The organism is Streptomyces sp. NPDC057963, assembly GCF_042887155.1.
In the GTDB taxonomy this organism is placed as follows: domain Bacteria; phylum Actinomycetota; class Actinomycetes; order Streptomycetales; family Streptomycetaceae; genus Streptomyces.
In genome coordinates this window covers 114,964-163,759 of record NZ_JBHVPX010000014.1, presented here as the reverse complement: position 1 = coordinate 163,759, position 48,796 = coordinate 114,964, and the positions used below count along the sequence as shown (strand labels likewise).

Here is a 48,796-nt window from a genome sequence, read left to right as displayed (position 1 = left end):
TGTACCCCCGACCGGATTCGAACCGGCGCTACTGCCGTGAGAGGGCAGCGTGCTAGGCCGCTACACAACGGGGGCTTGTTACTACAGTGCATCTCTGCGCTGGGCTACCAGGACTCGAACCTAGAATGACGGTACCAGAAACCGTAGTGTTGCCAATTACACCATAGCCCACCAAAACTCAACCCCTAGAAGGGGTTTTGTTTGGCTTGCGCTTCCCGTTCGGATCTTTCGTTCCGCTCGGGCGGCGCAGGAAGAACATTACCCGAAGGTGTCCGGCGCTCCAAAACGGGTATCGCCCGCCGGGCCGGTCCGGCGGATCAGGGTCGGGCGGGCCCCAGCAGGCCGGGCAGCTGATCGAGCCCGCTGATACGGACGAGTTCGGGCCGTCCGCCGCGGCCGCTCCGGTCCAGCCAGATCCCCGCCAGCCCCGCGGACACGGCTCCGGCCGCGTCGATGTCCGGCTCGTCCCCCACGTACGCGACCTCCCGCGGATCCAGCGCCAGCGCCTCGCAAGCGGCGTGGAAGGCGCCGGCCTCGGGTTTGGAGACGCCCAGTTCCACAGCGCACACCACGGCCTCGAACCGGTCCCGCACACCGAGCACGCGCAGCTTCCGGTCCTGGTTGTGGATGCTGGAGTTCGACAGCACCGCGTGCCGGAACCCGTCGGCCAGCAGGTCCAGAGCGGGCAGCGCATCGGGAAAGAGCGACCAGGCGGCCTCGTAGTGGGCCGCGTGCCGGGCGAACCAGTCGTCGGCCTCGGTGTCGTCCAGCGCCCGTGCGACGAACTCCCGCACCCGGTCCCGGCGCTGGCCCCGGAAGTCCGTCTCCCCGTCGGCGAACCGCGCCCAGTGCACATCGGTGATCGCCCGCCACGCGACGAGGGCCTGCTCGACGGAGTCGTATCCGTCGGGCAGGCCCTCCTGTTCGAGGTGCTTGCGCATGCCGGCGCGGTCGGCGCCCGTGTAGTCGAAGATCGTGTCGTCGATGTCCCAGAGGACCGCGCGGATCGTCATGCGACCCAGCGTAGATACCTACGCGGCGGGTTCGCCGGGTTTCGCGGTGCTCCGCAGGCCGGTGAAGACGGTCCTCAGGTCGCGGATCTCCTCAGGGGTGAACAGGTCGTCCGGGCCACCGGGCGCCCGGTCGTGGAAGGGGCTGCCGACTTCGTACAGGTCGCCGAGGTCGAGCAGACCACGCTTCGTGACCACGTCGACGATCAGTGTGACGAAGTCCAGCCGGGCGGCGCTCAGCTGCCTGCCCGCGGTGAAGCTCTCGAACGCCTGCTGGGCCGCCTGCCTGTCCAGTCCGCACAGGCTGCGGACGAAGACACCGAGACCGCCGGTCGCACGGACCGCTTCGAGGTCTTCGGGCGAGGCGACCGCCTCGGCGAGAAAGACCTCTTCGAGGCCGGCCAGGTCCTCACCGGTGATCTGCTGGTTGCTGCGCAGCTTGTGGACGGCCGGCTGGTCCTCGTGGCGCAGCAGGTAGGCGCGGGCCTTCTGCCGGAAGCGCTGTTCGTCGGTTCCGGTCGGGACACCGCGGATCTCCGCCTCGGTGATCTCACCGAACTCGTCCTCGAAGTCGGTGAAGACGACCTTGCGCTTGGCCGGGTCGTCGACGAGCCGCGCCAGGGTGCGCAGCCTGCGGCGCATCTCCTCCAGCATCGGCAGGGTGGCGTCCTGCCACCACGCGTCCCCCGCGACGGCTTCGAGCAGCTCGGCCTGTTCCGCCACGGCGCGGATGTTCCGCTTGGTCAGCAGGGACTCGCCGATCGCCTGGACCCGGCCCCGCAGCAGTGCGAACTCCCTGCGGCCTTCGAGGGCCGCGAGCTGGAGGTCGTACGCCAGCAGGTCGAACCGTCTGGCCTCCTCGCCGTTCTCGGTCTCGTCCGGCCGTCGGGCGCTGGGCAGGGGGAGCAGACGCTCGCGGATCGCGGCCTCCGCGTCGTCGTCGATGCGGTGCCAGTTCGTGAAGTCGCTGTATGTCTCCACCTCGCGGCGGTGGGGGCGGACCAGGAAGTTGTCCGGGTTCATCGCGGTGACGTTCTCGTGCAGTCGGTGGGCGAACGCCCACCGGACCTCGGCCTCGGTGGCGATCGCGTCCGGCCCGGCGTCCCGGTTCGGGTCGGGCTGCCGGCGGCGGTCGAGAGCACGGATCAGGTCGAGCTGCCGTTGCAGAAGCCTCTCGGCGAGGGGTGTGCTCCTGCGGCCCTCGGCCCGGTCCAGCTCGCTGTTGAAGAAGTCGATGTTGCCGCAGAAGTCGAAGACGTGGAAGTTCTGCTTGTTGTGGTCCGGGGCGGTCGCGTCGGGACCGTACAGCTTCTCGCGCAGGCGGGTGCCGCGACCGATCATCTGCCAGAACTTGGTCTTGGAGAAGACCGGCTTGGCGAAGACGAGGTTCACGACCTCGGGCACGTCGATGCCGGTGTCGAGCATGTCGACCGAGAGGGCGATGTCGGGTGCGTCCGGCGGGTTCTTCGGGTTGGAGAATGCGTCGATCAGGGACTGGGCGTACGTCTCCTTGTAGGTGATGACGCGCGCGGTGCGGCCCGCTCCCTGCGGGTAGTTCGCGTTGTAGCGCTCTTCGATGAAGCGGGCGTGTTCGTTGTTCTTGGCGAAGATGATCGTCTTGCCGAGCCGGTCGCCGCCCTCGACCCGGTGGCCCCGGGTGACGAGGACCTCCAGCATCTTGTCGACGGTGTCCGCGTTGAACAGGTACGTGTCCAGTTCGTGGCGGCTGACGACGTCGGGAACCTGGCCGTCCTCCGTCCATTCCTTGGCGTCCCACTCGGCCTTCTCCTCCTCGGAGAGGTCCGCGTACCTGATCCCGCGCTCCATGAACTTCAGCGGCACCTTGACCGCCTTGGGCGGCACCAGGTAGCCCTCCCCCACCGCCTCGTCGAGGCCGTAGGAGTCGGTGGGGACGCCGTCCTCCAGCTGGAAGAGCTTGTAGGTGTTGCGGTCGATGTCGTCCTTGGGGGTCGCCGTCAGGCCCAGCAGGAGCGCGTCGAAGTAGCGGAAGATCTCGCCGTACTTGTCGTAGACCGAGCGGTGCGCCTCGTCGATGACGATCAGGTCGAAGTAGCCGGGGCCGAAGCGGCGGCGGCCTGCGTCGTCGGTGACGTCGATCTGCTTCATCATCGTCTGGTAGGTGGAGACGAAGACATGTGCCGAGGCGTCCTTGTCGTCGAGCAGGCTCGCCACCGGGGTCTGCGGCAAGTGCTCCCGGAACGCCTTCCTGGCCTGGGTGACCAGGGCCTGGCGGTCGGCGAGGAACAGCACGCGCTGCACCCACCCGGCCTTCTTCAGCTGGTCGACGAGGGCCACGGTGGTACGGGTCTTGCCCGTACCGGTCGCCATGACGAGGAGCGCCTGACGCCGGCGGTCGCGCTCGTACGCCTCCCCCACGCGCGCTATCGCCCGCAGCTGGTACGGGCGGCCCGCGATCTTCTCGTTGACCGGGGTCGTGGTGAGGGAGAGGCGGCAGGCGCGCTGCCTGATGTGCCAGTGGAGCTGGTCGTGGGTGAGGAAGCCCTGGACCGGTCGGGGCGGATAGCCGAGCTCGTCGTCCCACAGGTAGGTCTCGTAGCCGTTGGTGTAGAAGATCACCGGGCGGCGGTCGAACTCCGCCTCCAGCGCGTCGGCGTACAGCTTGGCCTGCTGGTGGCCGTCGCGCGCGTCGCGGCGGGTGCGCTTGGCCTCGACCACGGCGAGGGGCTTGCCGTCGGCGCCCCACAGCACGTAGTCGGCGTACCCCTTGCCGGAGGCGGTCGGCATGCCGGTGACCGGGTGCTCGGCGGTGAGCTTGCGCGCGGTCTCGCCGTCCGGCGCGGCCGGATCCCAGCCGGCCTCCCTGAGGAGGAGGTCTATGAACGTGTCGCGGGTCGCGGCCTCGTCGTAGTCGTGGGTGTCGCGGACCCGCTGGTTGGCGGCCTTGGCGGCGGCGACCTGCGCCTGGAGCTCGGTGAGCCGCTGGGCGAGGGCGTCGCCCCGCTCGCGGGCGGCCCTGAGCTCGTCGGCCTGCCGCTGGTACCGCTTCTGGTCGTCCTCGGCCTGCTTGCGCAGCTCGGCCTGGTTCGTGGGACGGGCCTCGGGCGAGAGGAGCCGCGGGATGGCGGCGGTGTCGAACGCCATGCCCGCGGCGGGAAGCTCGTGGTTCTCGCCGGTATAGGTGCGGGCGAACCAGTAGAGGGAGTGGAACAGCTCGCGCAGGCCGGCGACGGCCGTCTGTGCGGGCACGGGCGCCTGCTTGTGGACGGCGTGGTTCCCCTGGCGCCGGACGATGTCCATCTTGGCGCCCACGGTGGGCCCGACGAGCGTCTGGAACGACGGCTCGTGCAGCATCGCGTTCAGGTCCCTCTTGTACGGCGCCCGGAGCGAACTGTCCCGGTCGTACATCCAGTGCGCGGCGAGCTCGATGGCGCGACGGGCGTAGAAGCAGGCGGCGCGGGGGTCGCTGTACGTGAACCGCTCGGCGCGGGTGGCCTCCTCGTGGAGGGCGGGCCACTCGGCCAGCAGGAAGCCGAAGTTCCCGGCGGGGCGGGGGACGTCGCGTGCGGCGGATGCGGGCGGCGGGCGGTGGCCGGGAGGGGGGCCGGGGGTGGGGCGGGGCGGTCGGAGGCGGCCGGGTCGGCTCGTGTGCTCGTCACCGCCGTGGCCGGTGCGGTCGGTTCCCTGGTTGCTGCCCATGGCGAAGGCGCCCCTCTCCCCTTGGTGCGATGTCGCTGTCGCGTGCGCGATGTACGTCGTGCGGCAGACGCCGGCCGTGCCCGGGACTCCCCGGACCGGGCGCGGCCGACGCCCGGATCGTGCGGTGGTAGCGCGGTTCGTTACGGTTGTGCCGGTTCGTGCTCCCAGAGCTGCCCCGTGAAGGCACGCTGCTGAAGCGAGGCGAAGAGTTCGTCGAGGCGGGCGAGGTGGACGTGGTGCGCGTCCCGTGTGCGCCTGGTCTCCCGAAGACGCCGGTCGAACGTGTCCTGCATGTCCCGCGGGGGGACCGGAATCCGCAGGGACCGCACGTCGTCGAAGTTGAGACCGGCTTTCACCGCCTGCCGGTTCCTTCCCAGGATCTGGCGCTGCCCGGCCGGGCTCGAAATGTATTCAGCGAGAAAGTTCGGGTTCAACGACGGCGCCCGCAGGATCGCGAGGTGCTGGTTGATGTGCGCGTCACCCAGCTCTTCGGGGACCACCGCCACCCGTCCCAGGTCGGCCGTGATGCTCAGGAGCACGTCGCCCGCCCGGACCCGGGTCCGCTCGGCCTCCTTGGTCCGCGGCGGGGTCACGTACGCGATGTCGTCCAGCAGGAGTTCGCCACCGCGTACGTTCTGAATCCGCAGGAACAGCACGCGTGGATCATCGGTGTAGTACTTCGCCCACCCCCGTGAACCGCTGGTCAGGAAATCCAGGGCCTCACCCAGCGGCCGGGTCGGCCAGTTCTCCAGGATGTCGGACGGGCCGCCGAACATGTCGAGGAAGACGGAGCCGGCCAGGTCGGCGAGGAGGGCGGCGGCCCGGCGGCGTCGCGCGCGCAGAGCGTCCACCTGGTCGAGGACCGCGGCGATACGGCGCTGCTCGGCGAGCGGAGGCAGGGGGACCTCGATGTCCCTCAGCGCCTTCACGGAGAGGTGTTTCACCGTGACGAACGGTGTGGCGTCCTCGATGGCCTTGAGCGCCGACGGCAGGAATCTCACGAGATACCCGGCATCGAGCCGGTCGGACACGCTCTCGACCTTGCAGACCCGCTGGTTCAGCAGGGCCTTGCCCCCGCGCCAACGAGCCAGCGAGAACTCCCCGTCCATTCCGATCAGATGGTCACCGTCGGACACGATGAATTTGGGATCGTATTCGCCGCTGTAGCAGGTGTCCGAACGACCGGCCTTGACATCGCGAATCCTGACGATCGGAAGCCCTTCGCCCTCCGTGTTGAAAAAGGCGGACTTGAAGGCGAACCCGGAGAGGAAGGACACGTGCTCACCGAGCCGAGCAGTTGCGGGGAGTGTCACCCGAGCATCCCCCTGAGCTCCTCCGTGCCCTGGGCGATCTCCTTTTCGATGAGCTCCAGGTCGGCCAGAATCTCCAGCGGGGCCCGCGTCTCGATCCGGTCGTGGACGATTTCCTTGTAACGGGTCAGGCTCAGGTCGTATCCCTGGCCCGCGACTTCCGCCTTCGAGACGCAGAAGCTCTGTTCCGTCCTCGCCCGGCTGCGCTCCGAGCCGTCGCGCTCGATCCACCGCGCCAGGACATCGGGGAGGTTGTTCTTCGCGTGCTCGGCCGCCGTCAGGGGTCCGCCCGTCGGGCGGACGCCCAGGCGGTCCTCCGGCAGGAGTTCGTTGCGCTTGTCGTCGAGGCTCAGCCCGTCGGCCCTGACGTCGTAGAACCAGACGTCCTCCGTACCCCCGCTGTCCGTGCGGGTGAAGAAGAGGATCGCCGTCGAGACTCCGGCGTACGGCTTGAACACGCCGCTCGGAAGCTTCACCACCGCCTGGAGCTGCTGTTCCTCCACCAGCATCCTGCGCAGCTCCTTGTGAGCCTTGGACGAGCCGAACAGGACACCGTCCGGGACAATGACCGCCGCCCGGCCACCGGGCTTGAGGAGGCGCAGGAACAGAGCCAGAAAGAGGAGTTCCGTCTTCCTCGTCTTGATGATCGCCTGCAGGTCCTTCGCCGTCGACTCGTAGTCGAGGCTGCCCGCGAAGGGGGGGTTGGCGAGGATCAGGGAGTACTTCTCGGACTCGCCCGCCGCCGACTGGGCGAGGGAGTCGCGGTAGCGGATGTCCGGGTTCTCCACACCGTGCAGGAGCATGTTCATCGAGCCGATGCGGAGCATGGTGCTGTCGAAGTCGAAGCCGTGGAACATCGACTCGTTGAAGTGCTTGCGCTGCTCGGCGCCCAGCAGCGCGTCCGCGTGGGTCCGCTTGACGTACGACGACGTCTGGACGAGGAACCCCGCCGTGCCGCACGCCGGGTCGCAGATCTCGTCACCGGGGCCGGGCCGGGTCATCTCGACCATCAGGTCGATGATGTGCCGGGGTGTGCGGAACTGGCCGTTCTGGCCGGCGGAGGCGATCTTGGCGAGCAGGTACTCGTAGATGTCGCCCTTGGTGTCGCTGGACCCCATCGAGATCTCGTCGAGGAGGTCGACGACCTTCGCCAGCAGGTTCGCGCTCGGGATCGTGAAGCGCGCGTCCTTCATGTGGTGCGCGTACGTCGACTCGTTGCCGCCCATGCGGCGCAGGTACGGGAAGACGCCCTCGGCGACCAGCCCGTACATGATCTCGGGATCCCTGACCTTGAAGTTCTGCCAGCGCAGATCCTGCTGCTCGCGGGTGAAGAACGGGGCGGGGTCGGGTGTGCCCGTGGCGTTCGCCCTGCGGTCCTTGACCGTCTGGAGCTCGTCCAGCCGCTTGACGAAGAGCAGGTAGGTGATCTGCTCCATCACTTCCAGCGGGTTGGAGATACCACCCGACCAGAACGCGTCCCAGACGCGCCCCACCGTGCTCTTCAGTTCGCCAGTAATCACCCTGCGAGCTTACTTCCGCCCACCGACAGCGGGGGTCGCGCGGTGCAGCCGGCCCCGGCTGCACCGGGCGGCGGAGGCCGGGGCTCCTCCGTGGAATCCCCGGCCTCCGCTCCGCCCGCGGCGGCTACGCGGCCAGCTTGGCCAGTGCCGCGTCGACGCGGGCCAGGGTCTTCTCGCGGCCCAGGATCTCCAGGGACTCGAAGAGAGGCAGGCCGATCGTGCGGCCGGTGACGGCCACGCGGACCGGGGCCTGGGCCTTGCCGAGCTTCAGTCCGTGCTCCTCGCCCGCGGTGAGGATGGCGTTCTTCAGGGCGTCCGCGTTCCACTCGGCGTCGGCCAGCTTGGCGCGGGCCGTGACGAGCAGGGCGTCGGAGCCCTCCTTCATCGCCTTGGCCCAGGACGCCTCGTCCGTCGCCGGCTCGTCGAGGAAGAGGAAGTCGACGTTGGCGGTGATGTCCGAGAGGACCGTGACGCGGGTCTGGGCGTGCGGGGCGATCGCAGCGAACCGGTCGGCATCGAAGGACTCCGGGGCCCACGGGGCGAACGGGGCCTTCAGCCAGGGGCCGCACGCCTCGGTGAAGGTCTTCACGTCGAGCTTGCGGATGTGCTCGGCGTTGATGTGCTCGCACTTCTTCAGGTCGAAGCGCGCCGGGTTGGCGTTGACGTCCTTGATGTCGAACGCGGCCACCATCTCCTCGATGGAGAAGATGTCGCGGTCCTCGGCGATCGACCAGCCGAGCAGGGAGAGGTAGTTGAGCAGCCCCTCGGGCAGGAAGCCGCGCTCGCGGTAGAGGTTGAGCGAGGCCTGCGGGTCGCGCTTGGAGAGCTTCTTGTTGCCCTCGCCCATGACGTACGGGAGGTGGCCGAAGGCGGGGGTGCCCTTGGCGATGCCCAGCTCGATGAGCGCCTTGTAGAGGGCGAGCTGACGCGGGGTGGAGGAGAGCAGGTCCTCGCCGCGCAGGACGTGGGTGATCTCCATCAGCGCGTCGTCGACCGGATTGACCAGCGTGTAGAGCGGGGCGCCGTTGGCGCGGACGATGCCGTAGTCCGGCACGTTCTCCGGCTGGAAGGTCAGCTCGCCGCGGACCAGGTCGGTGAAGGTGAGCGCCTCGTCGGGCATCCGGAAGCGGACGATGGAGGTGCGGCCCTCGTTCTCGTACGCGGCGGTCTGCTCGGCCGTGAGGTCACGGCAGTGGCCGTCGTAGCCGGAAGGCCTGCCGGCGGCGCGGGCGGCGTCCCGCCGGGCGTCGAGCTCCTCGGTGGTGCAGTAGCAGTGGTACGCGTACCCGCCGGCGAGGAGCTTCTCGGCGACGTCCCGGTAGATGTCCATGCGCTGCGACTGGCGGTACGGGGCGTGCGGGCCGCCGACCTCGGGGCCCTCGTCCCAGTCGAAGCCGAGCCAGCGCATCGACTCCAGGAGCTGGTTGTAGGAGTCCTCGGAGTCGCGGGCGGCGTCGGTGTCCTCGATGCGGAAGACCAGGGTGCCGCCGTGGTGCCGGGCGAAGGCCCAGTTGAAGAGGGCGGTGCGGACCAGGCCCACGTGGGGGTTGCCGGTCGGGGAGGGGCAGAACCGTACGCGGGGGGTTGCCCCCTGGCCGAGCGGGGCCGGGAGCTTGGGGGAGGATGCGTTAACCACGCTTGATCACCTTGTTGGTGAGAGTGCCGATGCCTTCGATGGTGACGGCGACCTCGTCGCCGACATGGAGGGGTCCGACCCCTGCGGGAGTGCCGGTGAGGATCACATCGCCCGGGAGCAGCGTCATGGCTTCCGTGATGTGGACGACCAGATCCTCGATCGAGCGAATCATGTCGCTCGTACGGCCCAGTTGGCGTTGCTCGCCGTTGACCGTGGCCTGAATGGTCAGGTCGCCGGGGTCGAGGTCGGTCTCCACCCACGGGCCGAGCGGGCAGGACGTGTCGAAGCCCTTGGCCCGGGCCCACTGCTTCTCGCGCTTCTGGGCGTCGCGGGCGGTGACGTCATTGGCGCAGGTGTAGCCGAAGATGACGTCCTTCACGCGCTCACGCGGCACTTCGCGGCACATGCGGCCGATGACCACGGCCAGTTCGGCCTCGTGGTGCAGCTCGTGGGAGAAGGAGGGGTACTCGATGGCGTCGCCGGAGCCGATCACCGAGGTGGTGGGCTTGAAGAAGGCGACGGGGACGTCCGGTACCTCGTTGCCGAGTTCCGCGGCGTGCTCCGCGTAGTTGCGGCCGATGGCCACGACCTTGTTGGGGAGCACGGGCGGCAGGAGGCGGACCTTGCTCAGCGGGACCTTGGTCCCGGAGAGCTCGAACTCGGCGTACGGGATGCCCTTGATGATGTCGAGGACGAGACCATCGGGCCCCTCGCCCTCGACGGCGCCGAAGGCGACATTGCCGTCGATGGAGAACCTGGCGATGCGCACGGGATGCTGTCGCCCCTCACTTGCTGGCTGGAAGACTGACGCTCCAGGCTAACGCGGGTGAGGGGGGGACAACGCGCGCATTACTCCGGGGCCGCGGCGGTGGCCGGGGCTTCCATGAGGATGGTGCGGCGGGGGTTGGCCGTCTGGGTGGGCAGGTCGACGGCGTGCTCCGGCAGCTCCGGCGTCCGCAGCTCGTCGGCGTCCCTGAGGTGCGCCAGCGTGGTGCGCCGGGGGTTGGCAATGTTGCGGAACATCATCGTCGTCTTCATCTGCCGTTCGGACCCTGTCGGTACGGGCGCCGCCCGGAGGGGCGCCGGTTGTCGGATTTGCCATCCCTGTAAAGCGTCAGGCTAAACATCCGATTCCCTTCGGAAGCCCGGATGAGACGGCGATCATCATGTGAGTTTGCTCACGACCGCGTCGACAATCGACCCATTTCAGGCGCCCGAGCACCTCGACAGAAACGGACATTGCGGCACTGAATCAGCCATTCCGCTCCTGATCATGTCGACTGGGACACCCTTCACTCTCTGCCGATTCACCCGCAATGATCCACTTTGCCCATGAACACACTCCACGGCTTGTTACTCATTCGTCACAACGCGTCACCCGGGTCGCGGCCGGACACGGGGCCCTTGTTGGAGATCCGGCACTGTGCTGGAATTCCACGCACCGCCGCGGGTTTCAGGGCCGGCGCGCAGGGGCGCAACGCAGCGCCGAGTGGCGGCGGGAAGGGGAAGAGCGCCGGTCACTCACGACCACCATGGGGCGGACACAACGTCCCACGACGCCGACACCGTCCCACCCGCTTCGCGCGGAGGGACGCCTGGTCCAGAGGTTGCGACGCTAGTGCAGGGACGTTTCAAGAGGGATGGCAGCGCTGCGGCGGAACAGGAGCCGCACGGTGGGACCGACCGCGGTTCCTCGCCCCAGCACGCCCAGAACCCCGGACCGGCCCCGGCCGGCGACAGCGGCGACCGCGACCGGACCCCCGGTGCCACGGTGTCCGGCAGCACCGATCCCATCTCGTCGCTCAAGCCCCGGGGCCCCGTCAGCACGGGCTCGCGGGTGGCCCTGCGCAACTGGCGCATCAGCACGCGCCTGGTCTCCCTGCTCGCCCTTCCCGTGGTCGCCGCGACCACGCTGGGCGGCCTGCGGATCAATGACTCCATGAACGACATGCAGCAGCTGGACCACATGCAGCTGCTGACCAGGATGACCAAGCAGGCGACCACGCTCGCCCAGGCGCTCCAGGAGGAGCGCGACCGCTCGGCCGGTCCGCTGGCCAACGGGGCGAAGACCGACGACTTCAAGGTCACCGAGCCCCGCAAGAAGACCGACCGGGCGAAGACGGCCTTCCTCGACGCCACGAACTCGATCGGCGACCCCACCGGCGACGAGGCCCTCGAAGGCATCTACTCGAGCGTCCAGCAGATCGCCAGCCAGCTGACCGAGATCCGCGAGATCCGCAAGACGGCGTACACCAAGGACACCCCGAGTCTCCAGACCGTCGACCAGTACAGCCAGCTGATCACCTCGCTGCTGAGCCTCTCGCAGGACATGGCGCAGGCGACCAGCAACTCGGAGATGATCAAGCGGACCCGGGCGCTGGCGGCCTTCTCCTCCGCCAAGGAGTACGCCTCGGTCCAGCGGGCGATCATCGCCGCGGCGCTGCCCGCCGGCAACGACAAGCAGCCGCACCTCGACAAGAACGACCAGCAGTTCGGCCGCGCCGCGCTGCGCAAGGAGACCTCGGCACGCCGCTCCTTCGCCGCCGTCTACGCGGCCACCGGCAACAACGCCGAAGAGCTGACCGCCACGCTGGACGACGGCAACCCGGAGATCAAGGCCGCCAACACCTACGCGAAGAAGGTGCTGGACAGCCCCTCGGGCATGACCGGCACGGCGCGGCGTTCGTACCTGGACTGGTACGACCAGAGCTCCACCAAGATCCAGGCGATGAAGACCATCGAGGAGACCCTCCTCGGCGACATGGAGGGCAAGGCCCGCGAGCTCCGCGACGAGTCGAAGCGCGAAGCGATCATCAGCGGTGCGCTCATCCTGCTGGTGCTCGGTGTCTCGCTGGTCGGTGCCTTCGTCGTCGCCCGGTCGATGATCCGCTCGCTGCGGCGGCTCCAGGACACGGCTACGCGCGTTGCGCAGGACCGGCTGCCCGAGCTCGTCAAGCAGCTCTCCGAGGCCGACCCGCAGGACGTCGACACCTCGGTGGAGTCGGTCGGTGTGCACTCCCGGGACGAGATCGGCCAGGTGGCCGCGGCCTTCGACGACGTGCACCGCGAGGCGGTCCGCCTCGCCGCCGAGCAGGCCCTTCTGCGGGGCAACGTCAACGCGATGTTCACCAACCTCTCGCGCCGCAGCCAGGGCCTCATCCAGCGTCAGCTGTCGCTCATCTCCGAACTGGAGTCGCGCGAGGCCGACCCGGACCAGCTCTCCTCGCTCTTCAAGCTCGACCACCTCGCGACCCGTATGCGCCGCAACGGCGAGAACCTCCTCGTCCTCGCGGGCGAGGAGCCGGGCCGCCGGTGGACCCGCCCCGTCCCGCTGGTCGACGTGCTGCGCGCCGCCGCCTCCGAGGTGGAGCAGTACGAGCGCATCGAACTGGCCGCGGTGCCCGCCACCGAGGTCGCGGGCCGGGTCGTCAACGACCTCGTGCACCTGCTCGCCGAGCTGCTGGAGAACGCCACGTCGTTCTCCTCGCCGCAGACGAAGGTCCGGGTCACCGGTCACGCGCTGCCCGACGGGCGGGTGCTGGTCGAGATCCACGACACCGGTATCGGCCTCTCCCCCGAGGACCTCGCGGCGATCAACGAGCGGCTCGCCTCGCCGCCCACCGTGGACGTCTCGGTCTCCCGGCGCATGGGTCTGTTCGTGGTCGGCCGGCTGTCCCTGCGTCACGGCATCCGGATCCAGCTGCGGCCCTCCGACTCCGGCGGTACGACCGCGCTGGTCATGCTGCCCGTGGATGTCGCGCACGGCAACAAGCAGCCGGTCCCCAAGCAGGGGCCGGGACAGCAGCCCGCCCCCGGTGGTCTGCTCGGCGGTGCCGGCGGTACGGGACCGGGCAACGGCTCCCGTCCCGGCCTCGGCGGTGCCCCGGCGGCCCCGGCCGGCCGGCTCGCCCCGAGCCCGGCCGCCGGGCGTGGTCAGGTCGGGGCCGGCTCGGGCCCGCGCGCCGCACTGCCCTCGCGCGACGGCGGACCCCGCCGGCCGCAGAACCAGCCGGGCCAGCAGAACGCCGGTTTCCCACCCGCCGGGCCGGTCGACGCCGGCCACCAGGACCACCCGCGCCAGGAGCCGCAGCGTCACGGCGGCGGCCTCGCCGGGGCATTCGGCAACGGTGCCCGGCTCGGTGCGCGCGGCCAGGGCGACGGAGCGGGCCGTACGGACTCGGGCCGTCCCGACCTGTTCGGCCAGAACCGCCAGGACCAGAACCAGAACCAGGACTGGAACGAGCAGGGCCGCGACGACCAGCAGGGACGGGCGAACGGCCCGGCTCCGTGGGGGGCCCCGCAGCCGCAGCAGGCCCGGCAGAATCCGGCCCAGGGCGGCTTCCCGCAGGCCGGCGGCCCGGCCGAGCCCGGTCGCCAGCTGCCCCCGGTCGGCGGCCCGCGTGCCGAGCTGCCCGGTGGCAATCCGCAGCCGCAGCGCTCGCAGACCACCAGCTGGGGCGCCGACGAGCCGTCCGCGCCGCGGCGTACCCCGCTGGACGCCCCGCGCGGCCACGAGGAGCCCGAGACCACCGGCCAGTTCCCGCGTCCGATGAGCCCGCCGTTCGCGCAGCGGCCGCCCCTGGACGACCGGCAGGGTCCCGGCTCCACCGCCGAGTTCGCCCGCCCGGACTTCTCGGCGCCGGCCCCGCAGGGCCAGTCCCCGCTGGACCGGTCGTCGCAGGACCCGGCGAGCACCGCGCAGTTCGCCCGCCCCGACTTCGGACAGCCGCAGGACCAGGGGCTGCCGGCGCCGCGTCAGCGCGACGGCGGCAACGGGGACTTCGGTGCCCCGCGTCCGCCCGCCGCGCCCAGCGGTGACGGGCAGTACCGTCCGGTCCTGCCGCCGCAGCCGCAGCCCGAGGCGCTGCCGCCGGCGGCCGGCCCCGGGGACGGTCGTACGCCGCTGTACGACACCCTGGAGACGAACTGGTTCCACGGCCCGCAGCAGGGCGGCCAGCAGCCGCCCGCCGAGCCGCAGGCGTCCGCGTTCCCCGAGCAGCCGGCCCAGGAGCGTCCCGCTCCCGCGGCGCCGCGCCGCGGCGGGGGCGATCCGGGCTCCACCACAAGTTCCTGGCGCCCCTCGCCGAACGACGAACTCGTACGGCAGGCGGAGCGGGTCAAGAAGCCCGCGGCAGGCGGAGTCACCACCTCCGGACTGCCTCGCCGGGTACCTCGCGCCAACCTGGTACCGGGCACCGCCCAGCAGCAGAACCACCAGTCCGGTCCTCAGGTGTCGCGTGCGCCCGACGATGTGCGCGGGCGGTTGACCAATCTCCGCCGGGGCATCCAACAGGGGCGGCAGGCCAACAACGGCCAGTCGACCGGCAGTTTTCCACTCGGCCCCACTCACCAGCAGGAGCGTTAGTTGAGCCCGATGAGTCAGGCCGCGCAGAATCTGAACTGGTTGATCACCAACTTCGTGGACAACACCCCCGGGGTGTCGCACACGGTGGTGGTCTCCGCCGACGGACTCCTGCTGGCCATGTCCGAAGGTTTCCCGCGTGACCGCGCCGACCAGCTGGCGGCCGTCGCCTCCGGTCTGACCTCGCTGACCGCGGGCGCCTCCCGGATCTTCGAAGGCGGCGCCGTCAGCCAGACCGTGGTGGAGATGGAACGCGGGTTCCTCTTCCTGATGTCCATCTCGGACGGCTCCTCGCTGGCCGTGCTCGCCCACCCGGACGCCGACATCGGTCTGGTGGGGTACGAGATGGCCCTCCTGGTCGACCGGGCGGGCACCGTCCTCACCCCGGACCTCCGCGCCGAGCTCCAAGGCAGCCTGCTCCACTAGGCGGCCACGGATCGATGACAGACTCCATAGCCCCAGGAAACGCCCTCATCCCTCGCCCGTCGGGCCGCTCAGAGCCCCACCGGCCCCGTTCAGACGGCAAGCCGACACCCTGCTGTCACGCCCGGAGGATCCATGACCCCGCCACCCGCCTCACCCGATCCGTACGGCGCACTGCACCACGCGTCGTACGACGGTGAAGGCGACCAGCCGCTGGTCCGTCCGTATGCCATGACCGGCGGCCGGACCCGGCCCCGCTACCAGCTCGCGATAGAGGCGCTGGTCTCGACCACGGCCGACCCGGCGCATCTGGGGACGCTGCTCCCCGAGCACCAGCGGATCTGCCACCTCTGCCGTGAGGTCAAGTCGGTGGCCGAGGTCTCGGCGCTGCTGTCGATGCCGCTCGGTGTGGCCCGGATTCTCGTCGCGGACCTGGCGGAAGCCGGCATGGTGGCCATCCACCAGCCGGGCAATGGAGAGGCCGGCGGCGCGCCGGATGTGACACTGCTCGAAAGGGTGCTCAGTGGACTTCGCAAGCTCTAGTGGCGGTGCTGCCCGGGCCACCACCTCGGCGAAGATCGTGGTGGCAGGGGGCTTCGGCGTGGGTAAGACCACGTTCGTCGGTGCCGTCTCGGAGATCAACCCGTTGCGCACCGAAGCCGTGATGACGTCCGCGTCCGCGGGCATCGACGACCTGACGCACACCGGCGGCAAGACGACGACCACCGTCGCGATGGACTTCGGTCGCATCACCCTGGACCAGGACCTGATCCTGTACCTCTTCGGTACGCCCGGACAGGACCGCTTCTGGTTCATGTGGGACGACCTGGTCCGCGGCGCCATCGGCGCCGTCGTCCTCGTCGACACCCGCCGCCTCGCCGACTGCTTCCCCGCCGTCGACTACTTCGAGAACAGCGGCCTCCCCTTCGTCATCGCCCTCAACGGCTTCGACGGACACCAGCCCTACACCCCCGACGAAGTCCGCGAAGCCCTCCAGATCGGCCCCGACACCCCGATCATCACGACGGACGCCCGGCACCGGGCGGACGCCAAGAGCGGCCTCATCACGCTTGTGGAGCACGCGCTGATGGCACGGCTGAAGTAAGCACAAGTCTGTATTGACATACGGCAGTTGCCGTAACCAAACGGGGGCGGGCTGTGTCCTTTGACACGATCCGCCCCCGTATTCATAACGTTTCGACAGAGAATTGCCCTGCGTTCAGCACCCGATGCGTTCAATCGGTGCCGCTGTGCTCACATGAGCCCCGCCTTTTGACGGGGCTCGTTCTTTATGCCCGTTTTATCTGAGGCCTGGACCACTCGGAATGGCTGATTCCGACTGTTTGGAACGCGACCGGTCCCCGTGCTGGAATTCGATGAACTCCGGAGTAGTACGGCCCTGAACGAAACACGGCACAGCGTAGGTGCCGACGCCGAGAGGTTGTTGGTCGAGTGAGGCGAAGCAACGAGGGCTCCGCGGCGCAGTCGGAGCGGGGCAACTTCACCCCGCCGCCGCGCGCCGCGGCGTCGCCTTCCGGCGTGTCCGAAGCGGCGAAGTCCGGCGGCAGCACCAGTCGACTGGCCCCGCGCAACTGGCGGGTCCCCACCCGGCTGAACGCGATCCTCCTGATCCCGGTACTGGTCGGCCTGGTCATGGGCGGCTTCCAGGTGAAGGGGTCGATCGACACCTGGCGGGAGGCGCAGGACGCCGAGAAGACCGCGCTGGTCGTGCGAGCGGCCTCCGCGTACGGCCAGGCGCTCCTCGACGAGCGCGACCTCACCGCTCAGCCCCTGCTGTCGAACAACCGGGACGCCGCCGTCGTCGACCGGGTCCGGGCCACCACCGACGCCGCCGCGGCCGAGTTCGACAAGGCCGTGAAGGACCTGCCGCGCAAGCAGGGCCTGGAGCGGCGTCTTCAGCTGTTCCGGCTGGAGGAGCCCAGACTCCCCGAGCTGCGCAAGGCCGCCTACGCCGAGGCCATGGACCCGGTGAAGACGGAAGAGGGCTACGTCCAGGTGCAGCACTCCCTGATGGAGTTCTGCAACGAGCTGGGTCTGGGCACCGGCAACATCACCAGCTACGGCCGTACGGTCTACGCCATCGAGCTCGCCAAGGCTGCAGAATCGCTTCAGCGCTCCATCGGCATGCACCTGCTGGTGCGTCCGAGCCAGGAGAGCGCCAAGTTCGACGCCCAGGTCAAGGCCTTCGGCTCGTACAACTACCTGGAGCGGATCGCGCGCGGCGAGTTCCTCTCCGGCGGTACGGAGGCCGACGCGGCCCGGCTGCGGCAGGTCATGGCCGCGGCGTCGGCCGAGGGTACGAAGAAGCTGAAGAAGGCCAGGGAGCAGGCCGATGCCGCGGGGGTCCCGTTCGTCGCGCCGCCCAGTGTCGACGGCTCGGTCTTCGACGGCATGGCCGAGCAGATCGGGCAGGGCCAGTCCCCCCGGAAGCTGGCCGCCAAGGGCATCACGCCCGAGAGCTGGATGGCCGCCGCCACCGCCAAGTTCGACGGCTACACCACGGTCGAGAACGAACTCGTCGAGAAGGCCGTGACCGAGGCCGCGGACATCTCGTCCGGCGCCAGGAAAGACGCCGTCGTCAACGCCGCCGTCGTGATCGTGGCCCTGCTGGCCGCCTTCGTCCTGGCCGGGCTGATGGCCCGCCAGATGAGCCGCTCGATGCGCCATCTGCGTACCGCCGCCTTCGGGATCGCCGAGCAGCAGCTGCCGATGCTGGTCGACCAGCTCTCCCGGACCGATCCGGGCCGGATCGACACCCGCGTCCAGCCGATCCCGATCGACAGCCGCGACGAGATCGGCGAGGTCGCCCGCGCCTTCGACCAGGTCCATCGCGAGGCGGTGCGGCTGGCGGCCGAGCAGGCCATGCTGCGGGGCAACGTCAACGCGATCTTCACCAATCTGTCGCGTCGCAACCAGTCGCTGATCGAGGGCCAGCTGAGCCTCATCACCGCCCTGGAGAACAACGAGGCCGACCCGGACCAGCTGGAGAGCCTCTTCCGGCTGGACCATCTGGCCACCCGTATGCGGCGCAACGGCGAGAACCTCCTCGTGCTGGCCGGCGAGGAGCCGGGCAGCCGCTGGAACCAGCCGGTACCGCTGGTCGACGTGTTGCGGGCCGCCGCCTCCGAGGTGGAGTCGTACGAGCGCATCGAGCTGTCCGGGGTGCCGGAGACCGAGATCCACGGCCAGTCCGTCACCGACCTCGTGCATCTGCTGGCCGAGCTGCTGGAGAACGCCACCACGTTCTCCTCGCCGCAGACCAAGGTGCGGGTCACGGCGACCCGGCTGCCCGACAGCCGCGTGATGATCGAGATCCATGACAAGGGCATCGGTCTCACCGCGGAGGACTTCGCCGACATCAACCACAGGCTGGCCAACCCGCCGACCGTGGACGCCGCGGTGTCGCAGCGGATGGGTCTCTTCGTCGTCGGCCGCCTCGCCGACCGGCACGGCATCCGGGTCCAGCTGCGGCCCTCGGGCGAGCAGGCCGGCACCACCTCGCTGGTCATGCTGCCGGACGCCATCACCCACGGTGGCGGCGGCGAACCGGCCTCCGCGCAGGACGACTTCACCGTCTCCTCGATCATTCCGCAGCAGCAGAGCTTCGAACAACCGGCGCCGCAGCCGCAGTTGCGCACGGCGGCGGAGCTCGGCTTCGACGACTCGCGCTACGAGCAGCCGTCGGCGGACGCCACGCGGCTGGACCCGGTGGGCCGGTCGCTGATGCGCGAGGAGCGCCGGGCCGCGCTGGAGGCGCAGACGACGGGTGAGCACCCTCGGTTCGCGCCGGACCCGTACGCCGGGGACCAGGCGGCCGACAGCCCGTACGCCGGAAACGGGTACGCCCAGGAGCCGCGGCAGGAGCAGTACGGACAGGCTCCGTACGAGGGCGGCTACGCCCCCTACGGTGGTGGCGCGGGCTTCGCCGAGCAGTCCGGCCACACCCCGCGAAATGGCTATGCGGAGGCGGAATATGCGGCTGGCGAGAACGCGCAGCCGTCGTACGAGGAGCAGTTCACCCCCCAGCCCCACCAGGACGAGTGGGCAAATCGGGGCACGTACCAGGAAGCGTATGAACCGTCGGCGCAGATCGAAGCGGAATCTGCTCCGAGCACCCCCGCCGAGCCGCAGGAACGCGTAGGCTTCGACCGTCCGGGGCCCACCCCGAACTCCGGCCACGAGCTGACCGAAGCCGGTCTGCCGCGCCGGGGCGGTCAGCAGCACTGGCAGCCCACCGGTCGCGGGAACAACGGGCCCGCAGCCGCGCGACAGCAGCCGCAGCAGCAGGAGGAACTGCCGCAGCAGCAGCCGTCGGCGCGGCAGGACGGGAACGGCCCCGACGACTGGCGTTCGACGAACGACGAGCGCTGGGAGCGGGCCGAGAAGCTCCGGGAGCCGAAGGCGGGCGGGATCACCCCGTCCGGGCTTCCCCGGCGGGTGCCCAAGGCCAATCTGGTCGAGGGTACGGCGGAGCAGACCCTGCAGGGCGGCCCTCAGGTCTCCCGCGCCCCCGAGGACGTCCGCGGCAGGTTGAGCAACCTGCGGCGCGGCGTACTGCGGGGACGTAACGCGGGTTCGGACACAAGTAATACCTACCACCAGGAGCGTTAGTGTGAGCCCGATGAGCCAGGCGGCGCAGAATCTGAACTGGTTGATCACCAACTTCGTGGACAACACCCCCGGGGTGTCGCACACGGTGGTGGTCTCCGCCGACGGACTCCTGCTGGCCATGTCCGAAGGATTTCCGCGTGACCGCGCCGACCAGCTGGCGGCTGTCGCCTCCGGTCTGACCTCGCTGACCGCGGGCGCCTCCCGGATCTTCGAAGGCGGCGCCGTGAACCAGACGGTGGTGGAGATGGAACGCGGATTCCTCTTCATCATGTCCATCTCCGACGGCTCCTCGCTGGCCGTGCTCGCCCACCCGGACGCCGACATCGGTCTGGTCGGGTACGAAATGGCCCTTCTTGTCGACCGCGCGGGCGGCGTCCTCACCCCGGACCTCCGCGCCGAACTTCAGGGAAGTCTTCTTAACTAGTAGACAGACAGTGCGTTTCGCGCCACCGCGCCATAAAGTGCGGTGGCGCGGCCCCACTGGGATCGGGACCGGCAGGCGGAGGAGGAATCGTGACAACACCCCCAGACGGACACCGGCACAACGGTGGCCAGAACGTACCGGGTGAGCACGGGGACAACCGGTTCAACTTCCCCTCGGCACCCAGCAGGCAGGGCGCGCAGCAGCCCTACCAGCCCTACCAGCAGCCGCAGCAGCCGTATCACCAGCCGCAGCAGCCGCAGGGCGCCCAGCAGGGTTCCGGGTGGCCTCCGCAGCGGCCATACCGCTACGAACCGCCCCAGTCGCCCCGCATCCAGCCCGTGCAGCCGCGGCAGGCCCCCGAGCCCGTCGAGCCGGCCGCGCACAATCCGCTGGTCCGTCCGTACGCCATGACCGGCGGCCGGACGCGGCCGCGCTACCAACTCGCCATTGAGGCGTTGGTCAGTACCACGGCCGATCCGTCCCGGTTGCAAGGGCAGTTGCCCGAGCACCAGCGGATCTGCCGGCTGTGCTTCGAGATCAAGTCGGTCGCCGAGATTTCGGCACTGCTCTCGATCCCGCTCGGCGTTGCCCGGATCCTCGTAGCCGACCTGGCAGAGGCCGGACTCGTCGCTATCCATCAGCCCGGCGGCGACGAGTCCGCCGGCGGCCAGCCAGATGTGACACTGCTCGAAAGGGTGCTCAGTGGACTTCGCAAGCTCTAGCGGCGGAGCAGCCCGCTCCACTACCTCGGCGAAGATCGTGGTGGCAGGGGGCTTCGGCGTGGGTAAGACCACGTTCGTCGGTGCCGTCTCGGAGATCAATCCGCTGCGCACCGAAGCCGTGATGACGTCCGCGTCCGCGGGCATCGACGACCTGACGCACACCGGGGACAAGACCACCACGACGGTGGCGATGGACTTCGGTCGCATCACCCTGGACCAGGACCTGATCCTGTACCTCTTCGGTACGCCCGGACAGGACCGCTTCTGGTTCATGTGGGACGACCTGGTCCGCGGCGCCATCGGCGCCGTCGTCCTCGTCGACACCCGCCGCCTCGCCGACTGCTTCCCCGCCGTCGACTACTTCGAGAACAGCGGCCTCCCCTTCGTCATCGCCCTCAACGGCTTCGACGGACACCAGCCCTACACCCCCGACGAAGTCCGCGAAGCCCTCCAGATCGGCCCCGACACCCCGATCCTCACCACGGACGCCCGGCACCGGGCGGACGCCAAGAGCGCGCTGATCACGCTCGTGGAGCACGCGCTGATGGCACGGCTGCGTTAGGGCCTCTCGTTCGGATCACGCCGGGCTCGCGGGCTCCGGCCTGATCCGGACGAAAGACCCCGGAGGTGCTGCGAGGCCTTCGGGCCGCGCAGCGCGTGAGGCCCCGCACTCCAGGAGGAGTGCGGGGCCTCACGCGCTGCGGGTGTCTGTCAGCCCTGCCAGGAGTGCGGGGCGCGGAAGCCCGGGGTGCGTTCCAGGCGGCGCCAGCCGGCGGTGCTGCGGCCGCGGTGGGCGGGGGTCGCGGCGGGCTGGGCGGCTGCGCGGGCGAGCAGGACCGCGGTTATCGCGGCCAGCTCCTCGGGGTCGGCAAGACCCTTCTCGACACGCAGCACGGACTCGGTGGCAGTGCTCATGGGTGGTTTCTCCGTCTTCTCGGCAGGTCTTCGCGGGTCCGGCAGGGGCGCTGGGAGAGCCGCGGACTACTGCGGGGGGTTGCCGTGCTTGCGGGACGGCAGGTCGGCGTGCTTGGAGCGGAGCATGGCGAGCGAGGCGATCAGCACCTCGCGGGTCTCGGCGGGGTCGATGACGTCGTCGACCAGGCCGCGCTCCGCTGCGTAGTACGGGTGCATCAGTTCGGCCTTGTACTCCTTGACCATGCGGGTCCGCATGGCCTCCGGGTCCTCGGCGTCGGCGATCTGTCGACGGAAGATGACGTTCGCGGCGCCTTCGGCGCCCATCACCGCGATCTCGTTGGTCGGCCAGGCGTACGTCAGATCCGCACCGATGGACTGGCTGTCCATCACGATGTACGCACCGCCGTACGCCTTGCGCAGGATCAGCGAGATCCTCGGCACGGTGGCGTTGCAGTACGCGTAGAGCAGCTTCGCACCGTGCCTGATGATTCCACCGTGCTCCTGGTCGACCCCGGGCAGAAAGCCGGGTACGTCCAAAAGAGTGATGATGGGGATGTTGAATGCATCACACATCTGGACGAACCGGGCCGCCTTCTCCGACGCCTCGATGTCCAGGACACCGGCGAGGGACTGCGGCTGGTTGGCGACGATGCCGACGACCTGGCCGTCCATCCGGGCCAGGGCGCAGATGATGTTGCGGGCCCAGCGCTCGTGGATCTCCAGGTAGTCGCCGTCGTCGACGAGCTCCTCGATGACCTTGTGCATGTCGTACGGGCGGTTGCCGTCGGCCGGCACCAGGTCCAGCAGGACGTCGCCGCGCCGGTCGGCCGGGTCGTCGCTCGCCACGGTGGGCGGGTTCTCCCGGTTGTTGGACGGCAGCATCCCGATCAGGTAGCGGACCTCGGCGATGCAGGTCTCCTCGTCGTCGTACGCGAAGTGCGCGACGCCCGAGGTCTCGGCGTGCACATCGGCGCCGCCGAGGCCGTTCTGGGTGATCTCCTCACCGGTGACCGCCTTCACGACGTCCGGACCGGTGATGAACATCTGGGAGGTGTCGCGGACCATGAACACGAAGTCGGTGAGCGCCGGGGAGTAGGCCGCGCCGCCCGCGCACGGGCCGAGCATCACGCTGATCTGCGGGATGACACCGGAAGCCCGGGTGTTGCGCTGGAAGATGCCGCCGTATCCGGCGAGCGCGCTGACGCCCTCCTGGATACGGGCGCCCGCGCCGTCGTTCAGCGAGACCAGCGGGGCCCCGGCCGAGATGGCCATGTCCATGATCTTGTGGATCTTGGTGGCGTGGGCCTCGCCCAGGGCGCCGCCGAAGATCCGGAAGTCGTGCGCGTAGAGGAAGACCGTACGGCCGTCGACCGTGCCCCAGCCGGTGATGACGCCGTCGGTGTACGGCTTCTTCGCCTCCAGGCCGAATCCGGTCGCCCGGTGCCGGCGCAGCTGCTCGACCTCCTTGAACGAACCCGGATCGACCAGAAGCTCGATGCGCTCACGCGCCGTCAGCTTGCCCTTGGCGTGCTGCGCCTCGGTAGCCCGGTCACTCGGTCCGCGGCGGGCCTGCTCGCGCAGTGCCAGCAGTTCGGCCACACGGCCACGGGTGTCACTCGGCTCGCCCGGGGTTTCGTCCACAACGGTCATGTACCGACCCTACGAAGCCCGGCAAGAAAATCCTGCCGTCGACTCCGTACAGTCTCCTGACCCGTTTCCTGGCGGAGCCTGACAGAAGTTCGGCTCCATGCAGTCGAAGTACCAGCCCCCGTGGGTCCGACTTTGTGCGGGTCCGACAAAGACTCACTGTGGTCTGCTGCACACTCGTGTCAGTCTCGGAGTGTCCTCCGGTTGGGCGTCCTGCACCTTCTGGATGGCCTCCAGACGCTCCCGCACCGGGTCACCGGGGTGAGCGATGGTCAGCAGCACCGCCTCGTAGAACGCGTCCCGCACGGCGGCCGGCATGACGTCGGAGGCGTCCAGGCAGAGCGGAACCCGCTGGTCGGTGAGCCGGCCGCTGATCCGCTTCTCGACCGCTCCGCTCTTGGCGTGCACGGCGGAGTTCGGCGAGAATACTCCGGCCTTGCGACCCCACTCCTCCTGGGCCTGGCGGGAGGCGAGCCGCCCGAGCAGACCGCGGGCCTGCGCGGACCGGCCGAACAGCGCGGCGAAGTCGGCGGACACCTCGCGGCCCTTCACCGAGGGGCCGCCGGGCAGCAGCCGCGCGGAGTCCGTGAAGGCGGCCCGCTCCTTCAGGTCCCCGTAGAACGAGCGGGCGAACGAGCCCTGGTGTTCCAGATCACAGCCGCCGCCGAAGAGCAGCCCGTGGCCGCCGGGTCTGCCCCGGTGGTCGGAGAGCAGGGCGCGTTCGGCGGCCGCCGGGTCCTGGGCCAGCAGCCCGGCCCACCTGGTCCAGGCGTTGATCACCGGACCGTCCGTCCATGCGATGCGCCCGGTCGCCCACTGCTCGTACAGCACCGGCCCCGCGGTCTGGAGGATCAGGTCCTCGATCCAGTCACTGCCCGGCCAGCCGGAGGCCCCGTCGTCGCCCATGCCGATGCACCAGGAGGTGAGCGGGGCGGGGGAGGAGGGCGGGGGCCGGTCCTTGCGGTACCAGACGATGCTCTTGAGGTCGGCCTTGAGCGGCACCCACAGATCGTCGGCGATGCCCTGCGCCTCGGGCTGCCAGGGCTTGCCGTACTCCTTCGGCTCGTACAGTCCGCGCAGGGAGCGCAGCCGGTTCTCGGCGGCGTACTCGACGAGTTCCCCGACGCCCGGCAGGATCGCGATGTCGGGCGGATTGCCCGCCTGCACCTCGGCGAGCAGGACTTCCCGGGTGGCGGCGGTGCCCTGGTAGGTGTAGGGGATGCCGAGCCCGTTCAGGACGTCCTTGAACTGCTTCTCCTGGTTGTCGGTCCAGGGACCGAGGATCGTCACCTTGGGTTCCTCGCCGCTGCCGCCCGGGGCGGCGAGCCCGCAGCCCGCCGCGGTCAGGACCAGGACCACCAGGAGCAGCACGGCGCGGGCACGCGGGATCATCCGGCCCTCCAGTAGTCGGCGTTGAGGCGCCTTCCGATACCGACGGCGGGCAGCAGGACGATCAGCGCGCCGCCGCCCAGCGCCCCGTAGTAGGTCCCGCTCTGCCAGCCCTGGGCGGCCAGATGGGCGCGCACGTCCGTCGACTCGTCGGTGACGTACTGCTGCGACCTGGCCAGGTCGTGCGGGTCCTGGGCCCGCTGCTCGATCTCGACGAGGCCGGTGTGGGCCGTGTTCAGCCGGTGCTGGGTGTTCGCCGTCGCCCACAGCGGGAACACCGCCAGCGCCACCGTGGCCAGCAGCGTGATCAGCAGCCAGGGATCGAGGCTGCGCCCGCAGCGGCGGCGCAGCACCCGCAGCGCGGACAGGGTGGTCAGCGCCATCACCAGCAGGGCGAGTTCGGCGATCGCCCAGCCGGTCCGCTGGAGGGCGCCGAGGGAGCTGATGTGGTCGATCCGCTCCATCTGGTGCCTCTGGAGGACGTCGAGGCGGGGCACCACACCGGTGCCGTCGCGGCTGAGGATCGTCCTGGCCTCGGCGAATTTCTCGCGCTGCATCCGGTCGTCCGAGACGTACTTGACCGCGCCGGGGGTGATGGAGCTGCTGTACGAGGTCAGCAGGCCGTTGACGGTTTCCAGCACCCCGCGGCCGCGGTCCCCGTCGATCTGCACGTCGTTGAGCCGGGAGAGGCCCTGGGCGGCGGCGGAGAGCTGGTTCTCGTAGCGCGCACCGGCCCCGACCACGTTGTCGATGTCCTGGTCGACGGAGTGCTGGGCCTCCTGGTGGGCGCGCAGCAGGGCGAGCTGGGTGGCGGACACCCCCTGTACGGCGGGCGCGCCGCGGGTGCGCATCTCGCCCGCCGAGATCTGCACTTCGCGGTACGAGACGAGCAGGACGCTCGCCGCGAGCAGGGCAGCCGCGAGCAGGACGGTCAGATGCCGTTCCAGGAGCCGCCGGGTCCGTGAGCCGCCGGACCGGCGGGTCCGCAGCGCCCCGGTCCACCGGGCCGGTCCGGGCATCACAGCCGCCTCCCGCAGGCGATGCAGAACCGGGCGGCGTGGCCGGCCGGGTGCTCGCACCCCGGGCAGCGGGCCGTCGGCCCGGCCGCCGGGCCCTCGGGCGGCTCCACCCGGTGGGCGGAGGCGATGCTGAGCCGCCCCCGGCGGACGGTGCCCCGGTCGACGGTCGGCCCGATCCTGACCCGCCCCTCCCGCTCGTCGACGATCTCGGCGATGTTGCGGACCTCGGCCGGGACCCAGGTGGCGCCGATCCCGGCGGCCAGCCGCACCGCGCGTCCGAACTGCTTCTCGGCCTCCCCGTGCCGCTCCCGGTCGAGGGCGTCGTACGCGCGCCTGAGGGCGGTCCGTATCTCGGTGGAGGCGTTCATGGCGTGGACGCTGCGGTCCGCGCCGCCGGAGTGGTCCGCCGTGGCCGCGGCGGCTCCCGCGGGCAGCCAGCGGACCACGACCGGTTCGGTGATGTCGCCGACGGTGACGGTGGCGAGCTGGAGCGGCACCCCGAGCGGATCGTTGCCCGCGTCCACCCGGAGGGAGAGGAGGTAGTCGCGGGTCTCCGGCTTCCACTGGCGGGTGAGGAACTCCAGTCGGCGCGGATCGTCCCCGTCGCCGGCCGGGTCGAGCCGCTGCTGGCGGGGGGCGGTCTCGGTGAGGGTCACCTCGCGGACCGCCGGACGTACCGTGACCGTGAGGGGAAGCGCGGGGCTGCGGATCCGGCGCAGCCGCCCGACGGCCGCGGCGACGGCCGGGGCGAACGCGTCGGGTGCGTACGCGGCGTCGCCGTGCAGCCGCTCGGCGACGGCGATCAGCGGAGCCGGGTCCCAGGACTCGCCCACGGCCAGCACGTCTGCGGTGAACTCTCCGCCGCAGCGGGCGAGTTCGGTGCGCAGCGCGCTGTCCTCGCGGTAGGCGTCGCCGTCCTCGCCGCGACCGCTCCCGTCGGTGATCAGCACCAGATGCCGTACGGGGAGCGCGCTGTCGGCGAACAGTTCGCGCGCCCCGGCCAGCCAGCGGGCGTATCCGGCGGGACGGCGCACGGCGGGGGCGGCGGCGATCCGGCCGACGCTGAACGCGGCGCGGCGCCGGTCGTCCGTATCGGCGACCGCCCAGCGGCCGTGCAGGGGGTAGCACCGGGAGGCTTCGCCGTCCAGCACCGTGTAGGAGATCCCGTCGGGCAGCGCGCCCACCGCGTCGGCCAGCGCGTCGACGGCCGCGGCACGGCGCGACGCGGCGACGTCCACCGCGATCACGAGGGCGAGTCCGGCGGCGGGAACGGCGTCCCGGGGGCCGACGGCGACCGCCTCGATCCGCACATGGGCCTCGATCCGGACGTCGCGGCCCGGCGGGTGCCGCTCGGGGACCTCGACGAGCAGACCGGGTTCGAGGCCGGGCGAGGGAGCGGTGCGGCCCATTCAACTGCCTCCAGGGGTGCGGCGTCGGGTTCGGGGTCAGAAGCGGGTCTGCGGGCGGACCGCGTGCGAGAGGTCGATCAGCCGCTCGTACTCGGCGGGTTTCTGGCGCTGCCGGGCCAGCCGGCGGTAGCACTGCTCCAGTTCCTCGCGTACGGCCCGCTCCCCGGGGACCGGTGGCGGGGGCACCCCCCGCCACCGTCGGCCGCGCCGCGGGCCGGGGGCGGCGGCCCGGACGACGTCGAGCTTCCACTCGAACAGTTCGGTGCGCAGCAGCCGTGCCGCTTCGTCGCCCGAGACCGCGGACGCCGGGGCCGGGCCGCCCTCGCGGAGCGGGACCGCGGCGAGACTGGCGTCGATCGCCCGCGGCTCGGGCAGCGGCCGCTCCCCCGTCGCGAGCCGTGCCGCCCGGATGCGCAGCGCGGCCACGCGGGCGACGGCGTGGTCCCGCGACTCGTCGGGCACCCGGTCCAGGACGCCGGCCGCCGCTTCCCGGTCGCCGCGTGCCAGGGCCAGCCTGGCCAGCCCCAGCGCGGCGCCGACGTGCGAGGGGTTGCGGGCGTGCACGGCCCGGAAGAGTTCGTACGCCGACGGGGCCGTCCCGGCCGGGAGGTCCGGGCCGAGCTGTTCCGCGACGTAGGCGAGCGCCAGCTTCGCCGCGTACTCACCGGGCAGCGCCCGGTGGACGGCCGCGAAATGCTCCAGGGCGGCCTCCAGCATCTGCCGCCGGTCGTCCAGCACATCGGCGCTGCGCAGCGCGACGAGTCCCCAGTGCCAGCGCAGCCGCCACTGCCGCACCGGGCCGGGCCCCGGGATGCCGTTCGCCTCCTGCACCTGTTCGCGCGCCCCGGCCAGTGCGTCCGGGTCCTCCTGGCCGAGCAGCAGCCGGGCGTTGTGCAGGCAGATCTCCACCGACCGCTCGCCCTCGGCGGGCTGGGTCAGCGGCCGGCCGGGGTCGTAGCTGCTGACCAGGAACCGGGCGGCCGCCGGGTCTCCCGGGTAGGGCCTCGGCACCGGCAGCCGCCGGGCGATCTCGGTGGGGGTGGGCAGCCCGGAGTCCAACGCCGGGGCGTCGGGCGTTTCGTGGCGGCGGTAGAGGGGGCGGCGCAGCCAGTGCGTGTAGTCGGGTACGGAGCCCAGCCGGGCGCCGAGCAGTTCGGTGGACGGGGTGAAGTAGGCGGAGGGCTCGGGCTGGTCCCGTTTCCCGCGCAGCGCCCGGATCTCGCGCAGCACGCCGCGGAGCTGGCCGGCCATCTCCTCGGCGGTGCCGAAGCGCCGTTCCGGGTCACGGGCCGTGGCGCGCTCCACCACCAGCCGGAAGGAGCTGATGCCGAGGCCGGGTACGTCGTCGCCGACCGCCCAGCCCGCGAGTTCGGCCAGGGTCGCCCCGACGGTGTGGATGTCGTGGGCGACGGTCAGCGGTCTGCCACTGTCCGTCTCGGGTGCCGCGAATCCGGGGGTGATCACGGGGGGCGGTTCGGTGGCCCCGCTCTTGCGCACCCCGCCGAGGTCGATGACCTTGATGCCGTCGTGCCGGTGGACCACGTTGGACGGCTTCATGTCCCCGTACAGGAATCCCATGCCGTGCAGATGGGCGAGGGCTTCGAGGATCTGGCAGCCGTAGGTGACGACGTGTTCGATGTCGAGGACGAAGGTGCCCTGCCGGGTCGACTCGACGATCGCGGAGAGCGTGCGGTCACCGACGTCGTCCATCACGATGTAGCCGCCGGAGACCGTGCCGTCGTCTCCGCGGGTGCTGATGAAGTCCCGGATGCGGACGATGCGTTCGTGGCGGATGGCGACGAGGCTGCGGCGCTCCTCGTCGGCCTGGGCGGCGCCCCGTTCCGCGTAGCGGTTGAGGAGTCCCTTCACGGCGACGTACTCCTCCAGGTGGGTGTCCTCGGCGAGGTAGACCCAGCCCTGGCCGCCGTGGGCGATGGGGCCGCGGATGCGGTACTGGTCCTGGAGCAGCGGGCCGTCCTCGGTGAGTTCGGGCCGGTAGGCGTACGGGGCGCCGCACTTGGGGCAGTGGCCGGTGTCCGGGGGCGGGGCGGCGGTGTACGGGGCGATGAAGTAGGTGGCGCAGGACTTGGCCGAGCAGCTCATCAGGACGTGTGCCTGCGAGGTGGCGGCTTCCAGCCGCCGGTCGGGGCCGCTCGGTTCGAGCGGGGGCAGTTCCAGCAGCCCGCCGGGGCCGTACTTCTCGGGCGTGGTGGGCAGCGGCGGGAGCCCGGGGCCGTTCCTGGAGCGGCCGCAGGTGTCGCAGTAGCCGGTGGACTGCACGGCGCCGCCGCAGGGGGCTCCGGTGAACCGGCGGTGCGGGCAGTCGGTCCTCATCGGCGCTCCGTGTGTCCGCGGTCGGTGCGCGGTCCCGGGGCGTCCGCCCGGCCGGCTCCGGCGTGCCGGTCCAGGTCCGCCTCCAGCTCGCGCAACAGAAGGCGCAGGGCGGTGAGTTGCTCCTTCGGGTCGGCGAGTGCCCGCAGCCGCTCCAGCTGCCGGTGGCGGCGGGCCGACGCGACCCGGGGCAGCGGGGCCAGCGAGGCGGATTCCACCATGCCGTTCAGCACGGTCCAGTTCCGCTCGATGGATTCGACGCGGCCGAGGAGCACGGTCGCGCGTTCGTCGAGGGCCGGTACGAGCAGGTGCCGCGCCACTTCGGTCACACCGTCGCCGGATGCGTCCCTGACGACGACCAGCAGCCGGAAGCCGAGCGTCCGCACCCGGGCGAGTAACGGCACCAGTTGGCGCGGCCGGCGGTCCTCGTCGAGTCCGATCACGGCGAGCGTGGGCCCGGCGGCCCCGGGCAGCGGGCCCGCCGTCCGGTCCGGCGGGGTGCCGCCCTCCAGCAGCCAGCCGCGGTAGGCGCGGAGCTGGTGGCGCGGCGGGCGCAGTCGCGCCACCAGCTCGTCGACGAACTCCTCGGGCGTGGTGCGGCCGCCCCGGTAGACGAGGTGGGCGCGGTACAGCTGGTGGCGCAGGGTCCGCTCGCGGCCGCCGCCGCGCGGCACGACGCTGAAGCGCACCGCGGGCTGCTCACCGCCGGCGAACCACTCCCTCAGCCGTCGGGCGAGGCCGTGGTCCCAGCCGTCCGGTCCGCTCAACTCAGCGACCAGTGGGACGAGTTCGGCGATTCGGTCGATCGAGACCATGTACGAGAACGCCAGGTCGTTCTCGCGGGGCACCCCCCGGTCCAGGTCGCCGCGCCAGCTGACCACCATGCCCACGACCCGCTCCGGCCGCCCCTCCCCGTCACCGCGCACCTGCACGGCGGCGCCGCTGAACCCCGGCCGCACCACCTGTTCGTTGCGCCGGGCGTCGAGCTGGATCCACCCGCCGTGCGCCCCGCCGATCCGGCCGCTCAGCCACATGCCGTCGGCGAAGCTCCGCGCGTACCCGCCGATCCACACCTCGCCGTTGCGCTCCAGGCTCCGGTCGAGCGTCGCGGGGACGGCCTGCGGGCGCGGGCTGTCCAGGGCGAGTACGGCGATGTCCTCGCGGGTCGCGCCGAGGCCGGGCAGCCAGCCGTCGTCGGCGACCCGCGCCCCGACCCCTGCGATGCCGGGGTTCTCGGCGAACTCCACCCATATCCGGGCGCCCGGCTCACCGACGACATGGGCGCAGGTCAGCACCCGGTCCTGGGTGAGCAGCACTCCGGCGCCGCACACCGGCCCATGCGGCTCGCCGCGACGCAGCCGGAGCCGCCAGTCCGCCTTCAACTCCCCCATAGCGCCTGAGGGTACGCGCGCAACCGGCACCGCTCCCAGTCCCCGGACATACTCCGGTCACCCGGTGTCTACCGGACGTCACACCGCAGGGTGCGTCCCTCCGTCCCCGGTTCGATCCTGAGCACCAGGCGCCGCCCGGTGGCGCGCACCTCGATGCCCGGGTCGGCCGAGACGACGGTGTGCACCGGCCGCTCCCAGACGACGTCCACCGGCGCGCCCGTCCGGTCGGGGCCGCTGACGCACACCGTGGTCGTACGCCGCCCCTCCCGTACGAGCACGCTCGCCGCGGCCGTGGCGGAGAGCGGACCGGCCGCGCCCGGCTGCCAGAAGTTGGCGGCGGTCACCCCCAGCGAGCGGACGGCGACCGCCTGCGCGGCGCCGGTGTTGGCGAGGACGGTCAGCCAGTGCCGGTCGGCGGCACGGGCGGTGACGGTGCGGCGGGAGGCACCGGGCATCAGCAGGTAGACGTAGCCGGCGTCGACCGGGTCGGTGCCGTGGTCGAGCCAGAGGGTCTGGTAGCGGCGGGTCCGGCGCTCGGTGGAGCTGGTGGTGTTGATGTCGGACCAGGCGCCGGTGCGGTCCTCGCGCAGGGTGCGCAGGTCGGCTCCGCCGGGGAAGACCCAGCCGCCGTGGCCCTCCAGGTGGGCCCAGCGCGGGGCGGTGCGGTCGTCGACGGTGAACGGGTCGGTGCCGCCCTCACCGAGCATGCGGTTGTCGACGATCGTCTCGACGGGGACCTGGTCGGTGCCGGTGATTCCGGAGCCGAGGCAGATGACCGTGTCGGCGACGCAGAACCACGACTTGCGGGCGCCCAGGGTCGACCCGAGGCCCTTGAGGTGCTGGCCCACCGCACCGAATTCGCCGTCCGTGGCGCCGCCGACCCATTTCACCGCGGGCTTGGACGCACCCCATTCGCCGCCCGCCCGGTCGGCGAGCCGCTTGGTGGACACGGTCGTTCCGGGCAGCCGGTAGGGGTCGACGGTGGGCCAGAACCAGTCGGTGTACTGGTCGTTCTCCTTCTCGCCCGGCCACCAGTAGAGCATTCCGGCGCCGGTGTGCCAGCCGCGCGGATTCTCGCCGTTGCCGCACTCGTAGTACGAGATCCGCTCCGAGGCCATGGAGATGCCCGCGGCCCAGTCCGGGCGCCGGTGGACGGCGCGGGCCATGCCGGCGAAGAGGTGGTGGCCCACTCGCTCGGGCGCGGCCGGCACGGCGGTGGCCTGGACGGCGTGCAGCCGGGCGAGGTCCGCGATGCCGAACTGGCGGGCGGTGAGGATGGGGCTGGTCCGGTCACGGGCGATCCAGCCCTTGACCATGCCGTGCCACCGGTCGCGCTCGGCCGCCGAGGCGCCCGCGGCGAGGAGGGCGATCCCGGCGATGATGCCCTGCCCGTGGAAGTGGTCGCCGCGCATCACCTTCAGGTCGTCGTTCTTCAGGTAACCGCGGCTGATGGCACGGCCGTTGACGCTGTCCATGACCAGACCGTTGTAGATCAGCGGCGCGTAGGCGCGCTCGACGCTGTCCAGGATGATCTGCCGGCCGGGGTCGGTGACGGCCCAGGTGGATCCGGCGAGCAGCGCGAAGAGGCGGCCGAGGCCGTCGAGCATGACCTGCCCGTAGGTGCCGGAGTAGGCGATGGTGGTGTGCTGGATGAAGGACCCGTCCGCGTACAGGCCGTCTCCCCCGGTGACGTACGGGAAGACGGGGGACAGTGCGTCCCTGGCCAGGGCGATCTTCGCGGGCGCGCGGCCCAGGACGCCGCGCAGGGCGACGGAGCGGCAGAGGTCGACGCGGTTGGCGCCGGTGGAGGTGCCGCTGTAGTCGCGGAGCACCGAGTCGGGGATGAAGTGGTCGACGGCGGCGCAGGCGGCCTCGACGCGGGCCGTGCCCAGCTGCCCGTACAGGGCGGACGTGATGTCCATGAGGAGGCGCGGGCTGCCGATCTGCCACTCCCACCAGTTGCCGTACGGAGTGACGGAGGCGTGGTAGGCGTTCGCGGCGAGGTGGTCGTAGCCGCGGAGGATGTCGGCGAGGAGGGCCGCGTCGCCGGTCGATCCGGTGCCGTTCTGGGCGTACGCCTGGGTCATCGTCCACAGGCGGCTGTAGCTCTGGGTGATGCCGGACGGCGGGTCGAAGGTGATGCCGGGCCACAACGAGCCGGTGGCCGGGCTCATCGTGTCCCGGAACCCGCGGGCGAGCGTGCCGATCTCGGCGAGGCGGGAGGCGAAGGGTTCGGCGGTCGCGTCGAAGCCGGCGCCGAGCGTGATGTCGGCCCAGCGCAGCCGGAGCACGTCGAATTCGTCGGCCCCGGCGGCGGTCGCGGAGGCCGGGAGGGAGATCGCCAGTGCGGTGGCGGTCGAGAGGGCGAGCAGAGTGCGGCGTGAGATTCCGGACGGGTTCGGCATGTACGGCTCCAGGTCGTCAGGGGGTGGACGTCATCGGAAAAAGGGGGGGGCGGGGCGGGTGCTCGCCATGCGCACCCACCCCGCATCCTGCGGTCTCAGCCACCGCAGTGGAAGCGTGCGTCACCCCAGTCCGCGTGGTCGTTTCCGTTGCCGTCGCCACCGTCGCCGACGACCAGTTCGACGTACTTGGCGCCGGTGGTGTCCGCCGTGAGCGACCAGGCACTGTCGGCCGCCTTCAGGACCGGCGACTTGACCTTCTCGGTGCCGTCGGCCGTGACGCTGAACTGCACGCTGCCGCGTGAGGTCTGTACGTCGTCCACGCCGACCTGGGCGGTGAAGGAGGTGCACTGGCCGCCCAGGTAGTAGCGGACCTTCGCCGGGGCGTGGCTGCCGAGGCCCTTGGTGTAGACGGTGCCGCCGATCGTCAGCGGGGTGCCGTCGCCACTGCCCTGCTCACCGTTGGAGAGATCCCGCTCGACGGGGCCCCAGCCGTTCTCGGAGGCCGTCCAGTCGAGGTCGCTGGCCCAGCTGTCCGTGGTGGGCGGCGGCGGCAGGGTCCGTACGGAGGTCTGCGCGCCGAGCGTGCGCCGTTCGCCGCCGACCGTGTACGTCGCCTGCGCACTCAGGCTGTACGTCCGGTACTTGGCGTCGACCGGCGGGGTGACCAGCCAGCTGCCGGTGACCTCGGCGCCCGCCGCGACCGAGTCGAAGGCGACGGCGCCCGCGGGCTCCGCCTTCCAGCCCTCGGGGACGGTCAGGCTCAGCGCGACACCGGTCGCCGCGGTGGCCTCGTAGTTGGTGAAGCTCGCCTTGACGGTGTTGGCCGTGCCCGGCTCCAGGGTCTCGGCGACCGGGTCGATGCCGAGCGTGCCGCAGGCGGCGATCTCACCGGCCGGGGCCGGGCCGAGGTCGGTCACGGTGAAGGAGTCGAGGACGAAGTCGGCGCCGTCGGGTGCGTCGCCGCGCTTGCGCAGCCCGGTCCAGGTGTCGCCGCAGCCCGCGGTGACGGTCTCGGTGAAGTGGCCGGTGGTGCGCTGCTGTCCGACGGGGGTGGTCCGGGTCTCGACCGAGTCGGGCTTGCCGTCGGCGGTGATCCGGTCGTAGCCGTCGACCCACTCGTAGGCGCCGGCGTGGCTGGACTGGTAGTCGTACTCGACCTTGTAGCGGTGGCCGTCGGCCATCGGCACGGTCCAGGGGGCGGTGCGGTAGACGAGCCCGGCGTTCTCCTCGTGGGCCTTGAGGGACTCCTTGCCGCCGATCACGTCGTCGATCAGCTTTCCGTTCCACCCGGCCTGGGTGTACGGGGCGTGCAGCTGGGAGATGACGGTCCGGGGGTCGGTGGAGCCGCCCGCGTCGCCCTTGAGGAAGGGGCCCCAGCCCTGGTCGACGTCCTCGAAGTCCTCGTGCACGACGGTGTTCTTCTTGACCGCCGGGGCGTTGGCGACGATGCGTACGTCGTCGGCCCGTACGCTCGCCGCACTGCCCCCGGCCGCTTCGATGCGGAACGTGGTGCGGCCGTTCGCGGGGGCGGTGAAGTTCACCTTGGCGCGCTGGAAGTACGTGCCGTGCCAGTCGGAAGCGGCGACGTAGTCCTCGGCGGTGGAGCGGTCCACGGCGACGGACCGTCCGCCGATCGAGAGCGTCGTGTGCCGGGTCTTCCCGGGCTGGACCTCGATCAGCGCGGAGGCGGTGTAGCGCTTGCCGGGGGTCAGGCCGTCGACGCGCTGCGACAGTGCCGACGTGCCGGTGCCGGAGAGCCTGGCGCTGTTGCGGCCCTGTCCGTCGGTGTCGCGGGCGACGGTTCCGGTCTTCGACCAGGCGTCGAGCCCGTCGTCGTTGAAGCCGGGGTCGCCGACCGGGGTGCCCTCGCCCCACCGGGGGTCGGCGGCCTTCGGCGCGTGGTCCGGGTAGAGGACGTACGGCTGTCCGGCGGTGGCCGTCAGCGTGATCCTCCCGTCGACGGGCTTGACCGTGCCGGTCTTCACCCGGCCGTTGTCGGTGAGCTTGTAGACGGTGTACGCGCCCTTGGAGGGCACCGCCCAGCTGCTCGTGCCGCCGGACTCGCTGTAGTGGTAGAGCTTCTTGCCGCCGTCCCACGGCAGCAGGTAGTCGGTGCCGCTGAGCACCTTGCGGCCGTGGTCGTAGAAGGTCCGCCTGCCGTCCTCGACCGCGCCCCGGACACCGCCGGTGAAGGTGATGTCGTTGCCGTCCCAGCGGGTGATCTTCTGCTGCTGGAGGTACTTCGCGGGCAGGTCGCGCTGCCAGACGTTGTCGTAGAAGGCGTTCCAGTCGGTCTCGTTGGTCCAGCCCTCGAACTCCTCGATGGCGGTCTGGCCGAGGACCGGATCGTTGTTCCAGACGTCCTTCTCGTCGTTGCGGATGAACCGGATGATCTTCGAGTTGAGGCCCTTGTTGGTGGCGCCGCCGTAGTCGAGGTCATTGGCCCAGTGCGACCAGAGCGAGCCGCGCTCGAACTTGTCGGCCCACTCGGTGCCGACGTTCCAGCCCTGCTTCTGCACGGCCTGGAGGGTCTTGTCCGCGATCCAGCCGTGCGTGTAGTACACGTCGATGTAGAGCAGGCTGAGGTTGCGGTCGGTCTCGTCGCGCAGTTGCTGAAAGCGCTTGGCCAGGTCGCCGCTGTTGATGTCGCGGCGCTGGTCGATGTAGTAGCTCTGGCCGAGCCAGTTCCAGCCGGGCTTGGTCTTGTCGACGAGCTTCTCGTCGAAGGCCCCGGCGTCCGGGTACGCCTCGGTGGCGTTGACGTGGACGCCGAAGGTGGCGCCCCACTTCTTGCCGTCCTTGAGGAGCGCGTTGAGGTCCTTCAGGCCACCGGCGCGCTGGTTGTAGTTGCCGCCGTAGTCGGGATGGGCGGAGTCGTGGCCCTCGGAGGCGTACCCCTTGAGGAGCGCCATCTGCCCGAGGCCGTCGGTGGCGAGCGAGATCCGCTTGACGTCGTCCAGCGTGCGCAGGAAGGGGTGGGTGGCCTGGCTGGCGAAGTTGAACGGGATGTGGGTGATGACCCGGTCCGGGGTGTCCTCGCTGCCGGGCGCCTTGACGCCGATGGAGCGGAACGCGACGGCGCCGTCCTGCCAGTCGACTCTCCTGTCGCCGTTGGCGTCGGGGGTGACGACGACCTTCGCCCAGGGGAGGCCGTCCCCGCTCTCCGGCTTCGGCGCGCCCTCGCCGCGGTAGGTCCACTGCCCGGACCAGACGCCGACCCGGACGCTGCCGTCGTCGGCCTTGCGAGCCTGGTGCCAGAACCGGGCGTCGTCGCCGCCGGTGGCGCCGGAGGGCTTGTCGTACGAGGAGTTGGACTCGACGGCGGCGGCGAGGGAGCCGGTGTTGACGATCGCGTACGAGGCACCGACCGGAGCCTGGTCGGCGGCGGTGTCCGGGGTGACCGCGGCGAAGACGTCGGCGGTCTTCGTCGAGTCGTTGTCCAGCCGTGTGAAGGCGGTGGCGCCGCCGGTGTCCGTGGAGCCGACGGAGACCAGGTCGTGGCCGGGGATGTCGATGGTCCCGACGCGGAACGCCTCGGTGTCGCGGACGGCCGTCACCTTGAAGGTGGTGGCGCGGCCGGAGACGGAGAGCGAGGCGTCGATCTCGATGCCGGGCAGGTCGGTGAAGGTCAGCGTGTAGCGGGCGGTCGAGGCGGTGACCCGGGGGGCGCCCTTGAGCTTCACGGGGTGCGCGGTGCCGTTGAGGGTGACGGCGGTGACCGGCTGCGTACTGCCGAGCAGCCGGTTGCCACTGGCCCTGTCGGTGTACGCCAGAACGCGCGGGAAGTCGTCGGCGACGGCGACCGAGAGCTGTGCGGACCGGATGACGGGGGCGTCCGCGGGCACGGCCGACTCGACTGCGGCGGGAGTGGGAGCGGCGGCTGTGGCGGGGAGCGCGGTCCCCACCAGCGCCAGGACGGCGGCTGAGGCGGCGGCGACAGCGCCCGCCGAAGTGAATCTTCGCGACATGTGCCCTGAGTAGCCCCCGTGACCGGACAGCGTCAACGACGTACGGCCCCTCGGGGCGCTCCAGTCCAACAACCGCGGTGCGTAAGTCCAAGTGGACGGTACGCGTCCGCCGGACGGCGCCATGGTGACGGGCCGTCCGGCGGACGGGACGGCGCCGCGGTGCCAGGGTGTCCGCCGGACGGGACGGCACCATGGCGCCGTCCGGGAATGGGGCGGCCGTCAGGTGCGACGGTTCGCGGCACGACGGTCGGCGATGCCCCGACCGTCGCTTCCAGGCGCGGACCGGCGCCGACCCGCCCCCGCATCCGCGCCCGCACCCGCTGCGGCGGAGGCTGGAGCGGGACCCGCGAGCTGCTGAGCGGGCACCTCGAACTCGCACCACACCACCTTGCCGGGGTTCCGCTCCCCCACCCCCCACTTGTCGGCGAGCGCCGCCACCAGCAGCAGCCCCCGCCCGCCCTCCGCATCGGGTGCCGGGGCGGCACCGGCGACGCCCACCTCTCCGTCGCCGCTGTCGTGGACCTCGACCCGCAGGACGCCGTCGACCGGTTCCAGGCGGAGCTGGAGGCGGAATCCACGACCGGGCGGTACGCCGTGCAGCAAGGCGTTGGTGACGAGTTCGCTCACGCAGAGCAATACGTCGTCGGCACGGGACTCGCACGCCCAGTCGACGAGAGCCGCACGCACGAACTGTCGTACGAGCGGGACGGACCGGCGTTCCCGGCGATGGAACACTGCGCGGAAGTAGGGGAGTTGAGTTGTCTCGTTCACGCTTCCAACGTCACACAAAGTCACTACGGTTGAGCAGCGCGTCGGGTCGTACAACGGCGATGTACGACTTCTGACGGGTCGTTCGGAGTTCACAACGGGGAGAGGCAGTCCATGCACTCGGCAAAGAGGAACAAGCGGATCACGTCCTGGCACCTGATCGGCGCCCAGGTGGCGACGTTCCGCAAAGCGGCCCGGATGACGCAGACGGCACTGGCCGATCGGTGCCGCGTGGGCGAGGACACGATCGCGTCGATCGAACAGGGGCGCAGGCCGCTACAGGCCGACTTCGCGGCTCAGCTGGACGAACTGCTGGACACCATAGGGGTGTTGCAGGTCGCGGTGTCGAAGGTGCCGAGGAGGGAGCGGTTCCCGGCGTTCGTGCAGGACTTCGTGGAGTACGAGCAGGAGGCGGTGACGCTGCTCTCGTACCAGAACCAGGCGGTGCCGGGGATGCTTCAGACCGAGGAGTACGCCCGGTTCGTCTTCTCCTGCCTCTATCCGCCTCTCGAAGAAGACCAGTTGGAGGAGTGGGTGACAGGCCGACTCGACCGGCAGAAGCTCCTCGAACGCAAGCCGCGCCCGATGCTGCATTTCGTGCTGGAGGAGAGCATCCTGCGCAGCGAGATCGGGGACCCCGCCATAATGCGGAGGCAGATCGAACACCTGCGCCGCTGCATGGAACTCCCCTTCCTGGGGCTTCAAATCATGCCGATGAAACTGCCGAAACACGCCGCACTCGATGGCTCGATGGTTCTGCTGGAGACCCCCGATCACGACCATCTCGCCTACGTCGAAGGGCAGCTGACCAGCTACCTCCATGAGGACCCCGACGTCGTCAGTTTGCTCCAGCAGAAATGTGGGATGCTGCGTTCGCAGGCGCTTTCCGTCGAGAAGAGCGCGCGCCTACTGGACGAACTGCTTGGAGAGAAATGACCCGCGCAGCACACCCGGACCCCCGCTCAACCACTCTCGCCTGGTTCAAGTCCAGCTACAGCGGCAGCCAGGGCGGCGACTGCCTCGAAGTCGCCTACGACTGGCGCAAGTCCAGCTACAGCAGTGACCAAGGCGGTAACTGCGTCGAGGTGGCCGCCCACCCCACCGCCGTCCACATCCGTGACTCCAAGGTCACCGACGGCCCCGTCCTCACCGTTCCCCCCGCCGCCTGGGCCGCCTTCCTCGCCACCACGGTCTGATAAACCACGGCGCTCCCGCCCCGTCCGGGCGGTGAGAGGTCGAGACCTTCCTCGGCCATGGGCCCTGCGCGTCGAAGTGCAGGCGCAGGGCCGGTGGCTGCAACAGCACGTCCGCCGTGTTCCTCCTCGACGACCCGCAACCCGCGCGACTCGGCCCGCGCCCGGGTCCGCACCGCGTTGCGGTCGTCGGCGACCCGGGCGAGATCGAGCGCATCCGTATGACCCGTATGAGCTGTGCGTGCCGACGGCGCCGCGACCCGCCCGTCTCGGCCCCAGCGAGCCACCCCGCTCGGCGCAGGTCGCGAGCCACCGGGCACCGCCGACTGCCGACCGCCGAGGGCATCCACCCGGATGGGCTCCGAGCCCTGGTGGACGGCCTCCTCGCCACCCGCTGACGGGTCGCCGCCGACGAGGGTACGCCCGGCCGTCGACTGGCCCCTCCCCGCCTGGGTTCTCAGACGCCTCTCCGGTGTCGGCACCCACTCGTCTGCCTGACATCCGCCCCGCGTGATCACGAATCCGCAGGTGGGTGGTGTCGGCAACCCGCGTCGGAAATCAACGTCGCAGAACGGTGCCTGGGGTAGTTTCCGACCGTGCCCATCGGCCACTTCCGCATCTCGACGGCCGACCAGAACCCTGATCCGTCAGATCGGCGCCCTGCTGCGGGCCGGCGTCGACCGCGACAACATCCACGTCGACTCCGCGTGCGGCGCGCAGGCGTCGCGCCCGTAGCTCGACCTCGTCATGCAACTGCCGCGCGAACTCCACCGGACCGCGGCCGGTCCGCCGCGGGCGGCCGTCGGCACCGTGCGCCACGGGGCGACCCGCTCCGCACACACCGGTATCGACGATGAACGACTTCGGGCGGTCATGCCGACGGCCCGCGATGAGGAGCAGGAGGTGGGCCCGTGACCGGCGCAACCGGCAGGGTGGCCCTGGTGACAGGGGCCAGCAGTGGAATCGGGGCGGCCACCGCGCGCCTGCTGGCCGCGCGAGGGATGCGTGTGGTGGTCAACTACCTCCGCAGCGGCACGGCCGCCGAGCAGGTCGTGGCCGACATCGAGGCCGCCGGCGGCCGGGCCATGGCCGTGCAGGCCGACGTGCGCGAGGCAGCGGCGGTCGAGAGCCTGATCGAGCAGGTCCAGGCGGCATGGGGCGGCATCGACGTGCTCGTGAACAACGCGCTCACCCCGTATGTGATCAAGCCGTTCCAGGACATGTCGTGGGAAGAACTGGGCGGCAAGCTCGACGACGAGATGCGTGCGGCGTTCACGGTCACCAAAGCCGTCCTGCCCGCCATGACCGAACAGGGCTGGGGACGCATCGTCTATCTCGGTACCGGCCTCAGCCGCCGGCCCCGGGAGGGCATGATCGCACTGGGCACGGCCAAGGCCGCACTGACGCAGTTCGCCCGGTACCTCGCCCAGGAACTCGGCCCGCGGGGCATCACGGTCAACGTCGTCGAGCCCGGCCCGGTGGAGGACACCCGCATGGCGGATGTGCTCGACGACGAGAACAAGCGGCGCCAGGTGGCCGCCACTCCCCTGGGCCGCCTGGCACACCCGGCAGACGTCGCCCAGGTGGTCGCCTTCTACTCCGGCGAGGACAACGCCTTCATGACCGGCACCACGGCCGCGGTCAACGGCGGGATGTCCATGTACTGACCCCCGCCCCGCTGCCCTCCCGCACCCAGGGCCGCACACGGGGCCGTACACAGGGGCGCACCCGGGGCCGCACCGTCCCGGTCCGGCCGACGGCCGGACCGTATCCGGCACACCGTCGCCTCAGCACCATGGGCCGCAGCCGCCGGGCCCTCGGCACACGCGGGCGCGTGGCGGTGGCACGATCAAGGAAAGACCTTCATGTACACGATCGATCTCGCCTACGTCGGACGGGGCCTGCACGAGGAACTGGTCGCCTACATCGCCGACCAGCAGGACTACTACGCCGACGAGGGCGTCCACGTCGCGCTGCGCGACGGCTGCCCATGGGACGAGGAGCGGCTGCGCCGCGGCGCCACCATCGGGCTCGGCCGGGCGCTGCTGTCCCGGCTGGCCCATGGCATCCCCTGGACCGCGCTCACGGTCAACACCCACCGCCCGCTGTTCTGGTTCCTCGCCCGCCCCGGTCTGACCTCCCTGGCCGACCTGGCCGGCCGGCGCCTGGCGGTACACGCCCCCCACACCGCACCCGGGTGCTTCGCCCGGATCGTACTGCGCCGGGCCGGCCTCGACCCGGACCGCGACCTCCACACCGTCGTCCGCCCACCCGGCGACTACGGCATGGATCTGCGTCGGCTGCACGACGGCAGGATCGACGCCGCGCTGGTCGGCAGCACCATGGCACCGGAGGCGGTAGCCGCCGAGCACGGCTGGCAGGTACTGGCCTGGGTCGGCGACCACTTCCGGATCCCCACCGTGGGCGTGGCCGTCGACCCCACCTACATCCACCCGGACGACCCCGCGATCCAGGCCGTCGTACGAGCCCACCGACGCGCCCTGCAAGTGATCCGCAACGAACCCGACACCACCGTGCGGCACATGCGGACGTTCCTCGGCCGTCACACCGCGGACGAAGTCCAAGCCCACTACGAGGCGTTCATCGCACCGTATTTCACCACCGACGGCCAATCCGACCCCGCCGTCGGCGCCACCGCGATCACCGCGGTCGCCGCCGAACTCGGCGTCCCCGCCACCGTCACCGCAGCCGAGTTCTACCGCACCGCGACCACCGCACCCCGGGAGCCCGGCGACGGCGGCGCCACCGTCGTCTAGGCAGTCAGCCCCCGGCGGAACCACCGAGTGAGAGGCGGCGAGGACGGACGGGGTCCTTCAGCCTTTGAGGGGTGTGACCCAGATACGGCAGAAACCCGCCACGGGATGATCTCGGACTGATGAGTACCCCGCCCCGTCACCCGTTCGGCCCAGCATCGTGCGGCGGACCTGATCAACATCGCGCTGGAGAAGGTCGTCAGAGGCCGGTCTTGAGCTGCCGGGCTTCACCACGCTGGACACCCTCGCGGCGAAGGCCCGCACTGAGGTGAACGCCTCGATCTGCATGGGCATCTACGACCAGCTCAGCGAGGCCCACCGGGAACGGCTGCTGGCCCTGCTGTCAGAGAAGGACGAGTCCGGCACCACGAAGTACAACAAGCTGAAGCAGTCGGCCAAGGCCCCGACCTGGTCACACTTCCGCGCCCAGGCCGAGCACCTGGGGTGGGTGGACGAGCTGGGCGAGACCGGAGTGTGGCTGACCGGCGTCGCCTCGGGGAAGATCATGGACTTCGCCGGGGAGGCAGACGCCGCGGACGCGCCGGGGCTGCGGGACTGCAACCTGGTCAAGCGGCTCGCGCTGCTGGTGTGCCTGGTCCGCAAGGCGCGAATGCGCGCCCGTGATGACCTGACCACGATGTTCTGCAAGCGGATCGCATTACAGGTCAAACGGGCCAAGGCGGAGCTGAAGAGCATCCGGGAGCAACAGCAGGCCATCGTCGAGGCACTGATCGGGAACTACCGCACCGTGCTCCAGCACATCGACACCGACGGCCCCGTCCAGGCCGCACGCGAGAAGGCGGCAGCGCTGACCGCCGAGATCCTGGCGACGGTCGGGGAACTCGACCAGGACGCGCAGGCCGACACGGTCGCCGCACGGCTCGGCGACGGGCTCGCGCCCGCCCTGCACACGATAGCGAAGGCCCTGCGGGTGCAGGCCGGTGCCCTGGGAGTGCCTGCGGCAGCAGTGGACGACTTCGGCGGGTTCGAGGGGCAGTACGAGCAGATCGAGAAGGTCGCTGCCCACCACGGTAACTACTGGGAGGTGCTGCTGTACGGGCACCTGCTCAAGGACCGCTCCACGATGTACGACCTGACCAGCCGCCTGGAACTCACGGCCACCTCCGAGGACAACCGGGTCCTGGACGCCCTCGCGCACGCCCGCCGGTACAAGACCTCCCGCGACTACATCCCCGAACGCCACGAGGACGGCCGTCCGGTCGACATCTCGTTCGCCACGCTGAACTGGCAGAAGGCCGTTCGGGACAAGAACCGGCCCGGCGCCTTCGTCCGCAAGCACTTCGAGGCGATGATGTTCGCCGCGCTCGCCGAGGAACTGCGCACCGGCGACGTCGCGGTGGCCGGCTCCGAGGAGTACGCCGACTGGAGCGAACAGCTCCTGCCGTGGGAGGACGTCGAGGCGAAGCTGGGCGACTACCTGGTGGAGGTCAGCCTCGCCGAGCCCGGCGACGCGGTGCCGTACGACGCAGTCTCCTTCCGCCGCCAGTTGGAGGACAAGCTGAGCGTGGCCGCCGCCACGGCGGACGCCGGATACCCGGACAACGAGGGCCTGGTCATCGACCCCGAGACCGGCGTCCCCTCGCTTAAAGCCCACCGCTCCGAGGGCCAGCGGGCCTCGGCGAAGGCGTTGGAGCAGGAGATCAAGGCCCGGATGCCGGAGCGCTCGCTGATCGGGATCATCTCCCGCACGGCGTACTGGGTGGAGTGGTGGCGCCGCTTCGGCCCCGCCTCCGGCAACGAGCCGAAGCTGAAGGACCCCTTCGGCCGCTACGTGATCACCACCTTCGTGAAGGGCACCAACATGGGTCCCTACGAGGCCGCCCGCCACATCCCCGGCGTGAGCGGGCACGAGCTGTCACTGGCCGCGAACCGGCACTTCTCCATCCCGACCCTCAATGAGGCGATCGCCGATCTGGTCAACGCGCACGCCCGACTGGACATCTCCCAGGCGTGGGGCGACGGCTCCACGGTCGCCGCGGACGGCACCCACATGGACACCTACCTCAACAACCTGCTGTCGGAGACGTCGGTGCGGTACGGCAAACCGGGCGGCATCGCCTACCACCACATCTCCGACACGTACATCGCGCTGTTCACGCACTTCATCCCGTGCGGGGTGTGGGAGGCCGTCTACATCATCGAGGGCCTGCTCAAGAACACGAGCGAGCTGAAGCCGGCCACCGTGCACGCGGATACGCAGGGGCAGAGCTTCCCTGTCTTCGCGCTCGCGCACCTGCTGGGCTTCGACCTGATGCCCAGGATTAGGAACTGGAAGGACCTCACCTTCTACCGGCCCACGAAAAGAGCGGAGTACGTGCATATCGACGCGCTGTTCGGGGAGAGCGGCCGCAACGTCATCGACTTCGACCTGATCGAGTCCCAGTTCCGGCACCTGATGCGGGTGGCGATCTCCGTACGGGAGGGGGCCATCTCATCCACCCTGCTGCTGCGGCGTCTGCGCGCGGGCTCGCGCAAGAACGCCACGTACACCGCCTTCCGCGAGGTCGGCCGCGTGATCCGCACCGTCCAGCTGCTGCGCTACCTCTCGGACGCCCCGCTGCGCCGTCGGGTCACCGCGGCCACGAACAAGGTCGAGGCGTTCAACGGGTTCTCCCAGTGGATCGGGTTCGGCAACGGCGGCATCATCACCGACAACGACCCCGTCGAGCAGGAGAAGACCGCGAAATTCAACGCTCTGCTCACGAATGCGGTGATCTTCCACAATGCCCTGGACATCGCCGAGATCGTGCGCCAGCTCCAGGAGGAGGGGCACGAAATCGACCCCGAGGACCTGGCCCACATCTCGCCATATTTGACCGAGCACATCCGCCGCTTCGGCGAGTACTCCACCCACGAACTCCGCCTTGAGCCCGAGGCGTACAACCCGTACCTGGACGTCGACTTCAGCCCGCTGCGCGGCGACGACCCGAGAGCCGCAGGCTTCGGCCAGGCCGCGTAAACCGCCCACCAGCCCGAAGGCCGTGGCCGGCAACGCCGTGGTCCCGGCCAGCCGCGAGCGGTCGTCGAGCCAGCCCTTCCTGGAGGTGCTACAGGAACGACGAGGGCTGACAACACCGTTATGCGGCCAAGCGGGACCGGACTCCTTGGTACCGCCTGCCACACAACCTGCGCGCCCGCGTCGGACACCGGCAGGGTCCTAGGGGGCGGCCCGGTCCTTGATCCCGGCGAGCACGGTGTCGAGCATCCGGTCGAACTCCGTCAGGGATCCGAAGTCGGCCATGAGCGGGCTGAGCGCGGCCATCGCCGGGTACGCGGGGGCGTCGAACGCGGGCACAGCGATAGGCCCGTCGCTGGTGCGTGCCAGCAGGTGGCCGTTGAGGAAGCTGAACAGCACCATGGGCGCGTCCGCGACCATCTGGTCGGGCAGGCCGGCCTCACGCATCGCGGTGACCAGTCCCTCCAGGGCGGAGACGGCCACCGGCGAGGTCTGGGCGCGCGTCACCAGCAACGGGAACACCTGGGGGTGCCGGTAGGCCATCTCGCGGTAGCCGTGCGCCGTCCGGCGGGCGATTTCCTCCCAGTGGTGGGATGCGTCATCGTCCGCGGCGGCCGCCACCTCGGCGAGCACCGCCTCGGACATCGCGTCCAGCAGTGCCGCCTTGCCCTTGATGTGGTGGTAGATCGACATCGGGTCGACCTCGAGCTCTTGTGCGAGTCGTCGTACCCCGAAGCGCTCCAGGCCGTCGCGGTCGACCAGTGCTACGGCGGCGGCGGCGATGCGCTCGCGGTCGAGTCCCGCTGAAGTGCCCTGAGTGCGTCTGGCCATGTCCACTCCCTCCCTTGCAAACCTACGCCGTAGAAATTACCGTACGGGAAAGCAAACCTACGACGTAGGTTTCAGATCGTCGGTCCACAAATCTGACGGAGGAGGAGATATGGGTGAGGTCACTGACACGGAGCGGCCGCCGGAGCCGGACTTCTCGGCGATAACGGCCGAGGAACTGCTCGCCTACCGCAACGCGGAGAACCGCTTCCGGGCCTCCAGCGCGATGCGGGCGATCACCGGGGAACCGGACCCCGGCGCCGCGATCGACTGGCAGCAGATCGCGCTGCCCGGCCGCGACCTACCAGTCCGGGTCTACCGGCCGGCCTCGACGGGAGACGACGAAACCACAGCCCGAACCGACCTGCCGCTCGTGGTCCATGTCCATGGAGGCAGCTTCGTGGGCACGGCCGTGCAGTGCGACTGGACCAACAGCCACCTCGCCGCGGTGCTGCCCGCGCTCGTCGTCTCGGTCGAGCACCGCCTCCTCGCCCCGGACAGCTCGCTCGCGAACGCCGCCGACGACGCCTGGGACGTGCTGCAGCACGTGCTGCAGCACGTGGCGCAGTGGGGCGTCGACCCAGCGCGCACGGCCGTCTTCGGCGAGAGCTGCGGCGCCCTGATCAGCGCCCTGACGGCCATCCGGGCCCGGAAGACCGGCCTGGAGCTCAAAGCGCAGGTGCTGGTCAACCCCGCCATCGACGTGACCGAGACGATGTACGACTACCCGTCGATGGTCGAGTACGCATACAGCCCGACCCACGCCCTGCCGCAACTGCGGCTCTTCCAGCGGCTCGCCGTCCCGCCGGGAACCGATGCCGGCACACTTTCGCCCCTGTACGCCGACAACCTGAGCGGACTCGCCCCCGCGCTCGTGGTGGTGCCCACCCAGGACGCGGTCGCCGACCACGGCCGCCGCTACGCCGAGCGGCTCCACGCGGCCGGGACGCCCGTGCGGCTTTCCGAATACCCGGGCGCGAGGCACGCGTTCCTCGCCATGCCCGGCGTGGAACCACAGGCCGGGGCTGCCCGGGCGGAGATCCTCGCGTTCCTCCGCACGGCGCTGGCCAGGTGACGGAGGAGCGATGCACCCCACCACCCTGAAGACGGAGATCCTCAAGCATGCGAATGACCGAGCCGCGAACCGACGGGCTGACCAACACCGACCTGGTGGAGGGCTGGCGCAAGGTCGGGGTCCAAGAAGGCATGTCCGTGATCGTGCACTCGTCTCTGTCCAGCATCGGCCGCGTCGACGGCGGAGCCGCCACCGTGATCGGCAGCCTGCGCACCGTACTCGGCCCGACCGGAACGCTCGTCGCTCCCACCTTCACCTGGCAGGTCACCGATCCCGACCCCGATCGCGTCGGTATCCCCGATGCCGCGGTGATCGAACGGCGCGCGGCCGTACCCACCTTTCATCCCGACCTGCCATCCACCGGCATGGGCGCCGTCCCCGAACACCTGCGTTCCTTGCCCGAGAGCGTGCGTAGCTCGCATCCGCAGGCGTCCGTCGCCGCCATCGGCGCTCAGGCAGCCGATATCGTTCGCCGTCAGACGCTCGGATTCGCGGTCGGCCCCACGTCGCCGTTCGGCCGTCTGAACGACCTCGAGGGCCACATCCTCCTCGTGGGGGTCGGCCACGACCGCAACACCTTCCTGCACTACGCCGAAACACTCACACCCAACCCACGCCTGAAGGTCCGTCGCTTCCCACGGGACCTCGACGGAGAGCGGGTGTGGGTCGAGACGCTCGACGTAGGCAACGACAACGGGAGGTACTTCCCCGCCATCGGCCGCGAATTCGAGGAGCAGGCCGGCATCGAGGAGGCAATGGTCGGCGACGCCCCATGTCGACTGATCCCGGTGCAGCCGCTGGTCTCCTTCGCGGTTCGCCGCCTCACCGAACTACTCGACGCGGACCAACAGAACCAATAGGCGAACTCATCCGTTCCACAGGTCTTGACGGCCGGTCCCTGGCAGTTCCCGCCGCCCGCACCTGCGCGACAACTTGGTTGCCCTCGACCTGCGCCTGACCGCGACCGACCTCGGCGGCATCGCAGCCGCCGTCCCCGACACCGGGGCCCAGGGGACCCAATGCAGCGACCACGGCATCGCCCTGATCGGCCAAGAAGAGAGAAGCACCCTGATGAAGAAGCCACTCTGTGCACGAGGGGCGCTCGGAGCGATGTACGCAGGCCTGGCGCTCACTGTCCTCGTGACGATCGCCCCGTACGTCGACCACAGCACCACCCATCTGCTGGCCGACCACATCCGCGCCGGCTATCCCACGTACCCCCAGGCGCGGGTCGACTCGGCCGCCACCACCTACCTGGTCGTGTTGTCCGTCATCGGAGCGCTCGGCGTCCTCGCCTGGCTCGCAACAGCCTGGGCTGTCAAAGCAGGCAAGTGGTGGGCCCGCCCCGCCGCGACTGTGATGTTCATGCTCGGCACCAGCGTCGGGCTGGCCGGGCTGCTGACCAAGGACACCTCCGGCGCGACCGGCCTGCCGCCGGAGCTGGGCTGGGCCGGGATGATTCCCTGCCTGGCGGGCATCGTCGCGGTCACATTGCTGTGGAGAAGACCCCGACTGACGTGACGTCGGTTCCGTTCGACTCCGCACGTGAGGAGCCGACGGAAACCATCGCGACCGCACAGACCCGCACCAACACAAGTCACGACTACCGCGCACCATGGAGGAAGACACAGTGCAGCGCATCGGCATCATCGGAGTGGGCGAGATCGGCCGGGCCATCGTCGAGGGCCTGCGCAACGGGGGCGGTACGTCGCCAGACGTCTTCCTCTCTCCCCGGGGGGCCCGCACCGCCGCCGAACTGTCCGAGCGTTACGAGGGTGTCCATGTGTGCGCCGACAACCAGGGGGTGCTGGACCGCTCCGAGGTGGTGATCATCGCCGTGCGCCGCCAGGACCACCACGAGGCACTCGCCGGGCTGAAGGTGGACGACGACAAGACCGTGGTCAACCTGATGGCCGGCGTCGCCACCGACGACCTGCGCCGAACCCTCGCCACCGGCGCCCCGATCGTCCACGCCATCCCGCTGCCCGCC

34 protein-coding genes, 2 tRNA genes and 1 pseudogene (1 of these 37 cut by a window edge) are annotated in these 48,796 nt (G+C 70.6%); 17 read left to right on the top strand and 20 right to left on the bottom strand.

Annotation, left to right across the window (positions count from 1 at the left end):
* Window positions 1–2: 2 nt before the first annotated feature.
* From ACFVT1_RS29660 to ACFVT1_RS29620, 9 genes are all read right to left on the bottom strand, one after another.
* Window positions 3–75 (bottom strand) — tRNA-Glu (locus ACFVT1_RS29660).
* A 24-nt stretch (window positions 76–99) separates the two neighbouring features.
* Window positions 100–171, bottom strand: a tRNA-Gln gene (locus ACFVT1_RS29655).
* A gap of 146 nt (window positions 172–317) precedes the next feature.
* Window positions 318–1,013, bottom strand: a complete 696-nt coding sequence (locus ACFVT1_RS29650; protein ID WP_389800817.1) for an HAD family hydrolase — start codon at window positions 1,011–1,013, stop codon at window positions 318–320.
* A gap of 18 nt (window positions 1,014–1,031) precedes the next feature.
* The gene (locus ACFVT1_RS29645) at window positions 1,032–4,688 is read right to left on the bottom strand and encodes a DEAD/DEAH box helicase family protein (protein WP_389800815.1); all 3,657 of its coding nucleotides are present in this window, start codon (window positions 4,686–4,688) and stop codon (window positions 1,032–1,034) included.
* 140 nt (window positions 4,689–4,828) lie between these two features.
* Window positions 4,829–6,001 carry a restriction endonuclease subunit S gene (locus ACFVT1_RS29640; protein ID WP_389800813.1) on the bottom strand — a complete coding sequence of 391 codons (1,173 nt, stop codon included), beginning with the start codon at window positions 5,999–6,001 and terminating at the stop codon, window positions 4,829–4,831.
* Window positions 5,998–7,518: an N-6 DNA methylase gene (locus tag ACFVT1_RS29635; protein ID WP_389800811.1), complete on the bottom strand. Its 1,521-nt coding sequence runs from the start codon at window positions 7,516–7,518 to the stop codon at window positions 5,998–6,000. The genes ACFVT1_RS29640 and ACFVT1_RS29635 overlap by 4 nt, the downstream gene beginning before the upstream one ends.
* A gap of 124 nt (window positions 7,519–7,642) precedes the next feature.
* Complete coding sequence (gene gltX, locus ACFVT1_RS29630; RefSeq protein ID WP_389800810.1) at window positions 7,643–9,154, bottom strand: glutamate--tRNA ligase; 1,512 nt, start codon at window positions 9,152–9,154, stop codon at window positions 7,643–7,645.
* Window positions 9,147–9,923 (bottom strand): fumarylacetoacetate hydrolase family protein, encoded by a 777-nt coding sequence (locus tag ACFVT1_RS29625; RefSeq protein ID WP_362203988.1) that lies wholly within the window; start codon window positions 9,921–9,923, stop codon window positions 9,147–9,149. Before ACFVT1_RS29625 ends, gltX begins: the two co-directional genes overlap by 8 nt.
* Before the next feature lie 80 nt (window positions 9,924–10,003).
* Window positions 10,004–10,192: a hypothetical protein gene (locus ACFVT1_RS29620; protein WP_389800808.1), complete on the bottom strand. Its 189-nt coding sequence runs from the start codon at window positions 10,190–10,192 to the stop codon at window positions 10,004–10,006.
* Window positions 10,193–10,772: 580 nt separating this feature from the next.
* Between ACFVT1_RS29620 and ACFVT1_RS29615 the strand changes: the two genes are divergently transcribed.
* The 8 genes from ACFVT1_RS29615 to ACFVT1_RS29580 all read left to right on the top strand — a co-directional run bounded on the left by ACFVT1_RS29615 (window position 10,773) and on the right by ACFVT1_RS29580 (window position 21,279).
* On the top strand, window positions 10,773–14,519 hold the full coding sequence (locus ACFVT1_RS29615; RefSeq protein ID WP_389800806.1) for a nitrate- and nitrite sensing domain-containing protein: 3,747 nt from the start codon (window positions 10,773–10,775) through the stop codon (window positions 14,517–14,519).
* Window positions 14,520–14,942, top strand: a complete 423-nt coding sequence (locus ACFVT1_RS29610; RefSeq protein ID WP_003966009.1) for a roadblock/LC7 domain-containing protein — start codon at window positions 14,520–14,522, stop codon at window positions 14,940–14,942. It begins immediately after the preceding gene.
* 132 nt (window positions 14,943–15,074) lie between these two features.
* Complete coding sequence (locus ACFVT1_RS29605) at window positions 15,075–15,482, top strand: DUF742 domain-containing protein (protein ID WP_003966010.1); 408 nt, start codon at window positions 15,075–15,077, stop codon at window positions 15,480–15,482.
* Complete coding sequence (locus tag ACFVT1_RS29600) at window positions 15,463–16,044, top strand: ATP/GTP-binding protein (RefSeq protein ID WP_072487286.1); 582 nt, start codon at window positions 15,463–15,465, stop codon at window positions 16,042–16,044. The genes ACFVT1_RS29605 and ACFVT1_RS29600 overlap by 20 nt, the downstream gene beginning before the upstream one ends.
* Before the next feature lie 347 nt (window positions 16,045–16,391).
* Window positions 16,392–19,571, top strand: a complete 3,180-nt coding sequence (locus ACFVT1_RS29595) for a nitrate- and nitrite sensing domain-containing protein (RefSeq protein ID WP_389800804.1) — start codon at window positions 16,392–16,394, stop codon at window positions 19,569–19,571.
* A gap of 10 nt (window positions 19,572–19,581) precedes the next feature.
* Window positions 19,582–19,995, top strand: coding sequence for a roadblock/LC7 domain-containing protein (locus ACFVT1_RS29590; RefSeq protein ID WP_073771622.1), 414 nt, complete (start codon window positions 19,582–19,584; stop codon window positions 19,993–19,995).
* An 89-nt stretch (window positions 19,996–20,084) separates the two neighbouring features.
* A complete protein-coding gene (locus tag ACFVT1_RS29585) occupies window positions 20,085–20,717 on the top strand; it encodes a DUF742 domain-containing protein (RefSeq protein ID WP_389800802.1) in 633 nt (210 codons plus the stop codon).
* Entirely contained in the window at window positions 20,698–21,279 is a 582-nt protein-coding gene (locus tag ACFVT1_RS29580; RefSeq protein WP_014048542.1) for an ATP/GTP-binding protein, read from the top strand. Before ACFVT1_RS29585 ends, ACFVT1_RS29580 begins: the two co-directional genes overlap by 20 nt.
* Before the next feature lie 149 nt (window positions 21,280–21,428).
* Here the strand turns inward: ACFVT1_RS29580 and ACFVT1_RS29575 are convergent, their stop codons facing one another.
* The 10 genes and pseudogenes from ACFVT1_RS29575 to ACFVT1_RS29530 form a co-directional block, all read right to left on the bottom strand.
* On the bottom strand, window positions 21,429–21,632 hold the full coding sequence (locus ACFVT1_RS29575; RefSeq protein ID WP_362203972.1) for an acyl-CoA carboxylase subunit epsilon: 204 nt from the start codon (window positions 21,630–21,632) through the stop codon (window positions 21,429–21,431).
* Window positions 21,633–21,698: 66 nt separating this feature from the next.
* Window positions 21,699–23,282, bottom strand: coding sequence for an acyl-CoA carboxylase subunit beta (locus tag ACFVT1_RS29570; protein ID WP_362203969.1), 1,584 nt, complete (start codon window positions 23,280–23,282; stop codon window positions 21,699–21,701).
* Between the two features lie 153 nt (window positions 23,283–23,435).
* Window positions 23,436–24,671, bottom strand: a complete 1,236-nt coding sequence (locus tag ACFVT1_RS29565) for a carbohydrate ABC transporter substrate-binding protein (RefSeq protein WP_389800800.1) — start codon at window positions 24,669–24,671, stop codon at window positions 23,436–23,438.
* Window positions 24,668–25,687, bottom strand: a complete 1,020-nt coding sequence (locus ACFVT1_RS29560; protein WP_389800798.1) for a hypothetical protein — start codon at window positions 25,685–25,687, stop codon at window positions 24,668–24,670. The genes ACFVT1_RS29565 and ACFVT1_RS29560 overlap by 4 nt, the downstream gene beginning before the upstream one ends.
* The gene (locus ACFVT1_RS29555; protein ID WP_389800796.1) at window positions 25,687–27,096 is read right to left on the bottom strand and encodes a hypothetical protein; all 1,410 of its coding nucleotides are present in this window, start codon (window positions 27,094–27,096) and stop codon (window positions 25,687–25,689) included. Before ACFVT1_RS29555 ends, ACFVT1_RS29560 begins: the two co-directional genes overlap by 1 nt.
* Before the next feature lie 36 nt (window positions 27,097–27,132).
* Entirely contained in the window at window positions 27,133–29,430 is a 2,298-nt protein-coding gene (locus ACFVT1_RS29550) for a tetratricopeptide repeat protein (RefSeq protein ID WP_389800794.1), read from the bottom strand.
* The gene (locus ACFVT1_RS29545; RefSeq protein WP_389800792.1) at window positions 29,427–30,818 is read right to left on the bottom strand and encodes a serine protease; all 1,392 of its coding nucleotides are present in this window, start codon (window positions 30,816–30,818) and stop codon (window positions 29,427–29,429) included. The genes ACFVT1_RS29550 and ACFVT1_RS29545 overlap by 4 nt, the downstream gene beginning before the upstream one ends.
* 68 nt (window positions 30,819–30,886) lie before the next feature.
* A complete protein-coding gene (locus ACFVT1_RS29540; RefSeq protein ID WP_389800791.1) occupies window positions 30,887–33,223 on the bottom strand; it encodes a polysaccharide lyase 8 family protein in 2,337 nt (778 codons plus the stop codon).
* 95 nt (window positions 33,224–33,318) lie between these two features.
* On the bottom strand, window positions 33,319–37,191 hold the full coding sequence (locus ACFVT1_RS29535) for an endo-alpha-N-acetylgalactosaminidase family protein (RefSeq protein ID WP_389800789.1): 3,873 nt from the start codon (window positions 37,189–37,191) through the stop codon (window positions 33,319–33,321).
* 363 nt (window positions 37,192–37,554) lie between these two features.
* Window positions 37,555–37,962 (bottom strand): annotated as a pseudogene (locus tag ACFVT1_RS29530) (ATP-binding protein); the annotation flags it as partial.
* A gap of 111 nt (window positions 37,963–38,073) precedes the next feature.
* Between ACFVT1_RS29530 and ACFVT1_RS29525 the strand changes: the two are divergent.
* From ACFVT1_RS29525 to ACFVT1_RS29505, 5 genes are all read left to right on the top strand, one after another.
* Window positions 38,074–38,895 carry a helix-turn-helix domain-containing protein gene (locus ACFVT1_RS29525; RefSeq protein ID WP_389800787.1) on the top strand — a complete coding sequence of 274 codons (822 nt, stop codon included), beginning with the start codon at window positions 38,074–38,076 and terminating at the stop codon, window positions 38,893–38,895.
* Entirely contained in the window at window positions 38,892–39,155 is a 264-nt protein-coding gene (locus ACFVT1_RS29520) for a DUF397 domain-containing protein (RefSeq protein ID WP_389800785.1), read from the top strand. The genes ACFVT1_RS29525 and ACFVT1_RS29520 overlap by 4 nt, the downstream gene beginning before the upstream one ends.
* A gap of 908 nt (window positions 39,156–40,063) precedes the next feature.
* Complete coding sequence (locus ACFVT1_RS29515) at window positions 40,064–40,819, top strand: SDR family NAD(P)-dependent oxidoreductase (RefSeq protein WP_389800783.1); 756 nt, start codon at window positions 40,064–40,066, stop codon at window positions 40,817–40,819.
* 198 nt (window positions 40,820–41,017) lie between these two features.
* Window positions 41,018–41,929, top strand: a complete 912-nt coding sequence (locus ACFVT1_RS29510; RefSeq protein WP_389800781.1) for an ABC transporter substrate-binding protein — start codon at window positions 41,018–41,020, stop codon at window positions 41,927–41,929.
* A gap of 214 nt (window positions 41,930–42,143) precedes the next feature.
* Window positions 42,144–44,906, top strand: a complete 2,763-nt coding sequence (locus tag ACFVT1_RS29505; RefSeq protein WP_389800880.1) for a Tn3 family transposase — start codon at window positions 42,144–42,146, stop codon at window positions 44,904–44,906.
* Window positions 44,907–45,104: 198 nt separating this feature from the next.
* Here ACFVT1_RS29505 and ACFVT1_RS29500 read toward each other — a convergent pair whose 3' ends face one another.
* Window positions 45,105–45,734 carry a TetR/AcrR family transcriptional regulator gene (locus ACFVT1_RS29500; protein WP_389800779.1) on the bottom strand — a complete coding sequence of 210 codons (630 nt, stop codon included), beginning with the start codon at window positions 45,732–45,734 and terminating at the stop codon, window positions 45,105–45,107.
* Window positions 45,735–45,843: 109 nt separating this feature from the next.
* Between ACFVT1_RS29500 and ACFVT1_RS29495 the strand changes: the two genes are divergently transcribed.
* The 4 genes from ACFVT1_RS29495 to ACFVT1_RS29480 all read left to right on the top strand — a co-directional run.
* Window positions 45,844–46,806 carry an alpha/beta hydrolase gene (locus ACFVT1_RS29495; RefSeq protein WP_389800777.1) on the top strand — a complete coding sequence of 321 codons (963 nt, stop codon included), beginning with the start codon at window positions 45,844–45,846 and terminating at the stop codon, window positions 46,804–46,806.
* Window positions 46,807–46,853: 47 nt separating this feature from the next.
* Complete coding sequence (locus tag ACFVT1_RS29490) at window positions 46,854–47,666, top strand: aminoglycoside N(3)-acetyltransferase (protein WP_389800775.1); 813 nt, start codon at window positions 46,854–46,856, stop codon at window positions 47,664–47,666.
* Window positions 47,667–47,739: 73 nt separating this feature from the next.
* The gene (locus tag ACFVT1_RS29485) at window positions 47,740–48,327 is read left to right on the top strand and encodes a hypothetical protein (protein ID WP_389800773.1); all 588 of its coding nucleotides are present in this window, start codon (window positions 47,740–47,742) and stop codon (window positions 48,325–48,327) included.
* Window positions 48,328–48,421: 94 nt separating this feature from the next.
* A protein-coding gene (locus ACFVT1_RS29480) for an NAD(P)-binding domain-containing protein (protein ID WP_389800771.1) crosses the window boundary here: on the top strand, window positions 48,422–48,796 show its 5' portion. The gene runs 405 nt beyond the window's last position; 375 of the gene's 780 nt are visible here — the first part of the coding sequence; the start codon lies at window positions 48,422–48,424; its stop codon lies off the right edge, out of view.

Coding starts and splice junctions, on each gene's coding strand:
- ACFVT1_RS29555 (WP_389800796.1), bottom strand. CDS start 27,096: ATGGGCCGCACCGCTCCCTCGCCCGGCCTCGAACCCGGTCTGCTCGTC.
- ACFVT1_RS29525 (WP_389800787.1), top strand. CDS start 38,074: ATGCACTCGGCAAAGAGGAACAAGCGGATCACGTCCTGGCACCTGATC.
- ACFVT1_RS29540 (WP_389800791.1), bottom strand. CDS start 33,223: ATGCCGAACCCGTCCGGAATCTCACGCCGCACTCTGCTCGCCCTCTCG.
- ACFVT1_RS29545 (WP_389800792.1), bottom strand. CDS start 30,818: ATGGGGGAGTTGAAGGCGGACTGGCGGCTCCGGCTGCGTCGCGGCGAG.
- ACFVT1_RS29560 (WP_389800798.1), bottom strand. CDS start 25,687: ATGCCCGGACCGGCCCGGTGGACCGGGGCGCTGCGGACCCGCCGGTCC.
- ACFVT1_RS29535 (WP_389800789.1), bottom strand. CDS start 37,191: ATGTCGCGAAGATTCACTTCGGCGGGCGCTGTCGCCGCCGCCTCAGCC.
- ACFVT1_RS29510 (WP_389800781.1), top strand. CDS start 41,018: ATGTACACGATCGATCTCGCCTACGTCGGACGGGGCCTGCACGAGGAA.
- ACFVT1_RS29495 (WP_389800777.1), top strand. CDS start 45,844: ATGGGTGAGGTCACTGACACGGAGCGGCCGCCGGAGCCGGACTTCTCG.
- ACFVT1_RS29650 (WP_389800817.1), bottom strand. CDS start 1,013: ATGACGATCCGCGCGGTCCTCTGGGACATCGACGACACGATCTTCGAC.
- ACFVT1_RS29605 (WP_003966010.1), top strand. CDS start 15,075: ATGACCCCGCCACCCGCCTCACCCGATCCGTACGGCGCACTGCACCAC.
- ACFVT1_RS29645 (WP_389800815.1), bottom strand. CDS start 4,688: ATGGGCAGCAACCAGGGAACCGACCGCACCGGCCACGGCGGTGACGAG.
- ACFVT1_RS29490 (WP_389800775.1), top strand. CDS start 46,854: ATGCGAATGACCGAGCCGCGAACCGACGGGCTGACCAACACCGACCTG.
- ACFVT1_RS29575 (WP_362203972.1), bottom strand. CDS start 21,632: ATGAGCACTGCCACCGAGTCCGTGCTGCGTGTCGAGAAGGGTCTTGCC.
- ACFVT1_RS29520 (WP_389800785.1), top strand. CDS start 38,892: ATGACCCGCGCAGCACACCCGGACCCCCGCTCAACCACTCTCGCCTGG.
- ACFVT1_RS29565 (WP_389800800.1), bottom strand. CDS start 24,671: ATGATCCCGCGTGCCCGCGCCGTGCTGCTCCTGGTGGTCCTGGTCCTG.
- ACFVT1_RS29620 (WP_389800808.1), bottom strand. CDS start 10,192: ATGAAGACGACGATGATGTTCCGCAACATTGCCAACCCCCGGCGCACC.
- ACFVT1_RS29570 (WP_362203969.1), bottom strand. CDS start 23,282: ATGACCGTTGTGGACGAAACCCCGGGCGAGCCGAGTGACACCCGTGGC.
- ACFVT1_RS29500 (WP_389800779.1), bottom strand. CDS start 45,734: ATGGCCAGACGCACTCAGGGCACTTCAGCGGGACTCGACCGCGAGCGC.
- ACFVT1_RS29550 (WP_389800794.1), bottom strand. CDS start 29,430: ATGAGGACCGACTGCCCGCACCGCCGGTTCACCGGAGCCCCCTGCGGC.
- ACFVT1_RS29590 (WP_073771622.1), top strand. CDS start 19,582: ATGAGCCAGGCGGCGCAGAATCTGAACTGGTTGATCACCAACTTCGTG.